Origin of the sequence: Novipirellula aureliae (genome assembly GCF_007860185.1) — a bacterium.
Lineage (GTDB): Bacteria > Planctomycetota > Planctomycetia > Pirellulales > Pirellulaceae > Novipirellula_A > Novipirellula_A aureliae.
On record NZ_SJPY01000002.1, the window covers coordinates 1 to 57671 of the forward strand.

Consider the following 57671-nt stretch of genomic DNA (forward strand, 5'->3'; position numbering starts at 1 on the left):
TGTCGGAAAATTCTTGATAACTGAATGGATTCAGAATCTCCACCGCTTCAATCGGTCGCTCAAAATCCAAGATCGCATTGAGCAATCCAATCAACGCGATGTCGTTCTCCGGAGATCCAAAGATTTTTTTGAAGGCAAAGTCAACGGTGGGCTTAATTCTTAGAGGCATCCGTTACCGTGGGGCTAAAACAAAGAGCTGAGTATAACAGAGTTTCGTTGGGTTGGTGGCTATCACGATCCGTCTTCTCGGCTCCGCTGCCGGACGCCCGGTCTCCGCTCGGGCACTCCGCTGCGGACTCCATGCTCGCCGCTACAACCCGGCTACGGACGACACCGCTCGTTCCTCGCTTCGTGTCGTCCTCCGCCGGGCAACCTCCTGTTGCCGCATCTTCCATCATCGGCGGACATCCTATCCGCTTGCTTTCGGCGAATCGTGTCTACGAAGCTGCACGGAAGAACTCTCACTTCGCTTACGCTCGTCCGCTATTCGCTTGCGTTCAAGTTCGCCTATCGGCTCGAAGCGTGCGCGGACTCGGCATCGTGCCGAAAGCCATGGCGGGCATCCTGCCCACCAACGAAAAACGGCAGCCTTTCGGCTACCGTTCGGGTGTCGCTTCGCTCCAGTGCAAGCGGTGGAACACTCATCAAAGAGACCTGACCCATTTGATTTCTTCATTTGATTTCTTTCAAGCCTGACCCCCGCGAAGCGTTACCTTACACTGCTTAAACTTATTCGCTTCGCTCCAGTGCAGTTAGTCGTTTCCTTCAGAAACTACCCCCGTCCCATTTAACGACTCCCTAATGCATAATTCCCGTAAGCATCAATTTGCTTCCAATAGTCGTCATGCGAAACGTTTCCGTCCTTCCAGTCCGCTGGAATCCAATCTCGAAACCTCGGCTTGGTTGCACCAGAAGATATCTGATGACTGCTTGGCAATAGGCCAACCAACAATCTCCATCCTTGTTCTGGAAACTCTTTGTTAATGATTTTAACCGCGGCAACACGCAATTCGATTGCTGTTGAAGTCTGAGGGAACCATGGAAGCAGTATCGTAATCAAAGAATTTGATGGGCGATTGGTCCAGTTGCCTCCGGGGTCTTTCGTGTCAAGCTTCGCAAGAGCTAATAAAGTCTCAACAAACAAATCGTTGTTCCAAGCAAGAATTTCGAGAGCTCTAAACAAACCAGACAAGTAATTTCTGCCGGCGATTCCATCGCTTTCCTGTGAGAATAATTTGCCGAACGGATCTTCCTCATTCGCCAAACTACTTTTAACGGCCGCAAGAAAAACACTCGGAGTTGCTTCTGCCAAAAATGTAAGGAAGTTATCCATGGACGCCCATCGAATCCAATCGGCGTCTTCAAAAATCCGACGAACAGATCCGTCAATTTTGTTGTCAATATAGCCGTCAGTACAATTCGGAAAATTTTCGGGGTTTGCCCCAAGCATTGCGTAGTTTGTGGCAAGCCCATCCATAAGCTGCCTTGAATACTTTGGATTCTTACCGTAGATGTTTGCGGCAAATCTCTGGTCGGGCAACAGTTCGAAAATCGGGTTGGGTTCGGTAAATACTGTTTCGAATGCGTCGACCAATTTGTCGATCGTTTGATCGAAGATGGCTTCGGAAATTTGTGGCGACGCAAGTGTTGCATCGCTAATATTCCAAATCCCATTTCTTAAAGCTATGAGTTTTTCAGACATTAGAGGTTCTCACGCATCTTTTGAATCAAATCTTGAAATTTCTGCCCAGTTAGCATTTCAAGTATGGCTTGATCGTTCGGGTTTTTTTCGTCCCACTTCCCTGCAAGCCCGGCCGAAGCAACAACGTGGGGGTTTTTGATCTCTTTTAACGTTTTTTCATCAACCCGGGGCTTCGAAAACTCATCTGGGATTACCGCCACTTTCTTCCTAGCAAAAGCTTCCACCAGAGGCATCGAAATAGAGTCTCTAGAAATTGTACCGGCGTTCTGATTAAACGATTGGATCTCGTACAATAGTTGTGACCAAATAGAATTCGCGTTATCTTCAGCACACTGCGAGATCAAAGAATGAAGGAGTGCGAGCGAGACTCCAGCTTTTACGTCTAAATCAAAACCCAAAAGGTGAAAACACTTTAGAAATTCATGCAGCTCCCCGTCTTCGATTTCTACACCCTTGTTTGCTCGTTTGAGTTGTTTCCGAAATGCCTTTAGCTTTTGACGTTTCGCAACGTTGCTAAAGTATGCGAGTTCAACATTTCTAATAAACTCGCTGGCATCTTCAGTGTGCCTCGCCCATTCTAGGATTGTTCTCGTGTTGTCGATGTCTTTGGCACTAATAGGGCCGGTAACTAACGCGAAGTTGTCTTTCTTTGGCAAAAATTTCTTCGGGTCTCTAAAATCCGACCACGCCTGATGAATTACCTCCGCAAATGTCGTGTCGCTTTCAGAAATTGTAATTGTGTGTTTTACTTGAGCTAAAAGACGAGAGACGCTCCCAGTTTGAGTGTTCTTCGTGAATACAACAAAATCGTCGGTATTATAGCCGTTTGCTTTTGCTTGCAGCTTTATCTTGGTGATGGGATCAGTCGCCAGGCTAGGAACACACCCACCCGTGAGCATAAGTACGACAAACGAAGTCTGAACTCTAGTTTCAAAATTGACGCCTCCACCTCCCGACGAATATGGGTTCGAAAGCTCCTTGGCCAGATTATTTTTTCTTGGGACGCTTTTGCTTTGCCCCTTTCTTTTTGACAAGTTTTTTTTGGCCATGCTTATTGCTTCTGATAAATTACCTGTCGGTCAACTGATAGGTTGTTGGAGAAGTGAAGGTATGTCATTCGTCTATTAAATTTTGTGGTGGCTCATGTTTTCGAGAATGGTAAAAGACAGTTAGGAACACTCACAAAGCCATTGCCCAAGTTATAGCAGATTAGAGTTAGGTCGGTTTAGAAACGGATTTCCATGGGTTCTAGGAAACGAAAACAGAGATAGGTCCAGATAGCACTGCGTCACCTGACATGATGCTCTGTCCCTATGCTCCACTGACGAGGAGCTAATCAAGTGTGAGACAATTGCACTTACGACGCGGATAGCCCAGTTTCAGCAACGGCTACGTGACCGTCAAGCGTGAAGAAGTTGCCTCTACGATGATATCCTTTCCACCTACGATTTCTCCAAAACAGTCTTGCTCCAGAGACCCCATCGGGTATGTCGATGGGGCAAGCACTTACGCCAGTTACTTACCGGATATCGGGGGTTAGAGTTTCCGACTCATCACAAATCGAAGCTGTGTTTAAATTGCGTCCTTTGGTATGCTCTTCTCGTCCCTATGCTCCTTGCACATGCGTCTGAGTAAATGCTTCAACCGCTCGGCAATTCCAAAATGAACACCGCGCCGGTTGAGCAGTCTTTGTCAAACAGTCGTCCAGCGATTGACTTGGCCATTCGATCGCACAGGGCCAAGCCAAGACCTACACCCGCAACCGCATTAGCCTTGGCGGTACGCGATTGGTGAAACGGCTCGTACAGACGTTTACGATCGACCGACGTGATTCCTGGGCCAAAATCTTGTACGCGGAATTGGATTCGATTCGCTGCTGGCCCAACAGAAAGAATGATGCGATTGTCCGCCGACGATTGAGCGTATTTACAAGCGTTGTCTACAAGGTTGAAGAGAATCTGTTCAATGACAGCAGGTTGAGTTGACAGGGGCACGATGGCAACCGACGGAGGAACTTCGATCACCAATCGCATTTGACTGTCGTCTGCTCGCTCCATCAAACGACAGGAAAAGCGGCTTATTAATCCTTCTACCGTTACGGTCTCGCTATGAATTCTCGCAGAACTTCGCTCCAGTTTCGCAAACAGCAGGACATTTTCGACTAAATGCGACAACCGATCTGCTTGAACCTTTAGCGTGTTGGCATACTGTTTTGACTTTTCTGGTGGTACCATTCCATCGGCCAACATTTCGGAATACATACGAAATGTGGTCAGAGGGGTGCGCAGTTCATGCGTCACCGCGGACACGAACGCCGCTCGCCGTTCACTCAATCGCAATACTCCACGCAGCAGCAATGCCGATGCGAGTGCGGCGAGACCCAAGCAGCACCAAGCGGCCAAAAGGGATATCGAAAAGGCTGAGCTTCTAGCGGTAGCTGGCAAATCCATTGCAAGGCGGGCCAACATCGCTGGCCGGTCGATTACGAGTTGGACGGGGATGGTCGTCAGTGCCGTGCCGATCTTCAGTTGCGTATTGGGCGTTATCGCTTCAAACTGTACATTCGGCAATAACTCCGCGACTTCGTTTTGCAGTTCATGTTCGATTTCCTGCCAATTCAACCAACAACACTGGAACACCATTCCGTTTTCGTCGTCGACTCGACGAACAAAGATTAACTTGCCATTCATCCAAGTGGGTTGCATCGGGACTGCTTGCAACGCATTCGATTTTGTCGGCAAGGGGGTATTGTTTTCCGTCATTTGAAGGCCGTAGCTCAGACTGTTGTTTAACAAACTTTGCTGCGTCAACTCCAACGTCGAAAGACGACGTTGACTATAGTCTTCATTGACACGTTTTGTACCGCGTGAAAGCTGTGCGTCAATTTTGTTGTCGTAGTTCAATGGTGGAGCCGAAGTTGCCAGTGAGTTGTTCGGTTCGGCATGGTCCATCTCAGTGCTCTGACGCAATAGCGTTTGGTAGTCAAAGGCCTGGTCCGCGAGTTGGATCTGCGATAGGGTTTGCTGACGCATCGAGTCAGGAGAGGAAATGTTGTTTTGGGCGTCAATCTGGAATCGCAGCAACACCAAGTTTGCGGAAGGAGAATGGATCTCCGAGGGGAACCGGTAGAAGTACGGTGGTCGAGCTGCTTCATGAATGACCAATGGCAACATTTTCAAATCCATGCGGTACAACGCGCTGCTGATTCGCTCTTGCAGTTCTGCTTCGCGGCGTGCCATTTCGGTTTCTGCTCTGTCAGATTCACGAAGGCCATCAAGGCGAATGGTCTTCAAGCTGAGCCAAGACATGGCGATGACAATCGCCAGCAGGCAAACGCAAAACAGCGTCCAGATTTGCCAGGGCTTTTTCACTGTTTGGCCTCGAGCGAATGGGCTGTCCACATGTAGCCTGTTCCACGAACGGTCAAGATGATCGATGGTGGATCCGTATTGTCGCGCAACTTTTCTCGCAAGCGTGCGATGTGCATATCAATCGTGCGAGTGCTGATCCCTTTTGGTGTTAATTGCCAAACATTGGTCAGCAACTCATCTCGTGAAATCGCTCTGCCAAGATTTGCAACGAGGTATTTTAGTAGAAGAGTTTCTCTCTCGGACAGTTCCGATCGCATCCCATCGCGATAACGAAGCTCTCGCCTGTCGAAATCGATCACTCCATGTGCAAAGTGAATGGGGGCAAGTTTAGACATTTCGGTCGAGCGGCGCAGGACCGCTTCCACACGCGCGACCAACTCTTTTATGCTGAATGGTTTCACGACGTAATCATCGGCTCCTTCGCGAAGCCCCTGCACACGATCGGCCTCCTCACCTTTCGCCGTCAGAACGATCACTGGCTTTGCAAGCCGCAGCTTACGAACGGAACGCAAAATTTCCATTCCTGACAATCCTGGCAAACCGAGATCCAATAGAAGCAAGTCGTAGGTGCATTGAATCGCTTGCTGTTTACCGCTCGGACCGTCACCTGACTCGATGGTATTGTAACCACTGAACTGCAACGCATCGACGATTCCGCAACGGATCGCGGAATCGTCTTCGATGGTCAGAATAGTCAATCGTTCCGTCATCAATATCGCAGGTAGTATTCGTAATCGACCGTTGGTTTGAAAGACTCGCCCGGTAGGATCGTCTCGGTCCAGCGGATCACACTGCTGTTGTTGATCGGGTCGCCTCGTTGTTCATGCCAATCCTCTGCGTGGTAAGCTTCTAGCACTACCTTCCCATTATCGGATAGCTTCGTCGCTTTTCCGCCAAATCGCAACTGGACGGCCAACGTCACGGGCTCCTTCTTTTGGTTGGTCAACTCCGCTTCGATCTTTCCAGTGACACGAGCATAATCGTGCCCTCGCCATGAAAGTACTTTTAACTCACGCCCCGTTTCAGTGTCCTCTGCTTTGCCACGCAGGTCAACGGAGACCGTCACCGGAACTCGGCACGAGCTTCCCGGCGAAGTGTAGGTAAGCAATTCTTGAGCTAGTGGCTGCATCTCATCAACGATCATCGCGGCACCGGTCGTCCAGGGGACATTGGAGTTGTTGACTAGTTCCACTTGGCGCCAAACCCTTGCCTCGCTAAGTCGCAATGGTGAAGGTGAATCAACAGTGGAGGCAACAAAATTTTCCGAATGAGTCATTTGGATATCCCAAGTGTAGATATCGCGATAGGCGATGTCCGTATGCAAGATTGGCACGATTGCCCGCTCGCCACGTCTAAGCGTCATCGGGGCGAGTTGATAGACGAACATGTCATTGCCGCCCTTGCCGTTCAACTCATCGGGCAAATCGATCGCAGTTGTTTCATCTTGCGTGGCTGGACGACTTCGGAAATCAGAAATCTGTTGAGTAAAAACTGCGTTGGACATCAAATGATTGCCCCTTCCCATGATGCTTGGTGCGGCTTGTGCAAGTGAATTCCGCAGCGTCGCTTCGAGCACGATCGGCGAGGGAATCGTGCGAAAGCGAAAATTTGGTACGCCAACAACGACATGAAAAGGAACGTTGGTAAAGTCTTCGGCCTCATTTAAAATTTCACCTTGCATTATCATTTCCGCTTTTTGTTGCTGGCTAGCTTGTTTTTCGGGCGACGGGTCCTTTCCAGGAGCAAGGGCTTGACCGGTCAGGTTGATGCGATAAGTCGGAATCCAGCGGACATCGGGTCGAAAGTACATCAAGTTAACATTGACTTCCGCATTGGCTTGAGCGAATTTCATCGTCAATCGCTTGTGTCGTGATTTTGTGATCATCGTCTTCTCGATCAAACTGTTCATGTTTTCGATCGTTAGATTGCGTACCATGTCGGCGCGAATCATCATGTCGCCCGATTGAGTCCGAAGCAAAAAGTACTCTCCTCCAACGTCACTGATCGAGGTCGTTGCGGTTCGTGAGCCAAGTGATCGTGTGGACTGGGAAGCGGATAACTGGGAAGACAACCGCATCGAGTCACTTGGGTCGTTAAAGTTGGCTGCGGACAAGTTGTTAGCCAACTCGTCATTCGACAGAATTTTCAGGAGCCTTCCTTCTATTCGTTCCTGATCGACCTCTAGCGAACAAGCTTTACCCAAGTTCGACTTGACAACCTCCATAATGTTCGTGCAATTCAACTCCCGAGCCATTGTTGATTCGGTGTCGACCCACCCTGCAACAAGCGACTGGATCGTTCCCTTTTCCGGTACAGCCCAAAAGGATCCAAGTACGGCAGCATCGGGAACATCATCCGTATAAGCGACACCGTCTGCGTCGGTCGTTGCCTTGCCTTGCTTGACAACCAAACAGTAACCATCCTTGAAAACCACCACTCGCTCCGTTTTCAAATCCAAGCGAGATGCAACCGTCAAGTTGCTCGGCGAGTCCCCAGCCACTCCAATGTTTGGGAGGGTACAAAATTGCGAGATTGTGATTATGAGTGCAACCAGTCTGGCGTTTTTTGCCCAGAGCCAGATTGGAGTAACGAGCATGGCCATAGCTTGCGTCCTAGTTGAAATTGGGAAGCTGCGAATTGATGAAACGACGCATTCATCCTATAGCAAGAAGGCGATCCGAAGCGTAACAAGTTTGTAACAGCGACTAGAGCATTTTGCAAAAAGCCGTAGGCTGCGTGTTTCGTGGCTGTGGCTTCCAGCCGCAGCGTTCTTCTGAACTGGGGCTGGAAGCCCCAGCCACGTCAAAAATCAAAATGCTCTAGCCGCAGGCGAGCGAAACGCCACCTACAGACGGCTTTTCAATATCCGCTGCTTGTCGGGCGGTCTTGCACCGCGATTGCTGGCAAGCCCAGTTTGGATCGGCATTCGTCCAGCATCATTTTGGTTTGGCTCGCACCCACGCGACTGACCCCAATTTCGCGGACCTTTAACATGGTTGCATAATCACGGATCCCGCCTGCGGCTTTGACCTCCACATGATTTGGCGAGTACTTTCGCATCAAAACCAAATCCTCGATCGTAGCACCGCTGGTCCCAAATCCGGTCGATGTTTTGACCCAATCCGCACTGAGCTCGCCACAAATTTCACAGAGCCGGATTTTGTGTTCCTCTTGCAAAAAACAGTTTTCGAAAATCACTTTCACTTTTTGCTGCTCTGCGTGAGCCAGCTCAATGACCGCTGCGATGTCTTGACGCACGTAGTCCCAATCTTCGCTTAGAACCTTCGAGATATTGACGACCATGTCGAGTTCTTCACATCCATCGGCAATCGCCTGTTCCGCTTCGGTTCGTTTGGTGGATGTCATGTTGCCACCGTGTGGAAATCCGATCGTCGTGGATGTTTTCACAGTGCTTCCCGAGAGCAGTTCGGCACACCGTTTGACGGCATACGGCATGATGCAAACACTGGCAACATCATACGCTCGGGCCAAAGCAACGCCTGCCTCTAAGTCCGAGGTCGTCAAAGTGGGAGCCAATAGTGCATGGTCGATCATTTTGGAAATGTCGAGATAGGTAAATTCCGAGGCCATTGTTTACTCGAGAGTTTGAAGGGGTCATCGCACGGATTTCGATTCGGTTGATTCAAGATCTAACAGAAACCGCTTCGTTTGCAAACCGCCGGGGGCACTAAAACCGCACAGCCGTCCGTTGCCTGCGACAACGCGGTGGCATGGAATCACGATTGGAACTCGATTGCGAGCCATTGCGGAACCGACCGCTCGACTGGCTCCCTCGCTACCCGAACGCCGAGCAAGTTCTTTGTAAGAGAGGGTTGTTCCGACAGGTATTTCGCGGCATTTCTCGTAGACGACGGTGGAAAACGGTGTCCAACCCGTCGAGTCGATTACGATTGGATCGAAGTTCGCTTCACCCGTTTTGAAGTACAACGCAAGTTGCTTATCAAGCAAGTCGCTTTGTCGCCGGGCAATCCAATTGGCGGTTGTCGATTCGGATACGAAGCCACCATCCTCTCGCCAATGCAACCGGTACAATCCGTTTTTGGTCCAATGTGTCCAGATCGTGCCAAGCGGGCAATCATGCTCGCGGCGCAGACAAATGTCGAGCTCGGATGTTGTCCTCCGATGGGTTGTTTGCTTCATGAGTTACTTTCCAATGCAAAAGCGGCTGAACACTCGGTCGAGTAGGTCATCTGTATAAACGGCGCCAGTAACTTCGCCCAAACATTCGGCCGCTAAACGCAGATCCGAAGCAACCAATTCGTGGCCGTCTCCGTTAGCGACCAATTCGATCGCCGAGGAAATTGCTTGTTCGGCTTGGTTCAGCGATTGGCTGCATCGAGCGGCGGTACCGATTACGGAGCCAGTCTCTTCCTGATCGCGAGCATCAAGGTGCGATTCAATTTGCTCCTTCAGTTCCGCGACGCCTGCACCGCTGATCGCGCTCGTGTAAACCCAACCGTTGATGGGGGAATGTTTTGAAACCAAATCGGTTTTCGTAGCCACCCAAATATCGATGACGCTACGTTTACCAGTAAGCGTGAACGGACGGAGTTTTTCTTGATTTTCGGACAAGTCGCCCGCCGACAAATCGACGCACCAAAGTCGAATGTCGGCGGAAAGGCCTGCACGGTCAGCATGCCCTTGAGAAGCCGAAGCGATTTCGTCGAGCGTCTTGTCTTCCGTTTCCTGTTCAATCCCGGCGGTGTCCACGAATTGCACTTTTCGACCACCGCGAGTCGTACCATCGCGAGTCGTGCCACCGATGGTCGTTGTGACGTAGACCGCATCGCGAGTTGTCCCAGCGACATTCGCCACGATCGCCGCATCGTTGCCTGCGATCGCATTGACAAGTTGGCTCTTGCCCGCATTCGGTTCGCCGCGAAGTACGATGATCGGCATCGCCGACGCGCCACCTCGGTTGCAGAGCTTTGAGTGAATATTTTTTAACGAATCGCGAACATCGGTCAATCGCTTTACCAACATGTCATCGCTAATGAACTCGATATCTTCGTCGACGAAATCGAGTCCCGCTTCGACATCGGCTAGCAGATCCAGAATCATGCTTCGCATTTGTTCGAGCGGCCGCGACAAATTTCCGGCCAATTGTTCAAGTGCTTGATTGAGCGATCCGCGTCCTTCCGCTTCGATGACGCCAAGGACCGCCTCGGCTTGTGTCAGATCGAGACGTCCAGCCAAGAACGCTCGCATCGTAAACTCACCTGGGCGTGCAGCGCGAGCACCCGATGCTGTCAACCGCTGGACAATCGATTGAAGAATCGGTAGCGAGCCATAGGTGTGAATTTCGGCGCTCGGTTGCCCCGTATAACTTCGCCGCGAAGGCCAAAGCAGCAGAGTCACATTGATGATCCCGAGGGGGTCCTCCAAATCGAGCCTCGTATTGATTGCCCGGGCACCATGTTCACTTGGCAAATCGATAGAAAGCGACTGCAAAACCGATAGAACGGATTCGCCCGAAAGTCGCACAATGCCGCGAGCCGAAGGCGTTGACGGTGAAGCAATCGCCACGATTGTCTCGTTCGAATCGAGCATGGAAGGCTATTAAGGTTAGAGACAATCAAGCAAATGAGGGAGCGATTCGTATTCTATCAGATCTGCAAGAACGTTGGAGTATAGCGGTTAGGTGATTCCAAGAAACACATCGATCGGCATGTCGTCAGTAAATCGGGTAGAATGACAAGCCTCTCAATACAACCGATCGCTATAGGTGGAGTTTCATGACGATGTCAGGTGATGTTTCAGATAATGCCTCCTTGGCTGCGGAAATCGATCCTCTGAATGAGGACGCAAATGAAGTACCAGCCCTAGCGGTTCTAGCCGTTCATTTCCAAGAAATCTTAGCGGTCATCCTTTGGACGTTGGCTGCCGATGTGCTGATTTTCCGCAGTCTCGGGTACTCGGGTCCAGCCGTTTTCTTTGCACTTGTTCCAATCATTTTCTGCGTCAATCGATTTCGAAATCGATCCGCTGAAGTAGGTCCAACGGAAGCGTCTGGGCATCGTTTAGCGATAGCGGTTCTTAGCGGGCTGTTGCTTTGCGTGGCGATGCGGCTCCTTTGGCTCGGCTCTGCAATGACCGTTTGCTCTGGTGCGGTGTTGGTGGTCGGTTTGGCGATGGCTGCGTCGGGCGTGATGCCTTTTGTGCTCGAGGGGATTGCGTTCGCAAGTCGATTACTATTTGACGGGCTCGTCCGACTTCGGCAATACCGACTACCTCGACGCGGGGGGAACCCGTCGGGCGATCACCAATCCGAAGTCGCCGCCGGTACGTCCGCCCGCTCGCCCTGGACGTGGCTCTTGCCAATCATTCTTGGAACCATATTCGCAAGTCTATTTGTGATGGCGAACCCAGACCTTCGCGGCATGGTTGGGGAACAGTTTTCCAAGACCTGGAAGCGGATTCTCACCTGGGCATCGATGACGTCGCCATGGGAACTCCCCTTCTGTGTGCTCGCTTTGGTCATTGGTGCGGGGTTGATGCGTCCACGTTCAGGGTTCACCCAGTTTGGCAAAGAGGAAGTCATAGAGGCCGAACCGAATGGCACAACGGCTTCGCTGTTGCCAGCGTTCCGCAATACATTGATTTTGCTGATCGGGCTATTTTGTGTTTATCTAAGCTTTGAATTCTCGACACTATGGCGAAGCGAATTCCCCGAAGGATTTTACTATGCCGGATATGCCCATCAGGGGGCAGCTTGGTTGACGATTGCGTTAGCTGTAGCAACGGTATTGCTGTCCGTTATCTTCAGCGGCGAGGTGCTGCAGGATTCGCGGGTGAACCGACTACGGACGTTGGCGTGGGTCTGGTCGGTGCTGAATTTATTGTTGGCGATGGCCGTCTACAACCGCCTGCTAATTTACGTGGGCTACAACGGAATGACGCGGATGCGAACCGTAGGTTTCTTTGGCATCACTGTCGTTGTCATTGGATTTTTGCTGGTGCTTTATAAAATCGCCAAACATCGATCGTTTTGGTGGTTGGTGCGTGCCCAATTGATTGCACTGGTCTTGACCATCGTTTCCTATAGTCTGTTTCCGGTCGACTATGTTGCCCATCGCTACAATGCGGCAAAGGTAGCGACGGGCTATTTGCATCCGAGCGTCATGATTGCGGTCAAACCGATCGATAATGAAGGAATGCTAAACTTGTTCCGACTCGTCGACCATCCGGATCCAATCATTCGTGAAGGTGTCAAGGCGAGGTTGGCCAATCGGCTAGAGGAAATTCGCAAACAGCGAAACAGGAACCCGAATCACTGGACCGCTTTCCAAGCGGCGGAGAATCGCCTACTCAAGAAGTTGGAAGCCCACAAGTCTGTTTTGCAGCCGTACCTCGGCAAACCAAACGCAAGGAATGATGCAGGAGCGGTGTTCACGGATTATGCGATGCAGTGGTATTAGTGCTTCCACAGCATTGAATCTTTGGGGTAATGGACTTGTTAAAGATCCTTGCGCACCAGGGATCTTTAGCAAGATCCACTACCATCCCCCCCCATTCTTATCCATGACGAGGCACAAGAGCACCAATCACTGCTTTCACACACGGCAAGACTTTTGTATCATTCTCCTCCATGACAAAACACATCTTTGTAACCGGCGGCGTCGTAAGTTCACTCGGAAAAGGGCTGACGAGCGCATCACTGGGAATGCTACTAGAACATCGTGGTTTGCGGGTCCGAATGCAAAAATTGGACCCCTACATCAACGTCGATCCAGGCACGATGAGCCCTTATCAGCATGGTGAGGTATACGTCTTGGACGACGGCAGCGAAACCGACTTGGACCTGGGACACTACGAGCGGTTCACCTCGGGCAAATTGTCGCGTGACTGCAATTACACGACGGGCCAAATTTATTTGTCGGTAATCGAAAAAGAACGCAAGGGCCTTTTCTTAGGCAAGACGGTCCAAGTCATTCCGCACATCACCAACGAGATCAAATCGGTCATCAAACGGATGGCCAGCGATGATGTGGACGTCGTGATTACCGAGATCGGTGGAACCGTCGGCGATATCGAGGGACTGCCGTTCTTGGAGGCGATTCGCCAATTCTCGCTCGACGTCGGACGCGAAAACTGTCTCTACATGCACTTGACGCTGGTCCCCTATCTGAAAGCAGCGGATGAACTCAAGACGAAACCGACCCAACACTCAGTGGGGCAGCTGCGTGAAATTGGGATCCAGCCAGACGTATTGGTGTGCCGCTGCGAGCATTCGATCAGCCGGGATGATCGCGAAAAAATTGCCCTGTTTTGTAATGTTCCCGTCGAGGCGGTGATCGAGGAAAAGGATAAAGACTTTTCGATCTACGAGGTTCCCATTTCGCTCGTTGATAACAAACTCGATGAGTTCGTGGTCAAGCGGTTGGGATTGCCTGCATCGACGCTTGATATCACTCCGTGGACAGATCTGCTTCATCGGCTACGTAATCCACGTCATGAAATTTCGATCGCGGTGGTTGGGAAATATGCCGAGCACAAAGATGCGTACAAATCAATCTACGAGTCGATCGATCATGCGGGGATGAAGCACCAAGCTCAAATTCGCATCGGACGCGTTCAAAGCGCGGATATCGAACGAGAGGGAGCCGAGCGGTTGCTCGGTGGCTACCACGGAATCTTGGTCCCAGGCGGATTTGGCGAACGTGGCATCGAAGGAAAAGTCCAAGCGGTCCAATTCGCGCGGGAACGAGGCATTCCATTCTTCGGCATCTGTTTGGGGATGCAGTGTGCCGTGATCGAATACGGACGCAATGTCGTTCAATTGGAAAAAGCCCACTCCAGTGAGTTCGACAAAGACACCAAACACCCGGTCATTTGCTTGCTAGATGAACAGAAAAACGTAACTCAGATGGGCGGCACCATGCGGCTCGGAAGCCAACCGACTAAACTGGATCCGCTCAGCTTGTCGGGCAAGGCTTATGGAGCGGACGATATCGAGGAACGACATCGCCACCGTTATGAGTTTAACAATCACTACCGTGAACCGTTTGAAGCGAGCGGAATGCGATTCGCTGGCACGAGTCCCGATGGCAGCTTGGTCGAGATTATTGAAGTCCCCGATCACCCCTGGTTCGTTGCAGCTCAGTTCCACCCCGAATTCAAAAGCAAGCCACTAAAGTCGCATCCGCTGTTCGCCGGTTTTGTCGAAGCGGCGATCGAGCGACGGATCAAACGTATTGAAAAAGATGCCAATTCGGAATCATAGTCGTTGGGGCGTTAGCCCCGGTTTTGTGCCGCGAGTACGTTGGTTAGGACCAAGCGGAAGATGAGTGGCACAGGCTTCCAGCCTGTGATGCAAAAAACACAGATTGGAAGCCTGTGATGCAAAAAACACAGACGGGAAGCCTGCGATGTAAAAAACACAGACGGGAAGCCTGCGATGTAAAAAACACAGATTGGAAGCCTGTGATGCAAAAAACACAGACGGGAAGCCTGCGATGTAAAAAACACGGACGGGAAGCCTGCGATGTGAAAGACACAGACGGGAAGCCTGTGATGTGAAAAACACAGGCTGGAAGCCTATGATGTGAAAAACACAGGCTGGAAGCCTGTGCCACTCATCTTCCGCTCGATCCTAGTGGCAAGACAGCTAACAAATTCAGCCATTTCAATTCTATACCGGAGAGAAAAGCAATGAGCGATTCACAAGATCCGAATCAAGACCAGAATCCTGAACAAGAAGAGCCAAAGCTCGTCGTCGATAGCGACTGGAAAGAACAGGTTGCCAAAGAAAAACAGCAAGCGGCAGAAGCACCATCGGAGTCGAGTTCGGATGCCGAAGGGAAAGCCGAAGGGAACGTAACGGACAGCGTTACGGAGGCTCCCGAAGCGGTACCGCCTACGGCACAAGCGCCGCCGCCAGCATCCTTCGAAGTCTTGATTTCGATGTTGTTTACTCAGGCAATGATGATGCTTGGCCAAATGCCCGACCCAGCTTCTGGCAAGTCCGAAATTAACAAACCTTTCGCAAAACATCACATCGACACGCTCGAGATGCTGAGCGAGAAAACGAAGGGCAACCTGTCAGACGACGAAGCGAAAATGCTCAGCGAAGCTTTGCACGCCCTGCGAATGATGTATGTCAACGTCAAGGCTTAACACGGTGATCCGTATTGGACCAACTCTAGAATCGAGTCATTTGGAACGAGGACGGGAAAAGCGATGAGGATCGGTGTTTTTTGTAGTGGTGGAGACGCTCCGGGCATGAATGCTTGCGTGCGTTCGGTCGTGCGCGGAGCCACATCGGCTGGGCACGAAGTGGTCGGGATCAATCGTGGCTACCAAGGTTTGGTGGACGAAAATCTGTTTCTCGACTCGCTGGGCGAGGCAAAGATGTCGGCTCGGTCCGTATCGAATATCATTCAACGAGGCGGCACGATTCTGAGAAGTGCTCGCTGCCAAGCGTTTCAAACCGAAGCCGGGATGCAGAAAGCGGTTGAAACGCTTGAAAAGTTTAAAATCGACGGACTGATCGCGATTGGCGGCAACGGCACCTTTCGCGGACTAAACGAATTGGTCGAGCGTTGGGATGGCCGCGTGATCGGTGTCCCAGGGACGATCGACAATGACCTCGTCGGTACGGATTATACGATCGGTTTCTCTACCGCCGTACAAACGGCGGTCGATGCGATTGATAAACTTCGCGATACCGCTGAGAGTCACGAACGATTGTTCTTGGTCGAAGTGATGGGGCGGCATAGCGGGTACCTGGCTCTCTACACCGCACTAGCCGCCGGTGCTGAAGTCGCCTGCATCCCTGAAACGCCAACGGATATCCCAGGGATGGTTGACCATCTTCACTCTCTACAACAAACCGGCAAAAAGTCGATCATTGTCGTCGTTGCGGAAGGAGACGAATTGGGCGGAGCGTTGATATTGCAAGACAAGCTTCAAAAGGCAAAATGCAGTTTTGCTTTGCGGACCGTCATTCTGGGGCACGTTCAGCGCGGCGGATCGCCAACGCCCGATGATCGAATCTTGGCAACCCGTCTGGGTGATTTTGCCGTGCGATCGATCAGCGAAGGAGCCACGGCAATGATGGCGGGAGAAATCAACCACGAATGCGTGCTGTCGCCTATCAAGGATTCTTTTTCCAAACGCAAAGAATTACCAAAAGAGATGATCGATTTGCTCGATCGAATGTCGAAATAACGCTTCGTCACCGCTCGATTTTCGCGTAGCGGATCTTGTTAAAGATCATGGCACGGAGGGATCTTTAACAAGATCCACTACTGCCGGCCGTAGAAAGTCGGTGGGGGCCTACGGTAGGTTCGCCAAAGAAGACGGTTCTGCACGCACATACAACGATCCAACGACCATAAAGCCTAATGTCGCGGTGTGGATCAACCACGCATCATCCGCTCGGATTACCGTCCGAAGGGTGATGACCGTCATCACGGCCAATGCGGTGTAAAACTGACGCTCGGACCACTTTGCCAATTCACCTTGACTGACCTTGCTCAAAAACAAGATCGAGAGGGCGACGATCGGAGGGACGATCGCATTGAAAATTTGTAGGAGTTGCAAGAAATCGATCACGTTGGAAACCTTCCAAGAAGAAGAGGCGGCGTTCCGAAGAGGAGTTGAAAAGTGTTGAACGGGTTGTCTCATTTTCGGCCTACTCGAATCTAGGTCGACTTGAGGAAATCTTTCCATTTTCTCGAAACTTTTTACACCCCACGCAATCCGCAAAGCTTTCCTCAAGCCGCCATCCGGCCCAACCGATACAACTCGTATTGTCTACGTTCCTTCCTCACTGCGATCCGAATGACATGGAACCTTCCGTTTTCTCTACCAAGTCCTTTCGCATGCTTCTAGGTATCGCCGTTTTTTCAGCGGTCTGTCCTTTGATGGGGTGCCGAATATGCGCGGATTGTGAAGACTTGGCCTACCCAGCCTACGGAGGTGCCTGGCAACGCACCAACCGAGAAAGCGGTCGCGTGGCGAGTATTTTCGATCCCGGCGGTGCCAAAAATCCCCAACTTGTTAGCCGTGACACGCCAATGGTCCCCGATGAGATCGAGCGAGCACGAAGGTCCCAAGACGATATCGACATAGCGGATGACCCAGAACCGATGTTCGAAGATTTCGAGAGTCATGAGGATGATTCCGTCGGAGAGGATCCCCAGCTACCAAACCCCGATAATGAAGATCAGCAAAATCGAGAGGAAGAGCTGCGCAATTTAAATCTCGAAGACATCCGTGTTCTGCCTGCCAAGCCGATGCCGCCATTGACATAAAGCATCCTGGTTGGAGTCCAGGCTTTAGTCGCTCGGGAACACTGGCTTGAGTCATCGAGCAACTCGACAAGATCAGCTTCAAACTTGGAGATTCGCTCGGAAGTTTCGCCGCCAACATGAGCGTGTCGAAGCGCGCGGCGGTGACCATGTAAACGGTGTGGGTCTCATCTTAGGCGTGGGGGACGCTATGTTTGGGGCGAGCGTGAAGTCGCCGTTCAACGAGCGTCTCACAACGTTGGTCATCGGTCATTTCGCGCCAACGATACAAGATCTTTGGATCGCGTGGCATGGCGTTCATCACCTTTTTCAAATCCGACCGGCTAAAGCCTGGACTCCAACGACTCCGCTTGCCGCAGCGCCTCGACCAATGCTTGGATTTGCGAGACAGACAATTCTTCGGTGCGGCTTTTTTCACCGTGACCGAGCGATGCAAGGATCTCGTCAACTTGCACCTTTTCGAGTCGCCCCTTCATCGCACTGATGACGACGCTGCGTAGAAACTTGCGGCGATGGAAGAACAACGCTCGAACCGTCTGGTGAAAGTAAACCAAGTCCGGGATTTCCGCCCGCCGCTTCGGCTCGGCATCCAAGCGGATAATCGCTGAGTCGACCTTGGGACGAGGCCAAAACACCTTTGGCGATAGAATCCGCACGATATTGGCTCGGCAGACCGATTGAACCCAAACGCTCAACGCCCCGTAATCCTTCGTCCCGGGTGAAGCAACCATGCGGTCGGCCAACTCTTTTTGAATCGTTACGACAATGAAGTCGGGCGACGGACTTTCGTGCAGCAGGTTGCTGATGATTGGCGTGGCCACGTTGTAAGGCAAATTTGCCACCAGCCCGAATCGTGCATTGTCCCCCAAACGGCTCCGTGCGTCACGAATATGATCCATGATATCGGCACGCAGCGAGTTTTTGTTGCGCAGCGCATCGCCTTGAAGCAGCAGTACGTTCGAGCGATAAGCTAACTCTTCGCTTGCCAGTTGGTGTAAATTTTTGTCGATTTCGACCGTAAGTACCGCACCCGCCGCGTCAGCGAGCCGGCTGGTCAGCGAACCAGCGCCGGTTCCGATCTCCAAAACGACGTCATCTTTGGTCATCTCGGCCGTCCGCGCGATCAGGTCGACGAGGTTCAAGTCGATCAGGAAGTTTTGGCCAAATCGAGTGACGGGCCGTAGCCCTGCCGCCGCGAGCCGCCGGGAAAGATAGCTAGCCGTTTGCCGATTGGGATGATTAGGTGATTCGTTCAATCGATTAATTCTCTTGAGTTTCCAGAGTTCTTTGCACGTATTTTGCCAGGATGTCCGTTTCCAAATTGACTTCGTCGCCATTGGAAAGCTTACCAAGTGTTGTGACGTCAAGGGTATGCGGAATCAGAGCGACGCTAAAGGAGTCGTCGTCAGCATCAACGATCGTTAAGCTGACGCCATCGATCGCAATGCTCCCCTTGCCAGCAATTTGTGACGCCAATTTTTTGGGGATTTGAAAGCGAAGCGTTGCCCAAGGCGGGTCATTTTGCCGATCAATGAGAATTCCTTGGCCATCAATGTGGCCTGTGACATAATGCCCACCCAGCCGATCGCCGACCTTTAAAGACCGCTCCAAATTCACAGGCGAGCCTTCGGCGAGCTTCCCTAGATTGGTTCTCGACAACGTTTCTGCGCCCGCTTCGAAATCGAGCCGCGAGCCATCCACTTTGACAACGGTAAGACAACAGCCATTATTAGCGATACTGTCGCCAACAACCACACCTTCGGCGACTTCGCCCGCATCGATCGTAAATCGTTTGCCGGGCGGCTCATCATGAATTTCGACGAGCCGGCCCATCACTTCAACCAATCCAGTAAACATGGTCTCGCATTAGTTAAACAGAGAATTTTGGAGTCCAACACCATTGGATGGACGAGAAAACAGCTGCATGCTCCGTTGCCGGGTAGTCACGCTGCGTTCCATTGGACAAAATGCCGACGGTTTGCACAACAGTTCAACGACTCCCTTTCCCTATATGACTTGAAGAGGTCCTTCCATGACATTAATTGAAGCCATCCATGCTCGCCAGATTCTCGATAGCCGCGGCAACCCGACGGTAGAGTGTGAAGTCCTGCTCAGCGACGGAGCCCACGGGCGAGCCGCTGTGCCGAGTGGTGCGAGTACCGGCGTCCATGAAGCGTGGGAGCTTCGCGACGGTGACAAGTCCAAGTACTTGGGCAAAGGCGTTTTAACCGCAGTCGACAACGTTAACAACAAAATCGCGGACGCCCTCAACGGGATGGACGCAACCGACCAAGCGGCGATCGATGCTGCGATGAACGAACTTGACGGTTCACCCAATAAGAAAAACTTGGGTGCCAACGCGATTCTCGGTGTTTCTTTGGCAACTGCCCATGCCGCGGCCGCGTCGACCGGCCAGCCGCTTTTCCGCTACCTCGGTGGCGTCGGAGCTCGCTTGTTGCCCGCACCGATGATGAACATTATCAACGGCGGCGAGCACGCTGACAACGACGTCGACGTTCAAGAGTTTATGGTGATGCCATTGGGCGTCGAGACATTTAGCGACGCTTTGCGTGCGGGTGCCGAAATTTTCCATAACCTCAAAAGTGTTCTCTCAAGCAAAGGCTACAGCACAGCCGTTGGAGACGAAGGCGGTTTCGCTCCCGATTTGAAGAGCAACCAGGAAGCCCTCGACGTCATCATGTTGGCGATCGAAAAAGCGGGCTACAAAGCAGGCGAAGAAGTTTGGATCGCTCTCGACCCGGCATCGACCGAGTTCTATGATTCGAAAACCGGCAAGTACTCGATCGATGGCAAACAAATTACCGGCGACGAACTCGTCGATTTCTGGGCCGATTGGTGCAACAAGTATCCGATCTGCAGCATCGAAGACGGATGTGCCGAAGATGACTGGGATACCTGGAAGAAACTGACGCTGAAACTGGGTGACAAGATTCAACTTGTTGGCGACGATTTGTTCGTCACCAATGTCGAACGACTGCAACGTGGGATCGATGAAGGGATTGCCAACAGCATTTTGATCAAGGTCAACCAAATCGGTTCGCTGACCGAAACGATCGACTCGATCCAATTGGCCAATCGCAATGGCTACACTGCGGTTACGAGTCATCGCAGCGGTGAAACCGAGGACTCCACGATTGCTGACTTGGCGGTTGCATTGTCGACTGGACAAATCAAAACGGGTTCGGCAAGCCGTAGTGACCGTATGGCGAAGTACAACCAATTGCTCCGCATTGAAGAAATGCTTGGCGAGGCCGCTCTTTACGGTGGCCCCGTTTTAGCCAAAAAGTTGTTGGCAAAATCGTAAGTCAATCGTGACCTGATCTTTCAGGCAACATACGCCGTAAATAAAATCGGGTACAATCTGACCACACCATCCAATTTCGGGTGCGTGTGGTTTTTTTGGCGAGTGAGATGGCTGGAGTCCAGCCTTTCAGTGATTCCCGAGAATCAAGCGTAAGGACTAAAGCCTGGACTCCAACGTCCTACTTTCAACAATGCAAATGCAAGATCACTCATGAACATGATCGCCGAACAGCCGCTAATCGTGTCGATCTTTCTCGGCTTCGTCAGTTTGGCACTGCTGTTTGGATGGCTACAAACAGGCAACAAAGCCGCCGGTATCGCTGGTCTGATCTTTCTATTACTCATCCCTGCAGAATGGTTTGTGGCTGCCAACATCGTGACAGACCGCGAACAAATCGAAACGTTGATCTACGAAACAGCGGACGCGGTCGAAAACGAACGCTACGAAGATGCTTACAAAGTGATCGGCGATCCTGATGCCGAGCGGCGGGCACGAATCGAGTTGCCTCCGTATACATTCGATATCGCTCGGGTTAATTCGATTCGTAGCATCAAAGTGATCGAAGGAATGCAGCCGCTTGAGGCGGAAGTCGATATGACAATCAAAGCAGACATCAGTAATCGAAGCGGTACAATCAATGATTTTCGTGTGGTTCGCCGTTTGGTCTTGAGATTGCAAAAGGACCCCAAGGGGCAAAATACCACAGGACAGTGGAAAGTGATCGATTATCAGAACTTGCCGATGACCGGTGGCCCCGACCAGTTTTCGACGCTGCCACAGTGACTTCTAATAACCGTGACTTCTAATAACGTCGTCAAAATTGTTTTGAATTTTTTTCACCATCGGAAAGGTCAAAGAATGAGCGGTCAGTATCCTCCCCAGCAAATCAATCCACGAGCGAATCAGAATTCGGGATCGAAGGTCGTGCTCATCGTGCTCTCCTGCGTCGGCGGCGGATTGGCTTTGATCTGCGGTTGTGGCATTTTGCTTGGACTTTTGCTTCCAGCGGTACAGGCCGCTCGTGAAGCTGCTCGTCGAATGAGTTGTTCGAACAATATCAAGCAAATCGGATTGGCGATGCACAATTATCATTCGACATACGATTCGTTGCCACCAGCCTACACCGTCGATGCCAATGGCCGTCCACTGCATTCGTGGCGAACACTGCTCTTACCGTTTATTGAACAGCGGGCCTTGTATGAACAAATTGATCTTTCCAAGCCATGGGATGATCCTGTGAACCTCCCGATCGCCCAAATGGTTATTCCCACCTATCAATGTCCGTCCACCGTCAATGACCCAAGCTACACGACTTACGTCGCAATTGTGAATCCTAATGGCGTTATGACCGGCCCGATACCAACCCGGTTTCGTGACATTACAGACGGTTTGTCGAATACGATCATGGTCACGGAAGCGGATTCCGATTTGGCTGTTCCATGGATGAGTCCAACGGACATTGACCTACAAGCTTTCCTCGATTCTGGTTCGGCGCGAAACCAAGGTGGTCATCTAGGTGGTGCCCATTCGTTGTTTTCCGATGGGGCTGTCAAGTTCATCACCGATTCGGCAGATCTCTCGCTTCGTGAACAGCTCATCAACAAGGCCGATGATTCGCTTGGCAACGCTGGATATTGACGTTTGGGAAGCTTGGCAAATCAAATCAACTTACACACATTGACAAGAACCGCATGGAATTACTGCTTTATCTCGCGATGATCCCGACGTTGGGGGTAGCGGCACAATGGTTGGCTTACCGAATGGGTTGGCCGAGCATTTTACTGCTGCTGCTGTTCGGTGTTTGTCTCGGTTTTTTTATTCAGCCAGATATTTATTTGGCGGAATTGGTTGGCGGAGATGCGCAGAAAACGGGGCCAGAGCTTCTGTTTCCGGTTGTCTCGCTGTCGGTCGCGGTCATCATGCTCGAAGGCGGATTGTCGCTTAAATTCACAGAGCTTCGTGAGGCAGGCAGCGCGGCATTTCGGCTTGTCACGCTCGGCGCGTTGATCACGTGGATTGGAACGGCGGCCGCAGCAAATTGGGTACTTGGGTTTTCGTGGACGGTTAGCTTCTTGCTCGGGGCAATTTTGATCGTTACCGGGCCAACCGTTATCGGTCCGCTACTGCAACAAGTTCGGCCCACTCGGCGTGTCGCATCGACGTTGAAATGGGAAGGAATTGTCATCGATCCGATTGGTGCCGTGTTAGCGGTCCTTGTTTTCGACCAAGTGCTACTTCATTCAAACCAAGCCGACATGGGCTCAGCGATTTGGATGTTGACGAAGACCGCTTTGGTGGGTCTGGCGATGGGGATGGGCGGCGGCGCATTTTTGACGGTCATGTTTCGGCGTTACTTGGTCCCGGATCATTTGCACGGCATCGGCACCTTGGCGGTCGCATTATTGTTGTATGCGGTAAGCGATTGGTTGGCCCATGAATCGGGCTTGATCACCGTGACGGTTACGGGGATTTGGTTGGCCAACCAAAAGCGATTTGATATTGAGCATATTGTCGAACTGAAAGAGAACTTACGGACGTTGTTGATTGGCTGCCTATTCATCATTCTCGGTTCACGCGTTCGAGTCGAAGACGTGATGGCGATCGGATGGCCTGGACTGGTTTTCTTGGCCGTAATGATTTTACTCGTTCGCCCGCTCTCGGTTTATCTCTCGCTGCTGGGCTCCCCACTCAATTTTCGCGAGCAAACCTTTGTTGCCGCACTGGCACCTCGTGGGATCGTCGCGGCAGCGGTTAGTAGCGTCTTTGCATTGGAAATGGAACGACATAGCGAAATGATCTTGCTTCCCGGTGCGGATCAATTAGCGACCGTCACCTTTTTAGTGATTGTCGGAACCGTTGCATTCTATGGGACATTGGCCTCGCCAATTGCAAAGCTATTGGGTTTGGCCGACGAGCGTTCCAATGGCATCTTGATTGCCGGTGCCGACCGCTGGGTTCGCGAATTCGCAGCCGAGCTGAAATCAGCGGGGTTACCTGTCTTGTTGGTCGATACCAACTTCAACAAAGTCTCGCAGGCTCGAGTGGCCGGCCTTCGCGCCGAATGCGTCAATATCCTCAACGAGCACGCTCGAGGTGATTTACCACTCGCCGGAATTGGTCGGTTGCTTGCGATGACGCCTAATGACGAAGTCAACACGTTGGCGGTGCGCGAGTGTCGCAGCCTTTTTAATCGTGCAAAATTGTTTCAGCTCACCTTCAGCCAAAAAAACGACGGAGGCCCTCGCGGCTTGACCCGCAATTTGATGGGGCGTGCGTTGTTCGGAGAAGGGCTGACATTCTCGAAGATCAAAGAAATGGTCGATTCCGGAGCCCAGTTCAAATCGACGAAGTTAAGCGAATCGTTCGGTTACCCTGAATTTGAACGACGTTACAATAAGACAGCCGAGCTCTTATGCGTGATCAATGGGGATGGCAAGCCTCGCATGAATACCGTCGATTCGCCACTCGAACCCGAGGCCGGCCAGACGATTGTTTGTCTGGTTTCATCGGTGCCGATCCCAGCCGATCATGCGGCTGGAGAAAAAACAAAGTCAACGAAGAATTCGCCCACGGAGAATCCGAAGTCCTAAAATGTCGCTCAGCGTTCCGAGCTGGCAGCGTTCGTGGACGGGCTCAGGTCCACTTCCATTTCCTGGCGTCGAATAAGCTTTCCGCTCAGAGAAGAGAGCGACCATCACTGCGACTTAACAGTATCCTTCAAGACAACTAGTAAGAATCGATTTCCAGAGAACCATTCACGAATGTTGATAAATCCATTTACCATTTTACTTGCCTGTTTGCCGCTTGTGGGCTATTTGTTGCTGTTGGGCATGATTCGAGTTTCGGGCCGAACGGTGGTTACCAGTGGAGCAAGAGACTTGGTCGCGTTAGGAATTGGGATAAGCGGATTGATTGCCATCGGGCCGATTGAATTGTTCTTTCCGACCGCCGCAGCAACCGTATTTGGCCCCTACGTCTGGATTGCTTTGGCGATCTTCTATTCGCTCTGCTTGTCCTTGTGTGCTTTGACGAGCCAACCACGACTGGTGGTCTACGGTCGGTCTCGGATGCAAACGTATGAAGCGCTCCTCAAGGCTGCACAGCAAATCGATCCGGCCGCTGGCGGGACCGCCGATAATTTGCAAATCGTCCTTCCATCGATCAATGTTCGGCTGCGAGTGGATGGGGCACCTCATTCGGATTGGGCACAGGTGTTTGCGTTCGAGCCGAATCTGAACGCCACATTCTGGAACCGTTTACAAGCTCGATTGCGAAGTGAATTTGCCGATTCGACGGTACAGAGGAACTATCAAGGCTTACTGACGCTTGCCGCAGCAGCCTGCTTGATTGCCTTCATGGTTTGGCACTGTAGAGGACGTGAAGAATTGGTCGTCGAGGGCTTCCGGAAATGGCTATGGCGATGAAATAATGCCGCCCCAAGTAGGTGGCGCAAGCTTCTAGCTTGCGATTTCAGCCACGCAAGCTGAGAGCGCAAGCCACTTGTTTTTTTGCACGTCCCCATGCGTGCATGACGATCCCCCAATCACCCTCACCGGAGTGTTCTCTAAAATGCTGGCAAAAGAAGTTAAACCTGGAATTGTTGTCAATCACGAAGGCAATCCTATTTTGATCGGATCAATGACGGTCCAGTCGCCTTCGGCTCGTGGTGCCGCAACGCTTTACAAATTCCGCGGTCGCAACGTGCTAACGAAAAGCAAAATCGATATCGTTTTCAAGGGCACCGACGTGGTCGACGAAGCCGACTTTTCGCGGCGAAATGTGCAGGTCATGTATTCAGACCCCGAAAACATGTTTTTGATGGACCAAGAAAATTACCAGCAATACGAGGTTCCTCTAGAGGATGCTGCCGATCAAGTCCCCTACATTACCGAGGGTCTCGAGGGGATTCGTGCTCTGATCTACAACGACGAATGTGTAGGGATCGATATTCCCGCGTCAGTGGAGTTGCAAATTACGCAATGCGATCCAGGTGTCAAGGGAAACTCAGCAACCTCAAGAACGAAGCCTGCAACCTTGGAGACTGGTTTGGTGATACAGGTTCCCGAATACATGAAAGAGGGCGAGCGGGTGAAAGTGGATACCAGGACAGGCGATTTCTTGTCACGTGCCTGAATTTCTAGTTGCCGAATTTGTTCGTATTCGGATGAAATGAGTATTTACACTGAACAATTGGTGAAACTTTTGCCGATGCCCTTGATGACTGCCAACGCAAGTCTAAGATAAAGATGTGGGAGCTGAAAAAGCAACCGCATCGCTTCGGTCATTTAACTTCGGCAGAGGGATCAATTTTTGGGTTCGCCAAAGTCATTCAAGGCTTGTGCAGTAGCACGCTGAGACTTTCGCGTTTCTCCCAGCGGCTCCATTTTTGCCGCCGATTGATCGGAGCATTTTGAATAGCCGGCCGGTGATGTGAAAACGTCACCGGCCGGTTTTTTTTGTTGCTAGGCGGGGTCAAGACGCGGCAGCGTCGCCGGCCCGGCAAGCGATCCGGGCACCGTTTATACAAAACGTTAAGCTGTGGATGCTAGGTCTGCCATGGGTGGACCCAACCTACAAACGATTCAGGGAATGGACGAACAACACATTATCGCTAACCTGACCTTTGGCGATGTCGACCAGGTGTTGATGGTGCGTCAACAAAATCACTTGCGTCTTTGTCGACAATTCGGCAAGTGCCGCAAATGTCGCGGCAGCTCGTGCGTCATCGAAGTTCGATAGAATATCATCGACGATGAACGGGAATGGCGGATTGGATTGCAAATAGACTTCCAAGGAAGCTAATCGCAACGCCAGAAACAATTGGTCACAGGTTCCTTCGCTCATCTCGTCCACGTGGACCAATTTGGTCGCATCGTCACCGCGAACGCCAACCAATACATTATCCTCCTGGTCGGTCGAATCGGCTTCCAATCCAGAAAAACTGCCGAGCGTAAACCGTGAAAACAGTTCGCTGGCACGACTCAAAATCGGACCTTGATTACGTTGTCGGTAACGAGTGACGGCGGTCCGTAGCAGAATCGACCCCAGTTTGGCTCGGATATAGTCTTCCGCATGAGTGCGGGCGCGTGCCAAGGCTTCCTCAGCTCGTTCGTTCGCAGCAGCAGCACGGTCGTTGCCATCGATCCGGTCCAGATCATTTTCCTTGCCAAGGATCGTTTTCCACAACTCCTGTCTTCTCGCTTCGATCTTTGTGTGCTCTTCGTCCAATTGTTGAATTTGTGGTGCCAATTGATCGGCATCCTCTTTCATTGCTTCGGCAACAAAGGTTTCAAGTTCCACACCATGCGCTAACCCACGCAGTTCACTTTTGATTTCCGAGACCGATTGCTCGATCGTTTGACGACACAGTGACATTCGCTCGATTTCGGGTAGTTGATCAGGATGATCGCACCCCGCTTCGCTGCACAACTGCTTCAAAGAAGCTGTCAGTGTCTCCATTTTCGCGGCAGCTTCTCTTTGTTGTTTTTCGAAATGGCGATGTTGCAGCAACCACTCATCTCGGGTGGTTTGGATGTTTCTGGTTCGTTTTAGCTGGTCGTGCCATTGGCTGACGATGGCTTCGACGTTGATTTCGCTAACGTCTTCCTTATTGTCGTTTAGCTTTTTATACAACTCGCGAACACTCGCTTCGTACGATTGAATCTCGGCGGTTCGGTTTTGCACATCGTCACGAAGTTTTGCCGCATTTTTAAGCTCGCTCGTCAACTTATCGATTGTTTCGAGAACCGCACGCGCCTCATTGGCCGAGAGACTTCCGTCGCCTTCGATCGCCAACATTGCATTGCCCCACTCCGTTTGCCAAATGTCTTTTTCCGCTTTTGCTTCTTCGTAGAGAGACTCAGCGCTATCTCGCTCGTTCAGCAAATCTTGCCGACGGTTTTCCAATTGCTTCGCCTTTGCGATGACGGTATCGACTTGTTCAATACGGTCGCGGCAAGCATCTAGAATCGGACTGATTCGTTCAGATTCTTTACAACATTCGCGGTTCGAACTTGGGTCGATCGCGACCATTGAATCGATCGCCTGCTGTCGCTTTTGCTGTTCGGCTCGAAGCTCCGCCTTGGTTCGTTCAAGTTCGTTTGTATTGGCAACCAACTTTTCATATCGAACGAGCCAATTTTTCATCTCCGTCGGCGTTGGCATTGAAGCGGATGAATCGGGCAGGATCCCGGCGGCTTGCCATATATCCAACCAACGACTGGACAGTTTTTGCCGGTCGGCTTCGCATCGTCTGAGTTCGTCGGCACGATCTGTGATTCGGGTTTCACATCGCTTGATCGTCGCGATAAACCGTGCCTTATCTCTAACCAAATTGGCTTCACGGCGCAAGCGATCCGCGATCTCATCGCACGTTTCCAGCCGTGAGCGAAGATCCTCGATTGCGTGCAGTAAACGGTCGGGTACACCCGTGCGAGCGATTTGCTCGGTGGTTTCCAACGCTCGGTCCCGGAGATTGCGAGCATTTTCCAATTGCTCTTCGCTGGGGACGTCTTGGTTCAGTGTCAATGCATGTAAATCTTCGTTCGCTCGGGCCAATTCATCTTTCAAGTCCCGGATATTGCCCTCGAGTTTTTCAATGGAACGAGCGTTGCTTGCGAACTGATCCGCGAGCGAGTCAACCATTTCCGTTGTCGGTACACTTCGTTGCCGCAGTTCCTCGATACCGCCTGACCACATCGGTAACCGATTTAGCTCAGCTTCCATTTCCGATTGCTGAGTGGTGAGGGACTTGGCTAACTGGTCGATGCGTGAATCAATATCGCCAAGATTTTGGGCATCCGCAACCGCTCGCTTGAGCCGTTTAGGATCATCGGGCTCATCGAGTTGTGCGATCGATTCGAGCACAGCATCGAGGTCCCGATTCTTTTTGTCGAGGTCGCGTTTGGTTTTCTCGACCGTTGTCAGGCGTTCGGAGCGTTGATCGGCGAGATCGCGGATTTTGGCCCGCGTGGCAGGCTTGATTCGTAACCCGTCGGCATTGTGGAGGTCAGGTTCTTTGCCGAGCGTTTTGAGCAACGAGATTGCTCTTGATTCGCATTGCTGAAACTCGGCTCTTTGATCTGGCAGTACTCGCAAAGCTTGTCGATACAAACTTAAGTCTTCAAAGAGTGATTCTACCTCGGAAGCATGCTCCAAAATCATCGGCGGCTGGCCGAGTTTCTCGAGTTTGGCATTGAGTGATTCGAGTTCGTCGCTGGTCGTTTTATGAGAGGTCTTCGCGTTGGCTAGTCCCTCGGTAACCGTCACTCGACGCGTCACGAAATCATCGGACAATCGGGCCACATGGCCGACTTCTTCTAGCTCCCGTTCTTTGTCCTTCAAGGTCCCAATCAATGGCAACGCTTTGAGGATTCGATCCGAGCGATCACGGCGCCCGCGACATTTGATTTGTGCTTTGTCCAACTCGACCTTTTCCGCTCGCAGTTCCTCGAGCTCCTCGGCTTGACGCTTCCAATCGTTACTTTTTACTGAAAGCTCGCGAACCTCTTTACGGGCAGCGTTGAAAGCCGAAATGGCGGCGTTGACCTGCGGCTTCGTTGCCGTCGACGGCTTGAACAGATGATCGCATTGTGAGTCGAGCGAACTTCGCAGTCCCGGCATGTTGGCGGACCCCGAACCGGCAGCAAACAACGATTCCCCCAACTCGCCACCACCTTTGGCGATCGTTTTCCCGCCTTCAACAAGCTGTTTCGAATCGATACCGAATTGCGTTTGGAATTGCTGCTGAGTCAAGCCGCAAAGAAATGCAGAAAGCACTGCTGGGTCCAGAGCCCCTTTGTCGTTCTCGCCTCGCAACGACTTTTGCCCGCCATGACGGCGAACGCATGTTAACGTTTCCCCATCGTGATCTTCAATTGTGCCGCCGACCCTTAGATTTTTATAAGCGTGTTGAAAATGGTCGCGGCTTTTCGTTTCGCCGGGAAAGCCGAACAACCAATGTGTCAGCGCACGGAGCGTTGAACTCTTGCCCGCTTCATTTGGACCGTATACCAGGTGCAAACCAAAGTCGCCCTGCTCAAACGATAACGTTTGATTGTTGAACGGACCGATGCGAATTAAATCAAGTTGTCGAATTCTCATACTCGGTTATCCGTCATCAAGCGGTTCAGTAGCCCAGGTTGAATCTCATCCAAAATCGATTTCAACGTAGCCGAATCATGCGGAATAAACTCGTCGAATTGGTCATGAAGTGCAGCAAGCTTTTGCTTTAACGCCTCTAGTTCGGCAAAGATCTCCGCCCTTAATTCGTCGTCGGTGGGAGCTTCTTCAAACGCTCGAATCAATTCTCGAATCGCACCTTCAGCTTCATCCTCACTGTCAAAGCGACGAATTGTTTGGGTATTGAACTTGATTTTCTCGACCCATACTTCGGCCCCGAGGGTAAAGGAATACGCCCGAATTTCCTGACGCCATTGTTCGAGATTCGCAAGCCAATTCACGTGGGCTTCGCTGTTGCCCGAGACAATCACTCGAGTCGCGATTGGCAACCCGTCGGCCGTTGCAATGATGGCCCGCATCCTTTGTCCAAATCGCTCTAGCAAATCATCAGGATTTTCAATGCCAGTTGCATCGACATCGCAGATTTCAAAACGAAACACATCGAGCGGCTGAAAGTCGATCTGTACGTCACCGGCATCGGAAACCGTCACCAACTCACATCCCTTTTGCCCTGTTTCGCGGATGTGGCGACCTTGGATGTTTCCGGGGAAGACGATCGGGGTTTGGTCAGCTTGGTGATGGTGTTTGCGGGTGTGAACGTGACCGAGCGCCCAGTACTGATAGTCAAGACCGAGCAAATCGGCAGGCAAGCAGGGTGCGTACCGTTTGTGTTCACCTCCAGCTGCACCGTCAAGCGACGTGTGCAGGATGCCGATATTGAAAAGACCGTCGACCGCACGAGGGTAGGCAAGGACTAAGTTCTCGCGTTCTTCTTGATCCGCAAATCCGCGGCCGTGAATCGCGACTCCAACGCCTTCGTTGATCACCGTTTGAACGGAGGTGGACGACAGCATCACTGGATCACCATTGGGATTGTCGGGCAACTTCAGTTGCTTCGTCATCTTGTTTTCGGCATCGTGGTTACCAGTGATCGCGTAGACAAGAATGCCATGCCGATGCAGCCCGCTCAACCATTTGGCAAAGTGCAGCCCTGTTTGATGGTCCTCCCATTTCCCGTCATAAATGTCGCCTGCGATCAACACAAAGGAGACGTGTTCGCGGATCGCCAGTTCGGCAAGATTCGCAAGTGCTTTGCGAACGGCACCTCGAATCTCGTCCACCGGTGCGCCCTCGTATTTTTCCAGTCCTCGTAGCGGACTATCGAGATGAATATCGGCGCAGTGGATAAATTTAAACATCAGCGGTTTTCAAGGTAGCTGTCGGTCCAATCAAGTTCATGGGGGTCAAGATTGTAATGCTGCGAATACCAAGTTGCAATTGTCGTGGATCGGTACGACCTGGAGCGAATGGAAGACCTCTCCGCTAGATCGTTTTATGGCGAAAGCAGATAAGTTACCTGTTTTTCTGCTTTGATGGTGCCAATCCGCTAGACACGGGAAGAGTCGATGGAAACGGCAAACCCGCTGCCTGGCATGAAGCCCTACTTAGAAATGCGGCCACAGGACGACCATCTTCGTTGACGTTGACCTCTTTAGCATTGCCGAATAGACGCGTGATTTCTGCAATATGCTCGTCGCTCAATCCCTTGCGTTTGCTGCCGAGACTCTTTCGCATCTCCTGCCACATCGCACTGGCGTCGATCAACTGCACTTTGCCTTTGCGATTGGCGGGCTTGCGGTTGGTCACGATCCAGATCTAGGTACTGATGCCCGTGTTTTGGAACATGGACGTGTTGTTTTTCCTTCTCCTTCAGCACCGCTTCCTTAGAGGGATCCAGAACGCAGTCTAAACGACGTAGAACCGTAAAAGGCAAGATAACTTAGCCTTACTCGGATTGCTTGTAGTCACCACGTAGGAGATCCGCAACGGACCAGATAAAGGACGAAAGGTTTTGTTGAATCATTTTTTCACTGCTACAAACACGGCAACCATGCCGCAACAATTTAGCCGATTTCCCGCCTTTGTGTATTCCATCACCCACCACCGCGGGATCCGTTATCCTCGTTTCTGACGCCGCCCAACATCCGATGCATCTGCTTGTATCGGAAATCGCGGGATGAATCGTTACGGATGCCATCGTGTTTGGCGAATTCTTGATCCGGGCAGCTTGCAATCTCATCGGGGCTCATCGGGGCAGTGCATGTCCAATCGACGCACTTGGCGGTTGTCGCCGGTGACAAGGTGCATTGCAGCAACCCAAAAATCCGTCACTTTGAAGTGGCCCCATGAAGGAAAATCTATCGATGGCCAATCTCTACACTTCGTCTGATGCCTTGCGGGTTGCTTTTTGTTCTTACCTAAGCAGCCCCACGGTGAAACCGGGGTAAGCGGCCTGCTGATTTAATCGGTTTGACTCGACTTATTGTTTAACGCCAAGCCATAGGCGACCGATTATGGAAAAGCTGACGCCTTCGGCTAAGCGTTAAACGATTAAATCAGCAGGCCGTTAGCGATGGGGTAAAGGCTGAGGGCAAAAAAGAGGGCGAATTCTTAATGCCGCAAGTCCTTGCTGCTAAAGGACTTAGAAATGGGCGTTGAGGGACTCGAACCCCCGACCCCCTCGGTGTAAACGAGGTGCTCTAACCAACTGAGCCAAACGCCCGAAACCATGGCTGGAGCTTTACCAGCTTGATGTTTCTATTGAGATAAACCTGAGTCCAACACGGTGCCTAGCGGCGAATTGCCGTTCGCGACAGTGTTTTAACGGCTAAGTAGACGAGTTCGGCGGGCTCTTCGTTCAGCCCGTAATCGGTTGCGGCGATTCGTTTCACTCGGTTTTTCGTAATACTCGCGACGTCGCATCTCTTTTTTGATGCCGCTGCGTTCTACCAACTTACGGAACCGACGAACTGCCTCCTGAATTGTTTCACGATCACGAACCACTAACTTAACCATTTTGTCTCCGGTTTCATGTTTTTCTCTTCCAAATCCCCCGTTCAAAGAGGAAATCTTTCAAATTTGAATCGAACTTTCAGCACCAATGACTACATCGGCACTCCAAGGTGCGGAAGTTTAACGCTCGAATGCCTTCGCTTGCAATGCCCAGTCAGCTAAAAAACGGGCTTTTTTGCAGCAATTCACTCTCCATGCTCCGATGCCACTTCGTCAGCCGACGGTGAGTGCGTTTTTGACCACGCGATCAGCATCATCGCCGATGCGAGATAACCCGCACAAAACTCCAGCACTCGGTTACGATCGTGGGGCGATAAAACCAAATCGCCCCATGATTCAGGGCCACAGGGGACGAACAACCGATTGCCATCGAGCGGCGAATGAATGATTCCGAACAGGGTCAAAGCGGCAGCAACAAGCAGCACGACGCCAGCCAACTGCAACCGACGGTCGATCGCGGCGGCTAAGCACCAAGCCCATAACAGACTGGTCAGAATAAACCCACTGCTTAGCATCGTCAGCGTGCTCATGTCTTCTTGCAAAGCGGTGCTGAGCGTCGCTGGTGCAATCCCCGCACCACTCAACGCTGGGTCAGCCAGAATGCGGCCGGGGATACTCATGGCCAAAAAGGCTAGCGCTGGCAAACAAGCAATCGCGATCGCGGCGTAGTGTCGACGAGGCGTCGCCAAGAAACTCTGGGCTGTAATCTCGAGGCCGATAAAAACCAGGATAGGAAACACGACCGGCTTGGGAATCCAGGCGTTTAACAAACCAAAATAACCAACCAACCCCGCCGACCCGACCAACAACGCCGTTGCCAACGTGTAAGCGGCCCGGCCCCCCATCGCTTTGTACGCAGGATGGCCAATGTATGGGGTGGTTTGGATCACGCCGCCTGACAATCCGGCCAACAACGTCGCAATTCCTTCGACACCGATGATCGTTCGAGCATCGTAATGGTCTCCTGCCGCAGCAGCGCTTTCGGTGCAATCGATGCCGCCGACGATCGTACCAATCGCAAAGGGGAAAGCGATCGGCAGGTAGGCCAGAGCATCAGGAAACGCCGACACCCAAGCGAAATGAAAACTTTCAAGCCACTCGGTCGGGAACCAAGCCGCAGGCTGATAGGAAGGAAAAGAGTAGCCGTTAACATCGATCGCACACAACAAATAGTAAACGCCGCCAGCAATCAGCAGGGCACCGAGCGTTCCGGGCGTTCGACCAGGAAGCGGGATCTTTGCAATCAGCGTTGTCAGTACGATCACCATCGCCAAAATACCTGGCAGCGGATGGCCAACAATTTCGACGAGCGGAAAGAAGCTGATTAGAACCAGAGCGATGGCGACGAGCGACCCGAGCAGCCCTGCTCTCGGAACGACCCGCTGAACCCACTTTGTCATCGGAGCACAAGCCATCTTCAATACCCCCGAAAGCACGATGCACCAAATCCCGATGTACCAAGTCCGGTAGGCAGCATCGAACGATTCGAGCCCCATCGCCAAGCCTTGCAGGTACGATGGACCGAGAACGAACAGCACAATGCCATAGGTCGAAGGCGTGTCTAAACCAAGCGGCATTGCCGTGACTCGGGGATTGCCGGTTTGCCGAGACAAGCGGAAGGCGAGATAGAAAAACGCCAAATCACCAATCAGAACCCCCAAGGCGGTCCCCGGAACCATTCGAGAGACGGCAAAATCGGTGGGAAAACCGAACCCAGTCAGCAATGCTACCATCAGTAGCAGACCCACGATATTGTCAAGCATCAACCCGAAGAATGCATTGATATCACCAGGCGTATACCATTGGTACCGTGACGAACCGAGCGAGTTGGCGGGTAGCTCGATCGAGCTCGCCACATGTTTTTCCGAGTTGTGGGTCACTGGTTCTCTTCGTAGTTGGTTCGAAAACGAAATGCTTCTGCGGGCGGTATCATGCTATCAACTAGCTCAATGAGACGACACTCAACATAGCCAATTGCGTCTCAAAACGCACCGATTTTGGGCTGGTGCGTCGTTTTTTTTGGCTCGCTGGACCAACACCCACGAACCAATTACGATGAGTGCCAATTCACCGCCTTTTCGATTACAATAGAAATCGTCAACAGCCTAGAATTTTACCCAACAGGGTGTTTGGGTGGCTGGATTGCCCCAAGAGCATCCATCGCAACACGCAGCCCTGCTGCCATATTGGCAAAGGAACGGTTGGTATAAGATTCGCTAATCCCCAATTGCATCACGTTTTTCCTTATCTTTTTCTTTTTGCTTTTCCTTTCTCCAAGCAGGAGACATTTCGAATGACGACCACGAAGGATCCAACCATCTTTTCCGCGGCAAAGTCCGCAGCGGCGAGCGATTTGTCGGACGAAAACATCTTGGTTCAATACCGCGAGACAGGCGACCGATCACTCTTCGAAGCCTTGATCCATCGGTATCAAACCGAAATCTTCAGTTATTTGCGTCGTTATGTCGGCGACTCCGACACAGCCGAAGAAGCCTTCCAGGGAACATTCTTACAGGTCCATTTGAAATGTTACCAATTCGATTCGGCGCGTCGTTTTCGGCCTTGGCTTTATGGCATTGCCACCAACCAGGCCATCGATGCCCAGCGGCGGAACAAACGCCACCGCATGGTTAGCCTCGATCGGACCAGCTTCACCGATAACGACGATCGCGCGAGTAGTTGGGCTGAGAAATTAGTCGGCGATTCTCCCGATCCTCACGCGACCGCAGCGATGGAGGAAAACGGTCGCTGGATCAATGCATCGGTCGCCGAACTTGGCGAAACGATGCAGCAAGTGGTTAACCTGGTCTACTACCAAGGATTAAAGTATCGCGAAGCGGCAGAGATTCTGGGCATACCGGTTGGCACGGTAAAGAGTCGTTTGCATGTAGCGATTCAGCGTTTGGGCACCCTTTGGGAAGAAACGCATCAGAAGGGTGAAGATTGAGGACGGCTACTTTTCTTCTTTACTATTTTTCTTCTTTGCTCTTTTTGTCCTTGCCGGGGCCAACAATTTTAGAGATCGCTCGAATAAAATCATTAGCGTCGTGAAATTCCCGGTAAACACTGGCAAATCGGATGTAGGCGACCTCGTCCAACGCGGCGAGATGCCTCATCACGATCTCGCCGATCTGGGATGCTGTCACTTCGGAATCGTACGATTCGTAGATATCCGCCTCGATACTTTGCACCACCTGCTCGATCTTCGAGCTTTGAATGGGGCGTTTTGAACAGGCTCGTTCGACACCGCGGCGTATTTTTTCTCGGTCGAGCGGTTCACGCGTTTGATCGCTTTTTACGACTCGCACATTTAACTGCTCGAGTTTCTCGAGCGTTGAAAACTTGCGTTCACAAGCGAGGCAAACACGCTTACGACGAACCATATAGCCACCCTCGGCAGCTCGCGTGTCAAAAACACGGTCATCGTCGACGTGGCAATAAGGACAACGCATAGAAAGATCGTCGGGTGACGCGGGAAAGTTCAATGACGTGGGACGCTCGTTGCGTTATAGTATCGAAATCTTCAATCGAAAGAAAGGAAACCAAAGCAATGTCCACACAAGATTCAGAAAACACACCTCAAGACCAACCTCTGCCTGAAGAGCTTTCGTCGGCAGAAGCTCAGAGCAACGAGCCTGAACGAACTCAGCCGCGCGGTGGTGAATCGCCCACTGCAAAGTTTCGCCAGCAAGTCGCATCGAAACAGTCCGATTTCGATGACTACGATCCAGAAGAGAATTTGTGGAGTGGTCGTTACAGCAGTAAAGCGATGGTGGGGACATGGATTGTGATGTTTGTCGCTTCGATTGCATTGGTCGTGTTAGCAATTGTGATCGAACCCTTTCCGTGGTCGGTTGCAGCCATTCTGATTTTAGTGATGTGGGTGCTGGGCGTTTCTCTCTACCTGTGGCGACGTTTGGGCTACCATTACCAATTGACGACACAGCGTTTCATCCACAAAACGGGGATCATTACCCAGCGAACCGATCGTATCGAAGTGATCGATCTGGATGATGTCAGTTTCACGCAAGGGCCTGTTCAGCGAATGTTCGGGGTCGGGACGATTCGGCTAACCGGCAGCGATCGCAGTCATCCCGAATTGTCGATGTTGGGTATTGCCAAGGTCGACGAGGTGGCAGGGCTGATTGATGACATCCGACGAAAAGAACGTCGCCGACGAAGCCTTCACATCGAGTCGATCTGATTCGTTTTCAGGTGGCGGAACCCGTCGGAAGTTTCCGTGCAATAAATTGCGATAAATTAGGCGCAATAAATTAGGCGCAATAAATTAGGCGCAATAAATTAGACGCAATGAAATTAGGTGCGATGAAATTAGGTGCAATGAAATTAGGTGCGATGACACGAGCTCAAGGAAGTCTGTACAATGAACGCGTTGGTTTGTTTCTTGGTCTGGTTGAAAAGGGATCGGCGTGGCCGAATGGTTTATCCAGCAGTCAGACGAGGCTGAGGACGTTGGTCCGCTTCGGCCGAGTGACTTATTGAAACTGGTTCGCAGCGGGGACGTCAAACCTGAAACGCGAATTCGTAAAGATGACTCTGCCTGGTTCAACGCATCCGAAGTGGGGGGGCTGTTCGAGGCGGCCATGCGTCCAACGATCGAGTACTTTTGCCCTCAATGCCAACGCCCGGTGAATGAGCCGCCCGTGGTATGTACATACTGTGGACGAGAAATCTACCGGGCTTTGACGAGAATCACTGAAAACACGATCGCTACCAGCTCTCATGCTTCACACGACGCTCCCGGCAAATCGGTGCAACGGTGGCTTAAAAACAAGATGCTGCGTCGCGGTAAAGATCCCGAGACGTAGTTCGCCGATTGTCTTCGCTTAGACAAAACAAGCCCAACTGGTAGCTGTAGCCGCCAAGGACTTTATCCTCCAAAATGCATTTCCGTAACGCCTCGCGCATTACTTGGCAGTTTTCCCGTCACGGTCACCTCGGTGATCGGATACCGTCCCGGTGCAAAACGTTGGCTTGATTTGGTCATAAAAACACTCTGAGGCAAGACCAACGTTTCAGCTTTGGCCAATGGCGGATCGCGATACAAGAAATATTGGCCATTCAAATCAATGGTTACATTCGGGATATCGAAGTCGGCCAAGTTTTTGATGACGACCACATCGACAAGTGCACCCCGCTCGCCACTTGGCATCGGCAATACGCGTTGCTCAATCGCGACTTCGACCGGCAATTTCTTTTCCGCCGCCCGGCCATACAACGTTGCGTAAAGCGTCAGCCCCGCCAAGGGGATAATGCAAACGGCCAACAAAGCTAACGTGAATGCCTTGGACGACAACTGTGGCACCGGCGCGATACTGCGTGGCGGTTGATCGGCCAGACATTGTGCTTCGGGCGAAGAATTTTCGGAGCGTGCAGTCGAATTCATAGAGGTTTACTTTAAGGGCAAGATATCTTCGGTTGGCAACACTTCGCTAAGTTTTGCGTTTGTCTCTGCATCGGCCGGGGATTTATCCGTTGGTACTGGAATTGGAACGAGCACGAGCCGGACCAAGGTCCCCTGTTCGGGAATCCGTTCAGTGAACGGCTCGTACAAAAGCGCCTCCGCGTTTGCGCTACTGGCGGCTCCAATATCCATCATTGCGGTACTAAAATTTGAAACGCAAATCATGTCGCCACCGTCTGCCATATAATACCGTTTGTTATCGGTCGGATCGGTCCAAAATCCGCTGCCGGCAAACACCCAGTCAGGCTCAAGCGATTTGCCGCTATCCGCATCCCGGACCCACTCTCTGGCGTCAACGGCATGGAATTTTTTCTCTTGATCTCGCCACGTTACCCAAACCCGAATTCTCTGCCCCGTCGGCGGCAAAAATGCTGGGTCAAATCGAACCGGCGTTCCCGATTTTGCACCGACCGCCAATAACGCGGCATGAACTTGGCTCGGCCGAGCAATGGTCGCAACCACCGATTCATGCTCCTTGGTGCCGTAGGGGCAAGCAAACATCTCAAGTGGCCCTCGATTGATCGCAACATAACCATCAACATAAACACGTTTTTTCACGCGATCGACCCAAAGCCGCGAATCAGGACCGAGCGATTTTGCCGCTGGCGGAGCCGAAAACGTCTTACGCAGCACTTCGAGGGGAGTTTCAGGTCTCGCCAGAGCATCAGGGTCCTGCGAGTCAAGGTCCTGCGCATCAGCGTCCTGCGCATCAGCGTCCTGCGCATCAGCCCACTCGGAATTTGGGTCCTCGTTATCCCCCCCCTCGGCGTCAGCCCCCTCGGTATTCGCAGCTGGCGTCTCAGTGGCAGACGGCAGCTCAGGAGTGTTCAAATCCACACCACCTTGCCCAAATACGTATCCAGCATCGCCGATAAGCAAGCATGAGGGCGCCAGAAAACAGCATCTGATCCAAAAATGCCGGACAAAACGCAACGAATTGAAAGAGATTTGTTTTTTCATCAATTAGACTCTGCACAAAGTATGGGACGAGAGGTTCATTCGTTATATTCGACTAGGCAAAAACGCACACGGGATTCCCCGCCCAATCGCCTTCAAATTATCCGTTTTTTGATTTTACCATCATGTCTATCGACACATCGAGCTCGACACAACCGCCCCCCCCGTTTGATCCTCCGTCGGTTCACGCTCCGCCGCCGAGCTCGTTGCCCAGTGCCCAACGAAACGGTTTACGTCAAAAGTTACAGAAACGGGCTCAGCGTCATTCGGCGAAAAGCGTTTTTGGGAAATCAGCAATTGGCGGAAACGTGTACCGATGGGGTGTAGCGGTTGCGTTAGGTGACGAAATCGACAGTCTACGGATAGCGATGAGCCAATTGGCATGTGACCAAAAGCCGAAACGTCGCTTGTCGACTCGTCCGCTCGATTATGCCAAACAGACAAGAGCAGCGATTGAGCATTTCGCAACCTATCCTTTCGACACGGTTCGGGCTGCCGATGCCGTCGTCTGGTGTGCAGCGATGCCCAGTCTATCCAACGTTCTGGAGGCCGGTCTATGGTGGGATTTGCTGGGTGCCTTACTGCACTACCATGAGTCAATCCTTCAAGAAGCGACAGCCGAATCTCCTCTGCAACTGCTGGTCGGAGCGGAGCTGGGATTAACGATGGCATGGCGACTAGCAGACGTACCGTCCTGCAAACGCCAACGAAAATCCTCCCTCGCTTGCCTCGATCGATGGTCCGAACACAGAGAGGATTCCGTCCCTGCACTACTGAGCGACTTGCCTTCAATGCGATTGGCACTGGCATCCCTTTATCGTTGCCGTGCGATTCTAAGTAGCACGACGAAGAAGAAAAAGACGTTTCCAAAGGATGCGATGCTCGCGGGGCAAACGATTGCAACGTGGGTTGCTGCCTTAACGACCCCCGATGGTGGATGCGCATTTCAAACCATGAAACGCAAGGATGTGATGGATGACTTGAACGACTTTGGGCTCTTGAGCCGATCAGCTGATTTTGATCCCGAATCGCTAAAGCCAGCGATTTCTGCGACCTTAAAACGATCGCCCAAGGCGGGCAAGCCGCCTCATGCAGGGCGATTGGCGTGGGAAGTATCGCTACCCGATTCCTATCACCACTGCGACAAAGCAAAAGTCGCTGCGCTCTTGCCTCAGTGGAATGTGTGGCGTGGACGTATCGATTTGCAATACTCGGGAATGCAAAATTCGATCGATTTGTTCGCTGGCCGCGTGAAGGCTTTATCCGGTGAGATGGAGACGAAAATCGCAGTCGACTCTCGTCCGCAAACCCCCACAAGCGGTTGGACGTACAGCTGCGAGTACACCGACGATGACGTTCACTACCTCGAACTCGAACAGAGTTGGACGGGTGACATCGTTTTACAACGCCAGTTCATGCTTCTGCGGGAAGACCGCTGTGTCATGATCGCCGATAGTGTTCTCAGTCAATCCGAAGAGAAGTCCGAAGAGAAGATCGATTACTCGATGCGATTGCCTATCGCTGAATCCGTCTCTATCGATCCCGAAGCTGAAACCCGCGAAATCTTTTTGGCAGGCCGCAAACGACAAGCAATGTTGGTACCTTTGGCCGCTGCGGAATGGCGAATCGGCGCATCGACCGCAGCGCTCGAACCTGATGAAAGGGGCGATTTGATGATGACCAACTCGGGTAGGGGGGCTCTTTACGCACCGCTTTGGCTTGACTTCCAACCACGGCGTTTTAAACGAAAACGAACTTGGCGGCAATTGACGGTCGCCGACGAACGACGAATCTGCACAAGCAATGAAGCGGTCGGGTTTCGCATTCAAGCGGGAAGTGAGCAATGGATGCTCTACCGCAGCCTTGGACTGCGACGTTGCCGGACGATCATGGGCAAGAACTTGGTCGCCGATTTCTTTGCCGCACGGTTCGACATGGGCGATGCCGAATATGAGGATTTGGTAACGGTCGACGACAGAGAGCAGATGGATGATTGAACCAACCATCATTGCGAGACTGCGACAGAATTGGCAGACGGTTCGATCCGAAGTTGCTGCGGCTGCCGTCTCGGCGAATCGCGAGCCTTCGGCGGTCCAAATTATCGGCGTGTCAAAGTACGTCGACGCGGAAGCAACATTGGCACTCGTCGAGGCAGGTTGCAATCAGCTTGGCGAAAACCGACCTCAGTTGCTTTGGAAAAAGAACGAGCAAATCGTATTCCCAAACGATATACGGTGGCATTTGATTGGGCATATCCAACGCAACAAACTGAGACGATCGCTGCCGTTTGAGCCTATCATCCATAGCGTTGACAGCCCCCGTTTGCTCGCGGCAATCGCCGCCGAAGCCGTCGCACAAAGCCGAGTGATAAAGGTGTTGGTCGAAGTCAACATCAGCGGCGATGAGGCCAAAACAGGATTGTCACCCGAGCAGGTTGAACGTTTATTGCTAGACCGACCTCAGCAGGGAGCCCAAATCATCGGCATGATGGCGATGGCAGGTTGGGGTAGCGAACGCGAAGAAGCGAAAATTCAGTTTTCCCAAACTCGGCAGCTTAGGGATGACCTGCAAAAAAAGCATAGTCTTCCGCTGCCAGAACTATCGATGGGGATGAGTGGCGATTTTAACGAAGCGATTGCGGAAGGGGCCACCATGGTCCGGATTGGGTCAAGACTGTTCGAAGGATGTGACTTCATTCGACCGCTTTAGTCGGCTTCTGCCGCTACGGAACCCGGCAAAAGGTTCCTCCGCTAAACCGCCTGCCCATCGGACTGCGCGTTGAGCTTACGAGCCGTGCAACTGGAGCATTTTGGCCTTTGGACCCGAGTCAAACGGAATGAACACCAATGCCAAAAGGGCTGATATCCACTACGAAAACCCTTGATTTCCAACTATACTCTGCGTACCGTCGATCGACTCCTATTCCCTTGCTCCTTTTTGGCGACCACGATGAACCGACTATTGATGACAACTTTTTTGCTGACCGCTACCTTGCTGCCCACCGTCGGCCAGGCCCAATTCGAAGGAATGAAGTATCGCATCCCATCGGATGCCAATTCGTTGATTCTCATTAACGCCGAAAAACTGTTTGGTTCCCCTGTCGCCGACCGCGATCGTTGGGCGGCCCGTCGCCAAGCTGCCTTCGACGCTGGCATCTCGGCGTTACCACCCGATGCAACCGAGGTGATGTTGGTGGGCCGAATCGATCACGAATTCGGGCAATCGATTTGGGAAATGGGGATGATGAAACTAAAGGCGGATCGCAATATCTCGACCGCTGCCCAACGTTTTGGTGGAACGATGGACACGATCGCCGATCGCTCCGCGGTTCGTTTACCCGATGATCGCTATCTCGTCCAAATCATGGGCAATTTGGTTGGGTCCTATACCCCTGCAAATCGCCAAGACGTTACCCGATGGCTCAAGTCGACCGATGTCGGTACCGCTGCGGTATTATCCGACTACTTAGAGCAAGCATTCGGATACGCCAATAAAGTGGGCACGCCAATCGTGATGGCATTGGACGTCGAAGGTTTGCTTTCGAAAACCGCGATTAAGCATAACATGGATAAATTCGAATCGCTGAAGGATTCCGGCCTTTCGCCCGACGACTACGCCAATTTGATCGCTGGAGCAAAGGGGGTCACGCTCGGAATTACGGTCCAGGACAAAACGGTCGGTGCGATTCGAGTCGACTTCGCCGAATCACCTGCCATGTTGGAAAAAGTTGGCAAAGATCTGATCATCGAAGTGTTGCAAAATCAAGGTCTGATGATCGAAGATTTCCGAGAGTGGACACCGTCGGTGAGTGGTAATGCGTTTATGCTTCGTGGGTTGTTGTCAACGGGAGGCACTCGCCGCGTGTTGAGTGTGCTTTCCCTGCCACCGACACTTGCCGATTCGATGGTTGAGATGCAATCGCCGGGGAGCGATCAGGAAGGAACGGCGAAACGCATCGCGACCCAGCAGTACTTTCAATCGATAACGACGCTGCTCGACGACTTGCACGAAAAACCTCGCCGCGACAACGCGAAAACGTTTGGCCAAGCTGCGGTTTGGTATGACCGCTACGCACGCAAAATCGATCAATTGCCAATCTTGAACGTCGATGAGGCGATGCTTGATTTTGGTGCCAATGCAGCGAACCAACTTCGCAGCGCCGAGATGATGATGAAGGGTGTCGGGATGCGATCATCGCTTCGTACCAAGAGTAATAATGCGTCGTCCGGTGGAGTTGCCTACAGCTACGGCGGTTACCGAGCGGGTAACGGATACAATGGCTACATGTATGGTGCTCCATCCGTTTCGGTCGGTGTCAACGCAATGAATGCATCCCTGATGGAAAAAGGACGAACCGATGCGATCATTCGCAGCCAAGAGCGGACTTCTGGGGCGGCTTCGGTGATGCAAATCTGGCAACAACTCGACGAAGCGACCGCGGCAATCCGCCGCGAAATGGTGAACAAATACAGCGCCGACTTCTAGGAGCGGCTCTAGTAGCGGCGTCTCGCCGAGACGCCGAATACACACAAATCGTAGCGGCGTCTCGCCGAGACGCCAAATACACACAAATCGTAGCGGCGTCTCGCCGAGACGCCGAATACGCACAAATCGTAGCGGCGTCTCGCCGAGACGCCGAATGCGCGCAAATCGTAGCGGCGTCTCGCCGAGACGCCGAATACACACAAATCGTAGCAGCGTCTCGCCGAGTCGCCAAATACGCACAAGTCGTAGCGGCGTCTCGCCGAGACGCCGAATACGCACAAATCGTAGCGGCGTCTCGCCGAGACGCCGAATGCACGCAAATCGTAGCAGCGTCTCGCCGAGACGCCAAATACACACAAGTCGTAGCGGCGTCTCGCCGAGACGCCGAATACACACAAATCGTAGCGGCGTCTCGCCGAGACGCCGAATGCACGCAAATCGTAGCAGCGTCTCGCCGAGACGCCAAATGCACGCAAATCGTAGCGGCGTCTCGCCGAGACGCCGAATACACACAAATCGTAGCGGCGTCTCGCCGAGACGCCGAATGCACGCAAATCGTAGCAGCGTCTCGCCGAGACGCCGAATGCACGCAAGTCGTAGCGGCGTCTCGCCGAGACGCCAAATGCACGCAAATCGTAGCGGCGTCCCGCCGAGACGCCAAATACACACAAATCGTAGCGGCGTCTCGCCGAGACGCCGAATACACACAAATCGTAGCGGCGTCTCGCCGAGACGCCGAATACACACAAATCGTAGCGGCGTCTCGCCGAGACGCCAAATACGCACGAGTCTCGGAGAGACTCGCCTACTGAGCGTGCACGCGCGAGGCTCGGAGAGACTCGCCTACTGGGCATCCAGATCGGCGAGATTCCCGCTGATTGATGTTTGGCCCCATTTGGCAGACAACATCACGCTATTGATCCCGGAACCGATCCCCAACATCGCAACTTGGTTGCCTGCTACCAATTCGCCGCGAGCGGCGGCGGCAGCGAGCGTGAGCGGCAGGGCCACCGATCCGGTGTTCCCCAACTTGGCAAACGTGGCGCTGTCGTTTTCGATCGAAAACCCCATCGCCTTGAGCATTTCGACGCGGTGACGGGAACCAACTTGGTGACAAACGGTTCGATCGAAATCGCCTCGCGACAAACCCGACTCGGATAGCAAACGCTCCAACCCCGCAACGCCCGTCGCGATACCCTCCGCCATCAAACGTTCCGAATCCGTGTCCATCAATGGCTGCATCCCTGAACCGGCTGAATCTTGGTCGCTGCGGCACAAATCATTGAATTCGGTTCTCGCTTCGGCAACCGCCGTTTCGATAAGAGTGCTCGACGGAGTTTGCTTATTCGACGAAGACAAATCACGATGCACCAACAACCATGCACAACTACCCGAGCCGATCGTGAGCGAAGCGAAAGCTGGTTTGACGCTTTTGCGGGTCAGAGACGAATCGGCATTCAAACGGGAGATGGTTTGTTCAAGTAAGGGACGACTGTTTTCGGTCCCGACCACGATCCCGGCACGAATGGCACCCGATTCGATCATCATCGCGATCTGGACCGCTCCGTTCATCACCCCTAAACAGGCGTTCGAAACGTCATAAACCCAGCAATCGTGGGGCAAGCCCAGCTCATGGTGAACGCGTGACGCCGTTGCCGGCTCTAAAAAGTCTCGACAAACACTGGCGTGAATCAGACAACCGATCTCCTGACGGTCGATTCCCACGGCATCGATCGCCGCATTAGCACTTTGGACACTCGGACCGCTCGGCATTGTCCCGCGTGACCAAACCCGTCGCTCATCGATCCCGCTCATCAACGCTAGCCGACCTTCGGGCAGCTTTAGACGCGAATAAAGAGGCGCTAAATCGGTCTCAATTTTCTCGCTGTTCCAAATCTCATCGGGAATTATCGCCCCAATCGATTCCAAGCAAACGTTATTGAATTGCATCGTCTGTCCTAAGTCCTTGTCTAGGCTGAAGTTGAACAGCTTTATACACCGCCAAGGTCGATCTGAACAGCATCATGTGACACCATCTTGCTAGCAACAAAACAGATTGATAGCACTCCATATAGTGCTAGCAGTGTCGGTATTCCACTATTTGTGAACGAGGTTTGAAAAAGTTCAAAACATTTCTACGATCTTCCCCATCGCCGGTAACACATCGTGTGTTGCCAACGGTGGTTTGCAACGGCGGCCTTGGTTAGTGAAATCGCTACGAAAGATCGTCGACCGTCAAGATGGGTTGAAAGCCAAGATGGCGCTCACTGACATCTCAACGAAAACGCTCGCGACCAATCGGTTTACATCCGTCCGGTTTGTGGCGTTTCTTCTTTCGGTGATCGTGTTTCGCGAGGCGCTGTATAGCCTTCTGAAATTCGGCGTTCGCCAGTTTCCTTTGTTAACCACTGTGCATCGACGCAACAAGATTGTGGCGTCGAAATTCTTACAACCCGCGAACTTCGAAGAGGACCTTTCGGATGACGTGTAAACCATTGATCGGCATTAACGCCGACTATCGTGCAGCTGCTCGTAACATGCCCGCATACAGTTATGTCGCAGCGGGCTACTTTCAGTCGGTATTGAAAGCAGGAGGGATTCCTGTTGTTTTGCCTCCGATGGACGATTCGGATTCGATTCGAACCGCCTTAGATGCCTTACACGGCTTTGTCATGATTGGCGGTGGGGACTTAGATCCACGCAACGATGGTTTCATGTTGCACCCTTCGGTACGGCCTTTGGATCCGGTTCGCGAAACCAGCGACCGCTTATTGATTGCCGAAATCTCAGAGCGAAGGATGCCACTTTTGGGTATTGGAACGGGGATGCAGCTCATGAACGTGCATCAGGGCGGCAACCTGTTTTTGAATATCAAAGAGGACCTACCGAATGCAGTGCCTCACCATGACCCTCAAGACCCCAATCACCGACATACATTGAATGTCGAGAGTGATTCGTTGATCGGCCGCGTCTATGGCGATGGCGAAATCCGCGTTAGCAGTCGGCATCACATGGCGATAGACGAAGTGGCACCGGGCTTCCGCGTCACCGCGAAGTGTCCAGATGGCGTGATCGAAGCAATTGAAAGCGAAATGATGGACTGGTTTGCCGTTGGCACCCAATTCCATCCTGAATGTGCCGCGGCATCGGCACTTGATATCCGTATTTTTGAGGAATTTGTTGACGGTGCTCGCGATCGAATGAGCGTCGAAGACCTACGTTTGGTAGCCTAACCGGCTTGCCAGCCGATTGCGAAAGCGAAACAATGGAGTTCGGATCTCTGAGCTGAAGAGATCGTTTTGGGAAACCGTGCAAGGAACGACTTCGGAATCCCAGCAAGCGTACACAAGGATGTGTCAGATAGGAAAATTTGTACCCATTGATTTGTGTGAACGACATGAAGCCTCGAAATCCGCGGATGGATTCGCGACGAACTTGACAAGATGTCTTGGTTTTGAGACCGACTGTTTCGCCACAAACACCCACTAGGATGGCGGGTGAGTCACGCTTGGATGCGACCGATAACTTGGGATAATTAAATTTTGCTAAATGAATAAGTCATGGCTGACTTCGAGGCCGGGCGTGCAACGAGTTGAGGCACGCCCGGCTTTTTTTGTTTGGATTTCGTACTTTAGGAAACGCAACCGAGTTTCATAGGGCTGTGTTTTTTGCCTCCGTCTGACATGCTCGGGCGGAGCATCAATGTGTGGCCGCCCGCGGTTCCTCCGCTCCGGAGCATACCCGGCGGGCCAGAAATCAAACGGCTGGCGCCGTTTTCAACAAATCTTGGTCAACTTCGTTGCTGACGATGACGCCATAGTTTATCGCTCCTAGCCATCCGCTCATGATGATGCCGACGCTGCCGGCATGGTACATACCGCCGACTTGCTGCGGCAATTCGCGACTGACGCCCAAGCCTTCGAACTTCGTTCCAAAGCTAGCTCCCATCTCGTGCCGCGTGTAATGCTTGAACGTGATTGGCGTTGCCGCTTCTGCACGATCGATTTTATCGCGAATTCCTGGAATGTACTTTTCCAAAGCACCAATCGTCGTTTCTACCAAGTCTTGTTTGCTGGCTTGATAATCGAGTTCATTCAGATCGGCCCAGTCTGACCAATTTGCGTTGGTGCTACTGACGATCGCATAGCGTTCTTTTTTCTCCGGCCGTGTGCGTGGATAATAGAAACTAAACGTCCGACTGGTGATGTCCCGGCTAAGCAGCAAATCGGTGCGAAACTCTTTCGCCGTACTGGTGAAAAACAGATCGCCGCATTCATCGATCGCTTCACCTTCCTTCAGCGCCATGTAGACTTGCGTGCTGCTATTGTTGAGCCGCACCGCATCGGCTCGCTCGACAAAACTTTTATCGAGCGACTCGGTACCGAGCATTTTCAGGATGGTCGTTTTGAGGTTCGCATTGCTGACGACCGCACGGCAGCGAATCGTTCGTCCGTTGACGTCGACGGACTCGACACGTCCGTCTTTGACCCCAATTCGATCGACCCCACAACGAATGCGGATATCCACATTGTTCTTGAGCAACTCTTTCTTCATCCGAGCGATCAGATCATCGGTTCCGCCTTCGTAAATAAAGACACCTTTGCTCATAAAATTGCTGAACACGATTCCATAGGTAATCGCGGGGTCTTCTAGGGTCGAACCGTTAGCGTACGTGATCGGTTCCATAAGTAACCGGACCACATCATCGCGGCCTGGGAAAAACCGATCGAACAACTGTTTCGTCGTCGTGCTCTGATCATCATAAAAGTTCATCGACCGAGCGGTGTCGAAGAAATCGGATACCGTTTGTGGTTCGATACCAAACTTGGTCGTCAACAACCGCGTAAAATCTTCGCGATTGAAAGTGGTCGAAAGTGAAAACTGCGGATTGTCGAAGCGGATATTCGTCAATTGAACGATTCGATCGGCAATATCCCGGTTCCAATAGCGACGGCACGACTTAATCATGCCGTGGGGAAAACCATGTAGAGAAACGTCAAAGGTATGGCCACCAGGCCGTAAAAACCAAGTTGCCAATCCGCCCAGTTTGTAGTGTTGTTCGAGGAGCAAAACGCGGTGACCGGCACGGCCTAAGATGTTGGCACTCGTCATACCAGCCAATCCGCTGCCGATCACAACAACATCGTACTCGTCCGCAGCATCTTTCAAAAAATCGCGTGGCATAAAATCGCTAAATGTCTAATGGAAGGGTTGAATGAAAGGGGGCCGATGCTCGATTACGATTCGGCTACTATTCGGCTGCTATTCGGCAAAAACTCGATTGGAGGCTGCCGCAGGAGGTTTATTACCGTACAACAAAACGCCGGCTCCGCCGAGGAGCCAAGGTTCGTCTAATAGGCGAATCGAACGTTTTTTTCTGTCAAGACGGTTTCGCTACCGGCACCGACACAAACCACGTCTCCAGCGTGGCTCCCGCACCACGAAGAATGAGGGCAAGCACTTTCGTGGCTGGGGCTTCCAGCCGCAGCCTACTGGGGGCAAGATGCGTGGCTGGGGCTTCCAGCCGCAGCCTACTGGGGCAAGATGCGTGGTTGGGGCTCACTGGGGGCAAGAGGCCCTAGCACTCTGTTGCCAAGCCGAAAATCAAGCGGTGACGCAGCACTAGTGCTGCGATTCAAGTTTTAAAAATTTCACCCATTGATTTCCTCTCTCGACCTGCCGATAATTTGGAATGTCCTTGCAACGACCGTTCTCTGAGGACTCATCAATTTCCAAAGCTGTTTGTTCCATGAGCGATCGAAGATCATCTTGTGAGTCATCGTTTGTAGGGTCTCTGCCCAAGAGATGGCGTTTCGTCGTTCGCCAACTTCTGCTTCTGTTCATTGTCGCCATCATTGCCTGCCAGTCGATCCCCTGTGGATTTGAGTTTTCGGCAAAGCGAGGCAATCATCAATCGACGATTCAGTCAAACCTCGGCATGGCGACGACTTCGGCAATCGAAGAAGCAGTCACCCCCGGCGAAAGTTTGCTTGATTTCACCACACCGGTGCTCGGTGGTTTGGTCGCAAGGGTGCTCGATACGCGCCGCTTGGGTATCGACCAAGACGCAACAAACCGCGTTAACGCGTCGCGGACTCGGTGTGCAACGCTTCAAAGGATGAATGTGCGTTTACAGATTTAATAGCGGTGGTTTCTAACGCTTTATCTGTATTTTCTTTACGCACACCGTTCTTTTGAAAGAGTTCAAAAAATGTCTGGTTCTACCAATACCAATGCGCCTGCATCCAACCATGTGACTGCAAAGCATTCAACCATCTCGCGAGCAAAAGTGTTGATCGCGAAAAAAGATTATGCGGCGGCCTCGGCGATACTTCGCACGGCCTCGCGTGACTACCATGTCCTCGACATCTTGGCCGTCTGTTTACTGCGATCAGGTCAAACTTCGGAAGCGATTTCGATTTATCGCTCCTTTGCGTTGTTGCCCGGCAGCGCCATGGTTCGTCCCGAGTTGGGCGATTCCTGTAAACGAAATTTCGCCACCGCCATGATCCTTCATGGATCTCCCAGCGGCGGACTCGATCTGCTCGAGTCTTGTCAGTCCAGAACATCCGAACGAGCGTTGGAAATCCGTGCTGCGATCAAGGCATGGGCTAAAACGTTGTCATGGTGGCGGCGGCTCGATTGGAAGCTGAATCGTATCGAGCCCCAAAATTGCGTCATCCCAATCAGCTTTGAGCCCGGCGAGTTTGAATTTGAGCTCGATTTGGCACCACAGCAACCGCTAGAGCAAGCTGTCAAACAAGCCTCTGCATTGGAGATAGACAAAGCACGGGGAGCTTCCATGCCAGTCCCAGAGACCGCAGAGAATCCCCCAGAAAAAAGCTCCCCTCTCTCCCACGGGGTCTAATCCCAGTATGCCGTGGACTCAACGCAATGGCTGGAGCGTAGCTCTTAGGGCGTAGCTCTTAGGGTGTATCTCTTAGGGAGTAGCTATCGACATCGATTTGCTTGCTGCCCGAGCAAACGAAACAGTGCGTTCCTAGTGCTTTGTCCCGATTAGAAATCAGGGTGGTCGTCGTGGACGAGGTTACGAGTCCCTTTCGGCACAGCGGTCCCAAAGGACTCGTTGCCTCGTCCACGACCCCAAAATGAGGCTTGACGCACCACGAGTCCTCAATGTGACGGAACAAACTTCGAAAAAGCCGAGTTGGGCGGATTACTGCCGCCGCTGGGCTTCAAGGACCGTCTTATTTTTTTGGCTCGACCGCAGAATCCGTGGGTTGATTCATCCATCCCAAGTACCGAAGGGTAGGTTTTTCAGGCACCGCAGAGCAAAAAGAATGTTTTCGGTGCATCGGCAATCGGACGTTCAAAAATATACCTCGGCAAAACAAGCCGTTTTATCAAGGCCAAGCGAGACATTCTTCCCTCGCGGACCCGTTGTCCCTAGCCCGGATTATTCTGAAGAGCCATTTTTTTTGACCGGGGGCTCACGTCCCGGCGCGGTATTGCCGTCCCTACCGGGACGAAATCCACCCACCTGGAAAATCGTGTCGCTAGCCAAGGGTTTTAGGCAATTCGATGAGCCGCCTGCATCGGGAGTCGCCTGCAAACAACGGCTCCCGGGCCACTGTCTAACCCGAGATCGCTACTGGCATCATGACTTCGGATGCCGCCACGAGGCGGACGTTTTTGCAGCGTGAAAGTTGGAATTGGCGTGGCGCCTCGCGACATAGGCAAAGGCCTAAGAATCGGTAGCTACCCATAAATCGGATCGGGCTGACGATTCGGTGCGTTTGGTTTCCTTTGGCATCCGCATAATCCATTTCAATCACGTAGTTGTCACAATCTTGCATCGCCCGGCGCAGATTCGTATTCATCTTAATTTCCCCCACTGGAATGAAACCGCATAGCAAACAGTTCGGCTGACTCGTTGTCAGCACATTCTTAGTATTGCCGTCCCCCGTGACACGTCTGGTCACAGGTCAGCAAATTTTTTTCATTTTTACTTCCGGCGTGTTTTGCAGAGGGAAACGTTGCCTGAAACGCCAATGGCTTGTCTCTGTTCCGACACGAACCATTGGGTTGACGGCGTTCGACGGAAAACGGCAGACGAAATCTCGAATGGCCCCCGTAACACAAAACGGGGCAAGGAGATCGACCGATTGAGACCGCTTGCGAATTGGCGTAACCTACGCAGACGGTAACGACAGTCTTGTTGATGCCTGTCAACTTTCAATTCAACGATTCACCCTATTGCTACGTGAAGCCATTCCTATGACCGAGCAGGACGCAAAACGCGAAAACAAGAATTTTGTTCAACAAGCGATTGAAGCTGATCTGGCGTCAGGCCGGTTTCAAGGTGTCTTTACACGGTTCCCCCCCGAACCGAATGGATACCTACACATCGGGCACGCCAAGGCGATCTGCCTGAACTTTGGATTGGCAAAGCAGTATAACGGGACATGCAATCTACGGTTCGACGATACCAATCCGACCAAAGAAGAAACCGAGTACGTCGAATCGATCATGGACGACATCCGTTGGCTCGGCTTCGAGTGGGATAGTCTGCATTACGCCAGCGACTATTTTGAGCAGCTCTACGAGTGGGCCGAAAAGCTGATCAGCGAGGGGCACGCGTACGTTTGTGATCTGACGGCGGACCAGACCCGCGAGTACCGGGGTTCGTTGACCGAACCAGGTCGCAACAGCCCATTCCGCGATCGCACGCCCGAAGAAAACCTTGATCTGTTTCGCCGCATGCGGGCAGGTGAATTTCCCGATGGATCACGGTCGCTGCGCGCAAAAATCGACATGGCGTCGCCGAATATCAATCTGCGTGACCCCGTGATGTACCGAATCTTGCGTGCCACTCACCACCGCACCGGCGATACCTGGTGCATCTATCCGACCTACGATTGGACACACGGTCAAAGCGATTCGATCGAAGGAATCTCGTTCTCGATTTGTACGCTGGAGTTTGAAAATCATCGGCCTCTCTACGATTGGTATTGTCAGAAGCTTGGTATTCACCATCCTCGGCAAATCGAGTTTGCGAAACTGAAACTTAGCACGCTATTGATCGGTAAACGGCACATGCTGCGAATGGTCAAAGAGGGCATGGTTAGCGGCTGGGACGACCCCCGGATGCCAACGCTCGTCGGCTATCGTCGCCGCGGCTATACCCCTGAATCGATCCGCCAATTCTGTGCGGATGCGGGCGTTGCCAAGTTCAATGGAACAATTGATATCGTCCGTTTGGAAAACGCCGTTCGCGAACATTTGAACGCGGTCGCACCAAGGCGAATGGCCGTACTCGATCCTATCAAACTAACGATCACGAATTGGCCTGAAGGGAAAATCGAGATGGCCAAAGCGGTCAATAACCCAGGTGACCCAAGCGAAGGAACCCGTGAAGTGCCATTCTCGGGCAACTTGTTGATCGAGCAAGAGGACTTTCGCGAAGAAGCACCTCGCAAGTTCTTCCGGCTCAAAAAGGGAGGAGCGGTTCGGCTTCGGGCAGGCTACATCGTCGATTGCCACGACGTCGTCAAAGATGAGGATGGAAACATCATCGAGGTACTGTGTACCTATGACCCCGATTCCAAGAGCGGACAAGATACGTCAGGCCGCAAGGTGAAAGGCACGATCCACTGGGTCAGTGCTCCTCATGCTGCCAAAGTCGAAGTGCGATTGTACGACCGTTTGTTTACCGTTGAAAATCCTGGGAAACCAGAAGAAGGCAAAACGTTCGTCGATTATTTGAACCCTGATTCGCTAAAAGTGATCACGGCGAGGGTCGAACCAGAGCTAGCGAAAGCGAAGGTGGGCGACCGTGTCCAATTCGAACGGCTCGGCTACTTTGTGGTTGACCCCGATTCGACGGAAGAGAAAAAGGTGTTCAATCGGATCGTACCGTTACGTGACACGTGGGGGAATATGGAAGCGAAAGGGAAGACGAACTGAACCGAAACGGTTTTCGTTCTTTCACTCAGACACGGATTTCATGAGCGTCCATTCGCGGGCAAACCACTAACAGAATGCTGGACAAAGTGCTTTGCTCGCCAATCACGCGAATGGACGCGAATGAAAGTTCAGGTTATTTGGTGTGTCCGTGCAGCAACTCAAAACCGCTAATCGACGCTTAGGAACGCTAATCAAGCATCGGTGGTCTGCTTCGAATGGTTTGATCAGCGTCGCTTAGCGTGCATTAGCGGTTCGTCTTTGCCGCCGACATTCAAGAGGGGGACGAATACGAATCAGGAAAGTTTGAGAACACGAATCAACGCTAATACACACGAATCAAGACCAAGCAGCAGGTCTCAATCATCGTCCACATTCGCTCATGATATCTTTGGCCAACCGTACCTCGCGTGCCTTGAGTGATCCGGCGATCGATCACGCAGTGACGAATCGGCTGCTCGCTGCGATTGTTTGTCGGCTCAACGTCACTGTCGAACATGAAACGAAAGCAATCCTTCGAAAGATCGTAATCTTGCGGAACGTCGCACTCATCAGTCTTGTATTGTACGGTTCTGAAGCGCGCAGCGAGATTCCCAGCCTCTTTCGTTGACGGCGGATTGCGAACCAACTCTATACAAAATTCACTGAGCGGAATCACGATCCATTCTTGCGTCCAATGCAAACAAATGCCCGAATCTTGCCAACGAATGGATCAAGATAATGAGTAAGGTTAGGATTAAGAATGCTCGTTCATGGCCGAAGGCCGTGAACGGCTACCAAGAATCTTCTACCTATTCCATCCCGGCTTCACCGGCCCAACTTTTCTTCATTCGCGCCCATTGAAGTGATAAGCGGACAAACCATTCTTCGCCTCTCACCCAATCCTCTGCGCGAATGACGCCAATGAATGCGCATCGAAGAAGGGTTCTTCTGAGAGACCGTCACAACCCGCACGATCGTTATAGCTAGACGTTTTACCGAATGGTTAAGGCTTTTGTAGTCAGAAAGGTCAGCCCTATCGGGCATGTTTACCTAATCCGCGTGCTATGTTTTTTTGACCCGCCACTTTCGCTTCCTTAAAGAGTTTTCTTCCTTGAAAAACTCTTCCAACCTTTTGGGACCAAGAAACATGCCAAACGTTAACGTTGCGAACCAATCGAAAGAAGAAAACATCATCACGATGGATCGCCGTAGTGCCGATCGCCGACGAGGAAATCCTGAAGCGACCGACACAGGCATGATGACGAACCCACGCCGCACCAAGCAACGTCGGCGACACATCGACCCAACGACTTGTGAGCGTGATTACAACGATGAAGAGATCGAGTTCATGCGAGCGATGGACGACTACAAGCGAGCATCGGGACGAATGTTCCCGACTTGCAGCGAAGTCTTGGAAGTCGTGCGTTCACTCGGTTATGTTCGATTGACTCGCGATCAATTCGAAATTCTGGAAATGGACGAAGATAATCCAACCGATGAATTGGACCTCGATGCCGGGAACGACATGGAAGCCGAACTGGAAGACGAAATAGCCGACGCCTAGACATTGTCGGAGAACGTAGTCGATACCGCCAAGACCTCACGTTTTTGGCTGATTAAACACCACTACAAAAACCTGCAGCAATCCTATCAGCCTGGAAGATGAGCGAGGAATCATTCCCGCTCCACTTCCGGGCTGTCTTCGCTTTTGCACCATCACAATGGACAAAAACGTCTTAGGGCGATTCGCGAAACAATTCAGCGATTGGAAGCCCAAATTTGTTTGCGAATCAATGTATAATCTTGGAACACGAAGTTGTCGCGACTCACATCTCGACGTCGCAATACAAGTTCTCCATTACAACCTACCGAAACTGACCATGAAATCGATGATTGTTCAAACCCAAATCTGGCACTGGATCTCCGCATCCACGCTGATTCTCCTAACCTCTAGCTTTGCACATGCTGCGGATCCCGTCATGCATTGGGATTTCAGCACGTTGGATGACGGCACAACGGTTGAGAACGTAAGCGGAATGGACGACGCCGTAGAGGGGCACGCTCGTTTGGCTGCTGGGATGGAAGGTGACGGTCTAAGACTCGATGGCTTTACGACCTGCGTTCGACATGTCACTCAAGACATCCCCCGTCCTGGAGACGCTTTTTCGGTCGAGGCGTGGGTAGCACTTGGAAATTATCCTTGGAACTGGTGTCCGATCCTAACCACCGAGAACGATGAGACCAAAGGCTATCGTTTGATGATCGGACCGTATGGCCAAGTGTCAATGCAGTCCGCGATTGGTGAGCAGTGGGTCTCGTGTACCACCGCCAATGAAGCCATCCCCCTGCGAAAATGGATGCACGTCGTTGGAGTCTATCGAGCCAACACCGACATGTCGGTTTACGTTAACGGAACGCTTGCAGCCACCATTCCGATCCAGGGCAAAGTAACGTTCCCAAGAGGCAAAGACCTGGAGTGCCGACTTGGCATGGTTGCAACACCTGGAAAGCCTTCCAATATCCACAGAACCTGGGGAACCCTTGGCCAGTACTTTGGACTTTGCGGAATCATTGACGAGGTGAAAGTCTACGACGAAGCGATGCAACCAGAGGATGTCAAAAAACATTTCGACAGCGTTGAAATGAAACAGCCGGAAATCGAGGCTCACAAACTGCCGACGATTGCGAAACATCCTGGGCGATTTGGCGCCTTTTATACCAAGCTGAAATACTACGATGGCTGGGATAATGTTTGGCCAGTCGATCAAGACCCCGATATTGTCGTCTGCTTTGACAAACTGCCGGTAAAAGTCATGTTCTGGCGAGGGCTCCGTTACGGAACGGCCTGGGTTTCAGAGAACGAAAACTGGATGTCAGACCAAAGCGTGGAAGCGTGGGGACTGGGCGACGACGATACCGAAGGCTGCTTCGAACATATGCAGGACAGGCATTGCCGGTATTCGCATGTGCGTGTCATCGAAAACAATGATGCGAGAGTCGTGGTGCATTGGAGGTATGCTCCGACAAGCGCCTACCTCAGCACATGGCGTGTCGATCCAAAAACCGGCTGGGAATGCTGGGTCGATGAGTATCACACCATCTATCCCGATGCATCGGGGACCAGAAAAGTATCGTGGAAGAAAGACACACTCAAATTCCCACGCCAGTTCCAGGAATCACTGCCGCTACTGCAACCTGGACAGGTTGTTAGTGATCTGGTGCATCGCGACTATGTCCACGTTGCAGATTACGAAGGCCATATCGACCCCGTTTCCTTTGTAGACAATCCTCGCGAAAGAGACACCCAATTTGCCAAGGACTACACCATCCAGCAATACAATTTCAAGTCCGATAACAAGCCATTTATCTGCTTTGAGCCAGGCAATCGCATGTCGGTGAGATGGAATAGTCTGAGCAGTTATGACAAGCACGTTGGTTGCAACCATTTCCCGGTTGGCCAAGCCCGCTGTGACGGCCGTACGAGCATCATGTCCGATCGTCCGTCGCATTGTGACAGTTTCCCCATTTCGGACCCTGTGGTTCACGAGGCGGGTGATCGCTGCTACTGGAATGCCCTGTATGGAATCAATGGGATGGAAATGGAAGAACTGGTCGAACTCGGCAAGTCTTGGGCTTTTGCACCCGAGATGGAAATTTCGGGTGAAGGATTCACGTCGAAGGGCTATGATCGTAGCCAACGGTGCTATCCGATAGAGAACAGCGGTTCGGTGCCAAAAGCATGCGAGATCACTCTAACCAGTAATGATCAGTCACCGATTGTTAACCCTGCTTTCTTCATCAAGAACTGGAATGCTGCGACCGCGAAGGTGCTCGTCAATGGAGAACCATCGAGCGATGTACGCATTGGCGTGAATCACGAACTAGAGGGCGATGATCTCGTCCTGTTCTTATTTCTGCAAAGCAACGAGCCAGTCAAGATCACGGTTTTGCCGTAAGGCGGCTACGCCGCAATCTCGCACGGCTCTCCGAGCGGATTGCGTTCATCGATTGGCACGACCCAACTTAGCATGTTGCGACTGCATTTGTTTAGCAATCGCTGAGTTGGAAAATTCGTAGTCGTGCTGAGGCGCAAAAGACATTGAGTTAGTGGCATCCTGTGGTAGTCGTCGAG

At 52.0% G+C, this 57671-nt stretch carries 52 protein-coding genes, 1 tRNA gene and 1 pseudogene; 26 read left to right on the forward strand and 28 right to left on the reverse strand.

All coding sequences use genetic code 11. The features are described 5' to 3' along the window. The coding region (locus tag Q31b_RS29575) for a PD-(D/E)XK nuclease family transposase (RefSeq protein ID WP_197171026.1) at positions 1-169 on the reverse strand (169 nt) is incomplete at its 3' end. 131 nt (positions 170-300) lie between these two features. Here Q31b_RS29575 and Q31b_RS05960 point away from each other — a divergent pair. Next, on the forward strand, positions 301-696 hold the full coding sequence (locus Q31b_RS05960; protein ID WP_146598799.1) for a hypothetical protein: 396 nt from the start codon (positions 301-303) through the stop codon (positions 694-696). A gap of 91 nt (positions 697-787) precedes the next feature. On the opposite strand, the gene Q31b_RS05965 is transcribed toward Q31b_RS05960, so the two are convergent. The 8 genes from Q31b_RS05965 to Q31b_RS06000 form a co-directional block, all read right to left on the reverse strand. Then, the gene (locus Q31b_RS05965) at positions 788-1702 is read right to left on the reverse strand and encodes a hypothetical protein (protein WP_146598800.1); all 915 of its coding nucleotides are present in this window, start codon (positions 1700-1702) and stop codon (positions 788-790) included. After that, positions 1702-2751: a hypothetical protein gene (locus Q31b_RS05970; protein WP_146598801.1), complete on the reverse strand. Its 1050-nt coding sequence runs from the start codon at positions 2749-2751 to the stop codon at positions 1702-1704. Before Q31b_RS05970 ends, Q31b_RS05965 begins: the two co-directional genes overlap by 1 nt. Before the next feature lie 591 nt (positions 2752-3342). Beyond that, a complete protein-coding gene (locus Q31b_RS05975) occupies positions 3343-5073 on the reverse strand; it encodes a sensor histidine kinase (RefSeq protein WP_146598802.1) in 1731 nt (576 codons plus the stop codon). After that, positions 5070-5783, reverse strand: coding sequence for a response regulator transcription factor (locus Q31b_RS05980; protein ID WP_146598803.1), 714 nt, complete (start codon positions 5781-5783; stop codon positions 5070-5072). The genes Q31b_RS05975 and Q31b_RS05980 overlap by 4 nt, the downstream gene beginning before the upstream one ends. Beyond that, positions 5783-7549 carry a DUF4139 domain-containing protein gene (locus Q31b_RS05985; protein ID WP_146598804.1) on the reverse strand — a complete coding sequence of 589 codons (1767 nt, stop codon included), beginning with the start codon at positions 7547-7549 and terminating at the stop codon, positions 5783-5785. Before Q31b_RS05985 ends, Q31b_RS05980 begins: the two co-directional genes overlap by 1 nt. A 383-nt stretch (positions 7550-7932) precedes the next feature. Continuing rightward, the gene (gene deoC / locus Q31b_RS05990; protein ID WP_146598805.1) at positions 7933-8664 is read right to left on the reverse strand and encodes a deoxyribose-phosphate aldolase; all 732 of its coding nucleotides are present in this window, start codon (positions 8662-8664) and stop codon (positions 7933-7935) included. 24 nt (positions 8665-8688) lie between these two features. Beyond that, positions 8689-9234 carry a methylated-DNA--[protein]-cysteine S-methyltransferase gene (locus Q31b_RS05995; protein ID WP_146598806.1) on the reverse strand — a complete coding sequence of 182 codons (546 nt, stop codon included), beginning with the start codon at positions 9232-9234 and terminating at the stop codon, positions 8689-8691. Positions 9235-9237: 3 nt separating this feature from the next. Beyond that, entirely contained in the window at positions 9238-10644 is a 1407-nt protein-coding gene (locus Q31b_RS06000) for a tRNA modification GTPase (protein ID WP_146598807.1), read from the reverse strand. A 191-nt stretch (positions 10645-10835) separates the two neighbouring features. Between Q31b_RS06000 and Q31b_RS06005 the strand changes: the two genes are divergently transcribed. From Q31b_RS06005 to Q31b_RS06020, 4 genes are all read left to right on the forward strand, one after another. Beyond that, on the forward strand, positions 10836-12512 hold the full coding sequence (locus Q31b_RS06005; protein WP_197171029.1) for a DUF4153 domain-containing protein: 1677 nt from the start codon (positions 10836-10838) through the stop codon (positions 12510-12512). A gap of 170 nt (positions 12513-12682) precedes the next feature. Next, a complete protein-coding gene (locus Q31b_RS06010; RefSeq protein ID WP_146598809.1) occupies positions 12683-14317 on the forward strand; it encodes a CTP synthase in 1635 nt (544 codons plus the stop codon). A 428-nt stretch (positions 14318-14745) separates the two neighbouring features. Beyond that, positions 14746-15210 carry a DUF1844 domain-containing protein gene (locus Q31b_RS06015; protein ID WP_146598810.1) on the forward strand — a complete coding sequence of 155 codons (465 nt, stop codon included), beginning with the start codon at positions 14746-14748 and terminating at the stop codon, positions 15208-15210. 63 nt (positions 15211-15273) lie between these two features. Continuing rightward, positions 15274-16263 carry an ATP-dependent 6-phosphofructokinase gene (locus Q31b_RS06020; RefSeq protein WP_146598811.1) on the forward strand — a complete coding sequence of 330 codons (990 nt, stop codon included), beginning with the start codon at positions 15274-15276 and terminating at the stop codon, positions 16261-16263. A 108-nt stretch (positions 16264-16371) separates the two neighbouring features. Here the strand turns inward: Q31b_RS06020 and Q31b_RS06025 are convergent, their stop codons facing one another. After that, the gene (locus tag Q31b_RS06025) at positions 16372-16650 is read right to left on the reverse strand and encodes a hypothetical protein (RefSeq protein ID WP_146598812.1); all 279 of its coding nucleotides are present in this window, start codon (positions 16648-16650) and stop codon (positions 16372-16374) included. A 269-nt stretch (positions 16651-16919) separates the two neighbouring features. Here Q31b_RS06025 and Q31b_RS06030 point away from each other — a divergent pair, with 269 nt between their 5' ends. After that, positions 16920-17351, forward strand: a complete 432-nt coding sequence (locus Q31b_RS06030) for a hypothetical protein (RefSeq protein WP_146598813.1) — start codon at positions 16920-16922, stop codon at positions 17349-17351. A 320-nt stretch (positions 17352-17671) separates the two neighbouring features. Here Q31b_RS06030 and rsmA read toward each other — a convergent pair whose 3' ends face one another. Together rsmA and Q31b_RS06040 are read right to left on the reverse strand one after the other, a co-directional pair. Further along, entirely contained in the window at positions 17672-18604 is a 933-nt protein-coding gene (rsmA, locus tag Q31b_RS06035) for a 16S rRNA (adenine(1518)-N(6)/adenine(1519)-N(6))-dimethyltransferase RsmA (protein WP_231617349.1), read from the reverse strand. Positions 18605-18608: 4 nt separating this feature from the next. Then, entirely contained in the window at positions 18609-19205 is a 597-nt protein-coding gene (locus tag Q31b_RS06040) for a riboflavin synthase (RefSeq protein ID WP_146598815.1), read from the reverse strand. A gap of 175 nt (positions 19206-19380) precedes the next feature. Between Q31b_RS06040 and eno the strand changes: the two genes are divergently transcribed. The 6 genes from eno (at position 19381) to Q31b_RS06070 (ending at position 25806) form a co-directional block, all read left to right on the forward strand. Next, entirely contained in the window at positions 19381-20673 is a 1293-nt protein-coding gene (gene eno, locus Q31b_RS06045; protein WP_146598816.1) for a phosphopyruvate hydratase, read from the forward strand. A gap of 210 nt (positions 20674-20883) precedes the next feature. Continuing rightward, entirely contained in the window at positions 20884-21456 is a 573-nt protein-coding gene (locus Q31b_RS06050; protein ID WP_146598817.1) for a hypothetical protein, read from the forward strand. Between the two features lie 75 nt (positions 21457-21531). Then, positions 21532-22311, forward strand: coding sequence for a DUF1559 domain-containing protein (locus Q31b_RS06055; RefSeq protein ID WP_146598818.1), 780 nt, complete (start codon positions 21532-21534; stop codon positions 22309-22311). 53 nt (positions 22312-22364) lie between these two features. Further along, positions 22365-24263 (forward strand): cation:proton antiporter, encoded by a 1899-nt coding sequence (locus tag Q31b_RS06060; protein WP_146598819.1) that lies wholly within the window; start codon positions 22365-22367, stop codon positions 24261-24263. Positions 24264-24434: 171 nt separating this feature from the next. Continuing rightward, entirely contained in the window at positions 24435-25097 is a 663-nt protein-coding gene (locus tag Q31b_RS06065) for a hypothetical protein (RefSeq protein WP_146598820.1), read from the forward strand. A 145-nt stretch (positions 25098-25242) separates the two neighbouring features. Continuing rightward, the gene (locus tag Q31b_RS06070) at positions 25243-25806 is read left to right on the forward strand and encodes an elongation factor P (RefSeq protein WP_146598821.1); all 564 of its coding nucleotides are present in this window, start codon (positions 25243-25245) and stop codon (positions 25804-25806) included. Positions 25807-26244: 438 nt separating this feature from the next. On the opposite strand, the gene Q31b_RS06075 is transcribed toward Q31b_RS06070, so the two are convergent. The 8 genes and pseudogenes from Q31b_RS06075 to Q31b_RS06100 form a co-directional block, all read right to left on the reverse strand. Then, on the reverse strand, positions 26245-29775 hold the full coding sequence (locus Q31b_RS06075) for a YhaN family protein (RefSeq protein WP_146598822.1): 3531 nt from the start codon (positions 29773-29775) through the stop codon (positions 26245-26247). After that, the gene (locus tag Q31b_RS06080; protein WP_146598823.1) at positions 29772-31052 is read right to left on the reverse strand and encodes a metallophosphoesterase family protein; all 1281 of its coding nucleotides are present in this window, start codon (positions 31050-31052) and stop codon (positions 29772-29774) included. The genes Q31b_RS06075 and Q31b_RS06080 overlap by 4 nt, the downstream gene beginning before the upstream one ends. A 154-nt stretch (positions 31053-31206) precedes the next feature. Continuing rightward, entirely contained in the window at positions 31207-31500 is a 294-nt protein-coding gene (locus Q31b_RS28880) for an SAM-dependent methyltransferase (protein WP_231617350.1), read from the reverse strand. Between the two features lie 46 nt (positions 31501-31546). Continuing rightward, positions 31547-31627, reverse strand: a pseudogene (locus tag Q31b_RS29580) (hypothetical protein); the annotation flags it as partial. A 12-nt stretch (positions 31628-31639) separates the two neighbouring features. Continuing rightward, complete coding sequence (locus tag Q31b_RS27950) at positions 31640-31891, reverse strand: hypothetical protein (RefSeq protein WP_197171031.1); 252 nt, start codon at positions 31889-31891, stop codon at positions 31640-31642. 451 nt (positions 31892-32342) lie between these two features. Beyond that, positions 32343-32416: transfer RNA gene (locus Q31b_RS06090), tRNA-Val, on the reverse strand. A gap of 98 nt (positions 32417-32514) precedes the next feature. Then, positions 32515-32709 carry a 30S ribosomal protein S21 gene (gene rpsU, locus Q31b_RS06095; RefSeq protein ID WP_146401534.1) on the reverse strand — a complete coding sequence of 65 codons (195 nt, stop codon included), beginning with the start codon at positions 32707-32709 and terminating at the stop codon, positions 32515-32517. 182 nt (positions 32710-32891) lie between these two features. Beyond that, entirely contained in the window at positions 32892-34469 is a 1578-nt protein-coding gene (locus tag Q31b_RS06100; protein WP_146599376.1) for a permease, read from the reverse strand. A 530-nt stretch (positions 34470-34999) separates the two neighbouring features. Between Q31b_RS06100 and Q31b_RS06105 the strand changes: the two genes are divergently transcribed. After that, complete coding sequence (locus tag Q31b_RS06105) at positions 35000-35653, forward strand: RNA polymerase sigma factor (protein ID WP_146598824.1); 654 nt, start codon at positions 35000-35002, stop codon at positions 35651-35653. A gap of 22 nt (positions 35654-35675) precedes the next feature. Here the strand turns inward: Q31b_RS06105 and nrdR are convergent, their stop codons facing one another. Continuing rightward, positions 35676-36158 carry a transcriptional regulator NrdR gene (nrdR, locus tag Q31b_RS06110; protein WP_146598825.1) on the reverse strand — a complete coding sequence of 161 codons (483 nt, stop codon included), beginning with the start codon at positions 36156-36158 and terminating at the stop codon, positions 35676-35678. A gap of 98 nt (positions 36159-36256) precedes the next feature. Here nrdR and Q31b_RS06115 point away from each other — a divergent pair, with 98 nt between their 5' ends. Continuing rightward, entirely contained in the window at positions 36257-36910 is a 654-nt protein-coding gene (locus Q31b_RS06115) for a PH domain-containing protein (protein WP_146598826.1), read from the forward strand. 226 nt (positions 36911-37136) lie between these two features. Next, positions 37137-37535: a DUF4339 domain-containing protein gene (locus Q31b_RS06120; protein WP_146598827.1), complete on the forward strand. Its 399-nt coding sequence runs from the start codon at positions 37137-37139 to the stop codon at positions 37533-37535. 62 nt (positions 37536-37597) lie between these two features. Here the strand turns inward: Q31b_RS06120 and Q31b_RS06125 are convergent, their stop codons facing one another. Together Q31b_RS06125 and Q31b_RS06130 are read right to left on the reverse strand one after the other, a co-directional pair. Further along, positions 37598-38113 carry a hypothetical protein gene (locus Q31b_RS06125; protein ID WP_146598828.1) on the reverse strand — a complete coding sequence of 172 codons (516 nt, stop codon included), beginning with the start codon at positions 38111-38113 and terminating at the stop codon, positions 37598-37600. A 6-nt stretch (positions 38114-38119) separates the two neighbouring features. Further along, on the reverse strand, positions 38120-39151 hold the full coding sequence (locus tag Q31b_RS06130; RefSeq protein WP_146598829.1) for a YdjY domain-containing protein: 1032 nt from the start codon (positions 39149-39151) through the stop codon (positions 38120-38122). Positions 39152-39273: 122 nt separating this feature from the next. Between Q31b_RS06130 and Q31b_RS06135 the strand changes: the two genes are divergently transcribed. The 3 genes from Q31b_RS06135 (at position 39274) to Q31b_RS06145 (ending at position 43633) form a co-directional block, all read left to right on the forward strand. Beyond that, on the forward strand, positions 39274-41145 hold the full coding sequence (locus Q31b_RS06135) for a hypothetical protein (protein WP_146598830.1): 1872 nt from the start codon (positions 39274-39276) through the stop codon (positions 41143-41145). Beyond that, on the forward strand, positions 41138-41857 hold the full coding sequence (locus Q31b_RS06140; protein ID WP_146598831.1) for a YggS family pyridoxal phosphate-dependent enzyme: 720 nt from the start codon (positions 41138-41140) through the stop codon (positions 41855-41857). The genes Q31b_RS06135 and Q31b_RS06140 overlap by 8 nt, the downstream gene beginning before the upstream one ends. A 240-nt stretch (positions 41858-42097) precedes the next feature. Then, entirely contained in the window at positions 42098-43633 is a 1536-nt protein-coding gene (locus Q31b_RS06145) for a hypothetical protein (protein ID WP_146598832.1), read from the forward strand. A gap of 8 nt (positions 43634-43641) precedes the next feature. Here the strand turns inward: Q31b_RS06145 and Q31b_RS06150 are convergent, their stop codons facing one another. Beyond that, positions 43642-44487 (reverse strand): hypothetical protein, encoded by an 846-nt coding sequence (locus Q31b_RS06150; RefSeq protein ID WP_146598833.1) that lies wholly within the window; start codon positions 44485-44487, stop codon positions 43642-43644. After that, on the reverse strand, positions 44477-45583 hold the full coding sequence (locus tag Q31b_RS06155) for a 3-oxoacyl-ACP synthase III (RefSeq protein WP_146598834.1): 1107 nt from the start codon (positions 45581-45583) through the stop codon (positions 44477-44479). Before Q31b_RS06155 ends, Q31b_RS06150 begins: the two co-directional genes overlap by 11 nt. Positions 45584-45839: 256 nt before the next feature. Between Q31b_RS06155 and Q31b_RS06160 the strand changes: the two genes are divergently transcribed. Both Q31b_RS06160 and Q31b_RS06165 read left to right on the forward strand, forming a co-directional pair. Then, positions 45840-46124: a hypothetical protein gene (locus Q31b_RS06160; RefSeq protein WP_146598835.1), complete on the forward strand. Its 285-nt coding sequence runs from the start codon at positions 45840-45842 to the stop codon at positions 46122-46124. Then, positions 46114-46866, forward strand: coding sequence for a gamma-glutamyl-gamma-aminobutyrate hydrolase family protein (locus Q31b_RS06165; RefSeq protein ID WP_146598836.1), 753 nt, complete (start codon positions 46114-46116; stop codon positions 46864-46866). The genes Q31b_RS06160 and Q31b_RS06165 overlap by 11 nt, the downstream gene beginning before the upstream one ends. 523 nt (positions 46867-47389) lie before the next feature. Here the strand turns inward: Q31b_RS06165 and Q31b_RS06170 are convergent. Further along, positions 47390-48817 carry a phytoene desaturase family protein gene (locus Q31b_RS06170; RefSeq protein WP_146598837.1) on the reverse strand — a complete coding sequence of 476 codons (1428 nt, stop codon included), beginning with the start codon at positions 48815-48817 and terminating at the stop codon, positions 47390-47392. A 31-nt stretch (positions 48818-48848) separates the two neighbouring features. Between Q31b_RS06170 and Q31b_RS29585 the strand changes: the two genes are divergently transcribed. From Q31b_RS29585 to Q31b_RS06185, 3 genes are all read left to right on the forward strand, one after another. After that, positions 48849-49259: a DUF1720 domain-containing protein gene (locus Q31b_RS29585; protein ID WP_146598838.1), complete on the forward strand. Its 411-nt coding sequence runs from the start codon at positions 48849-48851 to the stop codon at positions 49257-49259. A 123-nt stretch (positions 49260-49382) separates the two neighbouring features. After that, entirely contained in the window at positions 49383-49775 is a 393-nt protein-coding gene (locus Q31b_RS06180) for a hypothetical protein (RefSeq protein ID WP_146598839.1), read from the forward strand. Positions 49776-49844: 69 nt separating this feature from the next. Next, complete coding sequence (locus Q31b_RS06185) at positions 49845-50501, forward strand: tetratricopeptide repeat protein (RefSeq protein WP_146598840.1); 657 nt, start codon at positions 49845-49847, stop codon at positions 50499-50501. 727 nt (positions 50502-51228) lie between these two features. Here Q31b_RS06185 and Q31b_RS06190 read toward each other — a convergent pair. Then, the gene (locus Q31b_RS06190) at positions 51229-51474 is read right to left on the reverse strand and encodes a WYL domain-containing protein (protein WP_231617351.1); all 246 of its coding nucleotides are present in this window, start codon (positions 51472-51474) and stop codon (positions 51229-51231) included. Positions 51475-51871: 397 nt separating this feature from the next. Here Q31b_RS06190 and Q31b_RS06195 point away from each other — a divergent pair, with 397 nt between their 5' ends. Then, the gene (locus Q31b_RS06195; RefSeq protein WP_146599378.1) at positions 51872-53560 is read left to right on the forward strand and encodes a glutamine--tRNA ligase/YqeY domain fusion protein; all 1689 of its coding nucleotides are present in this window, start codon (positions 51872-51874) and stop codon (positions 53558-53560) included. A gap of 322 nt (positions 53561-53882) precedes the next feature. Here the strand turns inward: Q31b_RS06195 and Q31b_RS06200 are convergent, their stop codons facing one another. Beyond that, a complete protein-coding gene (locus Q31b_RS06200) occupies positions 53883-54056 on the reverse strand; it encodes a hypothetical protein (RefSeq protein WP_146598841.1) in 174 nt (57 codons plus the stop codon). Between the two features lie 630 nt (positions 54057-54686). Between Q31b_RS06200 and Q31b_RS06205 the strand changes: the two genes are divergently transcribed. Next, positions 54687-55103 carry a hypothetical protein gene (locus Q31b_RS06205; RefSeq protein WP_197171033.1) on the forward strand — a complete coding sequence of 139 codons (417 nt, stop codon included), beginning with the start codon at positions 54687-54689 and terminating at the stop codon, positions 55101-55103. Positions 55104-55419: 316 nt separating this feature from the next. Further along, complete coding sequence (locus Q31b_RS06210; protein WP_197171035.1) at positions 55420-57495, forward strand: LamG domain-containing protein; 2076 nt, start codon at positions 55420-55422, stop codon at positions 57493-57495. Positions 57496-57671 lie beyond the last annotated feature (176 nt).

Coding starts and splice junctions, on each gene's coding strand:
- Q31b_RS06200 (WP_146598841.1), bottom strand. CDS start 54,056: ATGTTCGACAGTGACGTTGAGCCGACAAACAATCGCAGCGAGCAGCCG.
- Q31b_RS06180 (WP_146598839.1), top strand. CDS start 49,383: ATGAGCGATCGAAGATCATCTTGTGAGTCATCGTTTGTAGGGTCTCTG.
- Q31b_RS06020 (WP_146598811.1), top strand. CDS start 15,274: ATGAGGATCGGTGTTTTTTGTAGTGGTGGAGACGCTCCGGGCATGAAT.
- Q31b_RS06130 (WP_146598829.1), bottom strand. CDS start 39,151: ATGAAAAAACAAATCTCTTTCAATTCGTTGCGTTTTGTCCGGCATTTT.
- Q31b_RS06210 (WP_197171035.1), top strand. CDS start 55,420: ATGAAATCGATGATTGTTCAAACCCAAATCTGGCACTGGATCTCCGCA.
- Q31b_RS06060 (WP_146598819.1), top strand. CDS start 22,365: ATGGAATTACTGCTTTATCTCGCGATGATCCCGACGTTGGGGGTAGCG.
- rpsU (WP_146401534.1), bottom strand. CDS start 32,709: ATGGTTAAGTTAGTGGTTCGTGATCGTGAAACAATTCAGGAGGCAGTT.
- deoC (WP_146598805.1), bottom strand. CDS start 8,664: ATGGCCTCGGAATTTACCTATCTCGACATTTCCAAAATGATCGACCAT.
- Q31b_RS29585 (WP_146598838.1), top strand. CDS start 48,849: ATGAAAGGGGGCCGATGCTCGATTACGATTCGGCTACTATTCGGCTGC.
- Q31b_RS06105 (WP_146598824.1), top strand. CDS start 35,000: ATGACGACCACGAAGGATCCAACCATCTTTTCCGCGGCAAAGTCCGCA.
- Q31b_RS06050 (WP_146598817.1), top strand. CDS start 20,884: ATGAACATGATCGCCGAACAGCCGCTAATCGTGTCGATCTTTCTCGGC.
- Q31b_RS06030 (WP_146598813.1), top strand. CDS start 16,920: ATGCTTCTAGGTATCGCCGTTTTTTCAGCGGTCTGTCCTTTGATGGGG.
- Q31b_RS06190 (WP_231617351.1), bottom strand. CDS start 51,474: ATGAATACGAATCTGCGCCGGGCGATGCAAGATTGTGACAACTACGTG.
- Q31b_RS06165 (WP_146598836.1), top strand. CDS start 46,114: ATGACGTGTAAACCATTGATCGGCATTAACGCCGACTATCGTGCAGCT.
- Q31b_RS06100 (WP_146599376.1), bottom strand. CDS start 34,469: ATGCTTGACAATATCGTGGGTCTGCTACTGATGGTAGCATTGCTGACT.
- Q31b_RS06185 (WP_146598840.1), top strand. CDS start 49,845: ATGTCTGGTTCTACCAATACCAATGCGCCTGCATCCAACCATGTGACT.
- nrdR (WP_146598825.1), bottom strand. CDS start 36,158: ATGCGTTGTCCTTATTGCCACGTCGACGATGACCGTGTTTTTGACACG.
- Q31b_RS06070 (WP_146598821.1), top strand. CDS start 25,243: ATGCTGGCAAAAGAAGTTAAACCTGGAATTGTTGTCAATCACGAAGGC.
- Q31b_RS06115 (WP_146598826.1), top strand. CDS start 36,257: ATGTCCACACAAGATTCAGAAAACACACCTCAAGACCAACCTCTGCCT.
- Q31b_RS06150 (WP_146598833.1), bottom strand. CDS start 44,487: ATGCCCAGTAGGCGAGTCTCTCCGAGCCTCGCGCGTGCACGCTCAGTA.
- Q31b_RS05960 (WP_146598799.1), top strand. CDS start 301: ATGCTCGCCGCTACAACCCGGCTACGGACGACACCGCTCGTTCCTCGC.
- Q31b_RS06155 (WP_146598834.1), bottom strand. CDS start 45,583: ATGCAATTCAATAACGTTTGCTTGGAATCGATTGGGGCGATAATTCCC.
- Q31b_RS06135 (WP_146598830.1), top strand. CDS start 39,274: ATGTCTATCGACACATCGAGCTCGACACAACCGCCCCCCCCGTTTGAT.
- Q31b_RS27950 (WP_197171031.1), bottom strand. CDS start 31,891: ATGGCATCCGTAACGATTCATCCCGCGATTTCCGATACAAGCAGATGC.
- Q31b_RS06145 (WP_146598832.1), top strand. CDS start 42,098: ATGAACCGACTATTGATGACAACTTTTTTGCTGACCGCTACCTTGCTG.
- Q31b_RS06205 (WP_197171033.1), top strand. CDS start 54,687: ATGCCAAACGTTAACGTTGCGAACCAATCGAAAGAAGAAAACATCATC.
- Q31b_RS06065 (WP_146598820.1), top strand. CDS start 24,435: ATGTTGATAAATCCATTTACCATTTTACTTGCCTGTTTGCCGCTTGTG.
- Q31b_RS06140 (WP_146598831.1), top strand. CDS start 41,138: ATGATTGAACCAACCATCATTGCGAGACTGCGACAGAATTGGCAGACG.
- Q31b_RS06010 (WP_146598809.1), top strand. CDS start 12,683: ATGACAAAACACATCTTTGTAACCGGCGGCGTCGTAAGTTCACTCGGA.
- Q31b_RS06040 (WP_146598815.1), bottom strand. CDS start 19,205: ATGTTTACTGGATTGGTTGAAGTGATGGGCCGGCTCGTCGAAATTCAT.
- Q31b_RS06000 (WP_146598807.1), bottom strand. CDS start 10,644: ATGCTCGATTCGAACGAGACAATCGTGGCGATTGCTTCACCGTCAACG.
- Q31b_RS06195 (WP_146599378.1), top strand. CDS start 51,872: ATGACCGAGCAGGACGCAAAACGCGAAAACAAGAATTTTGTTCAACAA.
- Q31b_RS06080 (WP_146598823.1), bottom strand. CDS start 31,052: ATGTTTAAATTTATCCACTGCGCCGATATTCATCTCGATAGTCCGCTA.
- Q31b_RS06055 (WP_146598818.1), top strand. CDS start 21,532: ATGAGCGGTCAGTATCCTCCCCAGCAAATCAATCCACGAGCGAATCAG.
- eno (WP_146598816.1), top strand. CDS start 19,381: ATGACATTAATTGAAGCCATCCATGCTCGCCAGATTCTCGATAGCCGC.
- Q31b_RS06170 (WP_146598837.1), bottom strand. CDS start 48,817: ATGCCACGCGATTTTTTGAAAGATGCTGCGGACGAGTACGATGTTGTT.
- Q31b_RS05980 (WP_146598803.1), bottom strand. CDS start 5,783: ATGACGGAACGATTGACTATTCTGACCATCGAAGACGATTCCGCGATC.
- Q31b_RS05965 (WP_146598800.1), bottom strand. CDS start 1,702: ATGTCTGAAAAACTCATAGCTTTAAGAAATGGGATTTGGAATATTAGC.
- Q31b_RS06075 (WP_146598822.1), bottom strand. CDS start 29,775: ATGAGAATTCGACAACTTGATTTAATTCGCATCGGTCCGTTCAACAAT.
- Q31b_RS06015 (WP_146598810.1), top strand. CDS start 14,746: ATGAGCGATTCACAAGATCCGAATCAAGACCAGAATCCTGAACAAGAA.
- Q31b_RS05995 (WP_146598806.1), bottom strand. CDS start 9,234: ATGAAGCAAACAACCCATCGGAGGACAACATCCGAGCTCGACATTTGT.
- Q31b_RS06005 (WP_197171029.1), top strand. CDS start 10,836: ATGTCAGGTGATGTTTCAGATAATGCCTCCTTGGCTGCGGAAATCGAT.
- Q31b_RS06125 (WP_146598828.1), bottom strand. CDS start 38,113: ATGAATTCGACTGCACGCTCCGAAAATTCTTCGCCCGAAGCACAATGT.
- Q31b_RS05970 (WP_146598801.1), bottom strand. CDS start 2,751: ATGGCCAAAAAAAACTTGTCAAAAAGAAAGGGGCAAAGCAAAAGCGTC.